The 57,671-nt window shown below is 35.7% G+C and carries 54 protein-coding genes and 1 tRNA gene (1 of these 55 only partly in view); 27 read left to right on the forward strand and 28 right to left on the reverse strand.

Annotated elements, in window-relative coordinates:
• Both trpB and trpA read left to right on the forward strand, forming a co-directional pair.
• Positions 1-924 carry the 3' portion of a tryptophan synthase subunit beta gene (gene trpB, locus MHI40_RS08460; RefSeq protein WP_340762262.1) on the forward strand. The gene continues 282 nt to the left of window position 1, outside the view, so 924 of the gene's 1,206 nt are visible here — the last part of the coding sequence; its start codon lies beyond the left edge, outside the window; it ends in the stop codon at positions 922-924.
• A complete protein-coding gene (gene trpA, locus MHI40_RS08465) occupies positions 917-1,705 on the forward strand; it encodes a tryptophan synthase subunit alpha (RefSeq protein WP_340762263.1) in 789 nt (262 codons plus the stop codon). Before trpB ends, trpA begins: the two co-directional genes overlap by 8 nt.
• 119 nt (positions 1,706-1,824) lie before the next feature.
• Here trpA and MHI40_RS08470 read toward each other — a convergent pair.
• The 3 genes from MHI40_RS08470 to MHI40_RS08480 form a co-directional block, all read right to left on the reverse strand.
• A protein-coding gene (locus tag MHI40_RS08470; RefSeq protein ID WP_340762264.1) for an IS3 family transposase occupies positions 1,825-2,966 on the reverse strand; the annotation gives its coding sequence in 2 pieces (ribosomal slippage) (positions 1,825-2,696 and positions 2,696-2,966; 1,143 coding nt in all).
• A 130-nt stretch (positions 2,967-3,096) separates the two neighbouring features.
• Positions 3,097-4,518: a DHA2 family efflux MFS transporter permease subunit gene (locus MHI40_RS08475; RefSeq protein WP_340762265.1), complete on the reverse strand. Its 1,422-nt coding sequence runs from the start codon at positions 4,516-4,518 to the stop codon at positions 3,097-3,099.
• 58 nt (positions 4,519-4,576) lie between these two features.
• Positions 4,577-5,146, reverse strand: a complete 570-nt coding sequence (locus MHI40_RS08480) for a TetR/AcrR family transcriptional regulator (protein WP_340762266.1) — start codon at positions 5,144-5,146, stop codon at positions 4,577-4,579.
• Positions 5,147-5,326: 180 nt separating this feature from the next.
• Here MHI40_RS08480 and MHI40_RS08485 point away from each other — a divergent pair, with 180 nt between their 5' ends.
• Positions 5,327-6,196 carry a GNAT family N-acetyltransferase gene (locus tag MHI40_RS08485; RefSeq protein ID WP_340762267.1) on the forward strand — a complete coding sequence of 290 codons (870 nt, stop codon included), beginning with the start codon at positions 5,327-5,329 and terminating at the stop codon, positions 6,194-6,196.
• A gap of 7 nt (positions 6,197-6,203) precedes the next feature.
• Here the strand turns inward: MHI40_RS08485 and MHI40_RS08490 are convergent, their stop codons facing one another.
• The gene (locus MHI40_RS08490; RefSeq protein ID WP_340762268.1) at positions 6,204-6,422 is read right to left on the reverse strand and encodes a hypothetical protein; all 219 of its coding nucleotides are present in this window, start codon (positions 6,420-6,422) and stop codon (positions 6,204-6,206) included.
• A 353-nt stretch (positions 6,423-6,775) separates the two neighbouring features.
• Between MHI40_RS08490 and MHI40_RS08495 the strand changes: the two genes are divergently transcribed.
• From MHI40_RS08495 to MHI40_RS08525, 7 genes are all read left to right on the forward strand, one after another.
• Positions 6,776-7,570: a DUF4097 family beta strand repeat-containing protein gene (locus MHI40_RS08495; RefSeq protein WP_340762269.1), complete on the forward strand. Its 795-nt coding sequence runs from the start codon at positions 6,776-6,778 to the stop codon at positions 7,568-7,570.
• 142 nt (positions 7,571-7,712) lie between these two features.
• Complete coding sequence (locus MHI40_RS08500; protein ID WP_322788049.1) at positions 7,713-8,528, forward strand: YitT family protein; 816 nt, start codon at positions 7,713-7,715, stop codon at positions 8,526-8,528.
• 212 nt (positions 8,529-8,740) lie between these two features.
• Positions 8,741-10,357, forward strand: coding sequence for a spore germination protein (locus MHI40_RS08505; protein ID WP_340762270.1), 1,617 nt, complete (start codon positions 8,741-8,743; stop codon positions 10,355-10,357).
• Complete coding sequence (locus MHI40_RS08510) at positions 10,350-11,543, forward strand: Ger(x)C family spore germination protein (RefSeq protein ID WP_340762271.1); 1,194 nt, start codon at positions 10,350-10,352, stop codon at positions 11,541-11,543. Before MHI40_RS08505 ends, MHI40_RS08510 begins: the two co-directional genes overlap by 8 nt.
• Before the next feature lie 10 nt (positions 11,544-11,553).
• Positions 11,554-11,775: a hypothetical protein gene (locus MHI40_RS08515; protein ID WP_340762273.1), complete on the forward strand. Its 222-nt coding sequence runs from the start codon at positions 11,554-11,556 to the stop codon at positions 11,773-11,775.
• A gap of 28 nt (positions 11,776-11,803) precedes the next feature.
• Positions 11,804-12,925, forward strand: a complete 1,122-nt coding sequence (locus tag MHI40_RS08520; protein ID WP_340762274.1) for a GerAB/ArcD/ProY family transporter — start codon at positions 11,804-11,806, stop codon at positions 12,923-12,925.
• A gap of 223 nt (positions 12,926-13,148) precedes the next feature.
• Entirely contained in the window at positions 13,149-14,105 is a 957-nt protein-coding gene (locus MHI40_RS08525) for a tyrosine-type recombinase/integrase (RefSeq protein WP_340762275.1), read from the forward strand.
• 294 nt (positions 14,106-14,399) lie between these two features.
• Here the strand turns inward: MHI40_RS08525 and MHI40_RS08530 are convergent, their stop codons facing one another.
• Positions 14,400-16,145 (reverse strand): glycoside hydrolase family 13 protein, encoded by a 1,746-nt coding sequence (locus MHI40_RS08530; RefSeq protein ID WP_340762276.1) that lies wholly within the window; start codon positions 16,143-16,145, stop codon positions 14,400-14,402.
• 354 nt (positions 16,146-16,499) lie between these two features.
• Between MHI40_RS08530 and MHI40_RS08535 the strand changes: the two genes are divergently transcribed.
• The 7 genes from MHI40_RS08535 (at position 16,500) to MHI40_RS08565 (ending at position 24,876) form a co-directional block, all read left to right on the forward strand.
• Entirely contained in the window at positions 16,500-17,804 is a 1,305-nt protein-coding gene (locus MHI40_RS08535; RefSeq protein ID WP_093534250.1) for an extracellular solute-binding protein, read from the forward strand.
• A 203-nt stretch (positions 17,805-18,007) separates the two neighbouring features.
• A complete protein-coding gene (locus MHI40_RS08540) occupies positions 18,008-19,288 on the forward strand; it encodes a carbohydrate ABC transporter permease (RefSeq protein WP_093534248.1) in 1,281 nt (426 codons plus the stop codon).
• Complete coding sequence (locus MHI40_RS08545) at positions 19,288-20,130, forward strand: sugar ABC transporter permease (RefSeq protein ID WP_340762277.1); 843 nt, start codon at positions 19,288-19,290, stop codon at positions 20,128-20,130. Before MHI40_RS08540 ends, MHI40_RS08545 begins: the two co-directional genes overlap by 1 nt.
• Positions 20,131-20,164: 34 nt before the next feature.
• Positions 20,165-21,694, forward strand: coding sequence for an alpha-amylase family glycosyl hydrolase (locus MHI40_RS08550; RefSeq protein WP_340764445.1), 1,530 nt, complete (start codon positions 20,165-20,167; stop codon positions 21,692-21,694).
• A gap of 74 nt (positions 21,695-21,768) precedes the next feature.
• Entirely contained in the window at positions 21,769-23,433 is a 1,665-nt protein-coding gene (locus MHI40_RS08555; RefSeq protein WP_340762278.1) for a glycoside hydrolase family 13 protein, read from the forward strand.
• 47 nt (positions 23,434-23,480) lie between these two features.
• Positions 23,481-24,512, forward strand: a complete 1,032-nt coding sequence (locus MHI40_RS08560) for a LacI family DNA-binding transcriptional regulator (RefSeq protein WP_340762279.1) — start codon at positions 23,481-23,483, stop codon at positions 24,510-24,512.
• A gap of 178 nt (positions 24,513-24,690) precedes the next feature.
• Complete coding sequence (locus tag MHI40_RS08565; RefSeq protein ID WP_093534240.1) at positions 24,691-24,876, forward strand: hypothetical protein; 186 nt, start codon at positions 24,691-24,693, stop codon at positions 24,874-24,876.
• A gap of 244 nt (positions 24,877-25,120) precedes the next feature.
• Here MHI40_RS08565 and MHI40_RS08570 read toward each other — a convergent pair whose 3' ends face one another.
• On the reverse strand, positions 25,121-25,873 hold the full coding sequence (locus MHI40_RS08570) for a hypothetical protein (RefSeq protein WP_340762280.1): 753 nt from the start codon (positions 25,871-25,873) through the stop codon (positions 25,121-25,123).
• Positions 25,874-26,308: 435 nt separating this feature from the next.
• On the opposite strand from MHI40_RS08570, the gene MHI40_RS08575 reads away from it, so the two are divergent.
• Entirely contained in the window at positions 26,309-26,851 is a 543-nt protein-coding gene (locus MHI40_RS08575) for a GNAT family N-acetyltransferase (RefSeq protein WP_340762281.1), read from the forward strand.
• Between the two features lie 46 nt (positions 26,852-26,897).
• On the opposite strand, the gene MHI40_RS08580 is transcribed toward MHI40_RS08575, so the two are convergent.
• The 6 genes from MHI40_RS08580 to MHI40_RS08605 all read right to left on the reverse strand — a co-directional run bounded on the left by MHI40_RS08580 (position 26,898) and on the right by MHI40_RS08605 (position 32,046).
• Positions 26,898-27,737, reverse strand: coding sequence for a GNAT family N-acetyltransferase (locus MHI40_RS08580; protein WP_340762282.1), 840 nt, complete (start codon positions 27,735-27,737; stop codon positions 26,898-26,900).
• Between the two features lie 171 nt (positions 27,738-27,908).
• Positions 27,909-28,160, reverse strand: a complete 252-nt coding sequence (locus MHI40_RS08585) for a (4Fe-4S)-binding protein (RefSeq protein ID WP_093534234.1) — start codon at positions 28,158-28,160, stop codon at positions 27,909-27,911.
• A 19-nt stretch (positions 28,161-28,179) separates the two neighbouring features.
• The gene (locus MHI40_RS08590) at positions 28,180-29,850 is read right to left on the reverse strand and encodes a ribonuclease J (RefSeq protein ID WP_340762283.1); all 1,671 of its coding nucleotides are present in this window, start codon (positions 29,848-29,850) and stop codon (positions 28,180-28,182) included.
• Positions 29,851-30,028: 178 nt separating this feature from the next.
• Positions 30,029-30,100 (reverse strand) — tRNA-Asn (locus MHI40_RS08595).
• Positions 30,101-30,186: 86 nt separating this feature from the next.
• The gene (locus MHI40_RS08600) at positions 30,187-30,606 is read right to left on the reverse strand and encodes a universal stress protein (protein ID WP_340762284.1); all 420 of its coding nucleotides are present in this window, start codon (positions 30,604-30,606) and stop codon (positions 30,187-30,189) included.
• 12 nt (positions 30,607-30,618) lie between these two features.
• Positions 30,619-32,046 (reverse strand): SulP family inorganic anion transporter, encoded by a 1,428-nt coding sequence (locus MHI40_RS08605; RefSeq protein WP_340762285.1) that lies wholly within the window; start codon positions 32,044-32,046, stop codon positions 30,619-30,621.
• Between the two features lie 124 nt (positions 32,047-32,170).
• Between MHI40_RS08605 and MHI40_RS08610 the strand changes: the two genes are divergently transcribed.
• On the forward strand, positions 32,171-32,710 hold the full coding sequence (locus MHI40_RS08610) for a helix-turn-helix domain-containing protein (RefSeq protein WP_340762286.1): 540 nt from the start codon (positions 32,171-32,173) through the stop codon (positions 32,708-32,710).
• Between the two features lie 104 nt (positions 32,711-32,814).
• The gene (locus tag MHI40_RS08615) at positions 32,815-33,192 is read left to right on the forward strand and encodes an rRNA methyltransferase (protein WP_340762287.1); all 378 of its coding nucleotides are present in this window, start codon (positions 32,815-32,817) and stop codon (positions 33,190-33,192) included.
• A gap of 422 nt (positions 33,193-33,614) precedes the next feature.
• On the opposite strand, the gene MHI40_RS08620 is transcribed toward MHI40_RS08615, so the two are convergent.
• The 5 genes from MHI40_RS08620 to MHI40_RS08640 form a co-directional block, all read right to left on the reverse strand.
• Positions 33,615-36,785 (reverse strand): ATP-binding cassette domain-containing protein, encoded by a 3,171-nt coding sequence (locus MHI40_RS08620; RefSeq protein WP_340762288.1) that lies wholly within the window; start codon positions 36,783-36,785, stop codon positions 33,615-33,617.
• Between the two features lie 225 nt (positions 36,786-37,010).
• Positions 37,011-37,508 carry a hypothetical protein gene (locus MHI40_RS08625; protein ID WP_340762289.1) on the reverse strand — a complete coding sequence of 166 codons (498 nt, stop codon included), beginning with the start codon at positions 37,506-37,508 and terminating at the stop codon, positions 37,011-37,013.
• 54 nt (positions 37,509-37,562) lie between these two features.
• Positions 37,563-37,769: a helix-turn-helix transcriptional regulator gene (locus MHI40_RS08630; protein ID WP_093534220.1), complete on the reverse strand. Its 207-nt coding sequence runs from the start codon at positions 37,767-37,769 to the stop codon at positions 37,563-37,565.
• Positions 37,770-37,994: 225 nt separating this feature from the next.
• A complete protein-coding gene (locus tag MHI40_RS08635) occupies positions 37,995-38,219 on the reverse strand; it encodes a helix-turn-helix domain-containing protein (RefSeq protein ID WP_340762290.1) in 225 nt (74 codons plus the stop codon).
• A 16-nt stretch (positions 38,220-38,235) separates the two neighbouring features.
• Positions 38,236-38,727, reverse strand: a complete 492-nt coding sequence (locus MHI40_RS08640; protein ID WP_340762291.1) for a DUF2975 domain-containing protein — start codon at positions 38,725-38,727, stop codon at positions 38,236-38,238.
• 229 nt (positions 38,728-38,956) lie between these two features.
• Between MHI40_RS08640 and MHI40_RS08645 the strand changes: the two genes are divergently transcribed.
• Genes MHI40_RS08645 through MHI40_RS08655 form a run of 3 tightly spaced genes read left to right on the forward strand, consistent with a single transcriptional unit; the run spans position 38,957 to position 42,729 of the window.
• Entirely contained in the window at positions 38,957-40,492 is a 1,536-nt protein-coding gene (locus tag MHI40_RS08645) for a spore germination protein (protein WP_340762292.1), read from the forward strand.
• 16 nt (positions 40,493-40,508) lie between these two features.
• Positions 40,509-41,630 (forward strand): GerAB/ArcD/ProY family transporter, encoded by a 1,122-nt coding sequence (locus MHI40_RS08650; protein WP_340762293.1) that lies wholly within the window; start codon positions 40,509-40,511, stop codon positions 41,628-41,630.
• Positions 41,617-42,729 carry a Ger(x)C family spore germination protein gene (locus MHI40_RS08655; RefSeq protein WP_340762294.1) on the forward strand — a complete coding sequence of 371 codons (1,113 nt, stop codon included), beginning with the start codon at positions 41,617-41,619 and terminating at the stop codon, positions 42,727-42,729. Before MHI40_RS08650 ends, MHI40_RS08655 begins: the two co-directional genes overlap by 14 nt.
• A gap of 32 nt (positions 42,730-42,761) precedes the next feature.
• On the opposite strand, the gene MHI40_RS08660 is transcribed toward MHI40_RS08655, so the two are convergent.
• The 4 genes from MHI40_RS08660 to MHI40_RS08675 all read right to left on the reverse strand — a co-directional run bounded on the left by MHI40_RS08660 (position 42,762) and on the right by MHI40_RS08675 (position 46,231).
• Positions 42,762-43,724, reverse strand: a complete 963-nt coding sequence (locus MHI40_RS08660) for a nucleoside hydrolase (protein WP_340764448.1) — start codon at positions 43,722-43,724, stop codon at positions 42,762-42,764.
• A gap of 261 nt (positions 43,725-43,985) precedes the next feature.
• Positions 43,986-44,495 carry a GNAT family N-acetyltransferase gene (locus MHI40_RS08665; protein WP_340762295.1) on the reverse strand — a complete coding sequence of 170 codons (510 nt, stop codon included), beginning with the start codon at positions 44,493-44,495 and terminating at the stop codon, positions 43,986-43,988.
• 81 nt (positions 44,496-44,576) lie between these two features.
• Positions 44,577-45,683: a copper resistance D family protein gene (locus tag MHI40_RS08670; protein ID WP_340762296.1), complete on the reverse strand. Its 1,107-nt coding sequence runs from the start codon at positions 45,681-45,683 to the stop codon at positions 44,577-44,579.
• Entirely contained in the window at positions 45,680-46,231 is a 552-nt protein-coding gene (locus MHI40_RS08675) for a copper resistance CopC family protein (RefSeq protein WP_340762297.1), read from the reverse strand. The genes MHI40_RS08670 and MHI40_RS08675 overlap by 4 nt, the downstream gene beginning before the upstream one ends.
• A gap of 142 nt (positions 46,232-46,373) precedes the next feature.
• Between MHI40_RS08675 and MHI40_RS08680 the strand changes: the two genes are divergently transcribed.
• Positions 46,374-46,589: a hypothetical protein gene (locus MHI40_RS08680; RefSeq protein ID WP_340762298.1), complete on the forward strand. Its 216-nt coding sequence runs from the start codon at positions 46,374-46,376 to the stop codon at positions 46,587-46,589.
• A gap of 23 nt (positions 46,590-46,612) precedes the next feature.
• Here MHI40_RS08680 and parC read toward each other — a convergent pair whose 3' ends face one another.
• Both parC and parE read right to left on the reverse strand, forming a co-directional pair.
• A complete protein-coding gene (parC, locus tag MHI40_RS08685) occupies positions 46,613-49,039 on the reverse strand; it encodes a DNA topoisomerase IV subunit A (RefSeq protein WP_340762299.1) in 2,427 nt (808 codons plus the stop codon).
• Positions 49,036-51,006, reverse strand: a complete 1,971-nt coding sequence (parE, locus tag MHI40_RS08690) for a DNA topoisomerase IV subunit B (RefSeq protein WP_093534198.1) — start codon at positions 51,004-51,006, stop codon at positions 49,036-49,038. Before parE ends, parC begins: the two co-directional genes overlap by 4 nt.
• 451 nt (positions 51,007-51,457) lie before the next feature.
• On the opposite strand from parE, the gene plsY reads away from it, so the two are divergent.
• From plsY to MHI40_RS08705, 3 genes are all read left to right on the forward strand, one after another.
• Positions 51,458-52,063: a glycerol-3-phosphate 1-O-acyltransferase PlsY gene (plsY, locus tag MHI40_RS08695; protein ID WP_093534196.1), complete on the forward strand. Its 606-nt coding sequence runs from the start codon at positions 51,458-51,460 to the stop codon at positions 52,061-52,063.
• A 24-nt stretch (positions 52,064-52,087) separates the two neighbouring features.
• Positions 52,088-52,381, forward strand: a complete 294-nt coding sequence (locus tag MHI40_RS08700; protein ID WP_340762300.1) for a HesB/YadR/YfhF family protein — start codon at positions 52,088-52,090, stop codon at positions 52,379-52,381.
• 114 nt (positions 52,382-52,495) lie between these two features.
• Positions 52,496-52,807 carry a hypothetical protein gene (locus MHI40_RS08705; RefSeq protein ID WP_340762302.1) on the forward strand — a complete coding sequence of 104 codons (312 nt, stop codon included), beginning with the start codon at positions 52,496-52,498 and terminating at the stop codon, positions 52,805-52,807.
• Positions 52,808-52,812: 5 nt separating this feature from the next.
• Here the strand turns inward: MHI40_RS08705 and MHI40_RS08710 are convergent, their stop codons facing one another.
• The 5 genes from MHI40_RS08710 to acnA form a co-directional block, all read right to left on the reverse strand.
• Positions 52,813-53,259: a hypothetical protein gene (locus MHI40_RS08710; protein ID WP_340762303.1), complete on the reverse strand. Its 447-nt coding sequence runs from the start codon at positions 53,257-53,259 to the stop codon at positions 52,813-52,815.
• 93 nt (positions 53,260-53,352) lie between these two features.
• Positions 53,353-53,658, reverse strand: a complete 306-nt coding sequence (locus MHI40_RS08715; protein ID WP_340762304.1) for a hypothetical protein — start codon at positions 53,656-53,658, stop codon at positions 53,353-53,355.
• Positions 53,658-54,083, reverse strand: coding sequence for an acyl-CoA thioesterase (locus tag MHI40_RS08720; RefSeq protein ID WP_340762305.1), 426 nt, complete (start codon positions 54,081-54,083; stop codon positions 53,658-53,660). Before MHI40_RS08720 ends, MHI40_RS08715 begins: the two co-directional genes overlap by 1 nt.
• 96 nt (positions 54,084-54,179) lie before the next feature.
• Positions 54,180-54,785, reverse strand: a complete 606-nt coding sequence (locus MHI40_RS08725) for a hypothetical protein (RefSeq protein ID WP_340762306.1) — start codon at positions 54,783-54,785, stop codon at positions 54,180-54,182.
• Positions 54,786-54,955: 170 nt separating this feature from the next.
• A complete protein-coding gene (gene acnA / locus MHI40_RS08730) occupies positions 54,956-57,664 on the reverse strand; it encodes an aconitate hydratase AcnA (protein ID WP_340762307.1) in 2,709 nt (902 codons plus the stop codon).
• Between the last annotated feature and the right edge of the window lie 7 nt (positions 57,665-57,671).

Raw genomic sequence — 57,671 nt, forward strand, 5'->3', positions numbered from 1 at the left:
AATACAATTGGTCAGGCGTTGCTCGCAAAGCGAATGGGTAAAAAGAAAATCGTAGCGGAAACAGGTGCTGGACAGCACGGCGTTGCAACTGCAACTGTTTGTGCATTATTTGACCTTGAGTGTGTTGTATTCATGGGCAAAGAAGATGTGCGTAGACAGGAACTAAATGTATTTCGAATGGAATTGCTCGGTGCACAAGTAGTGTCAGTGGATAAAGGGTCTGGCACGCTGAAAGATGCAGTGAATGAGGCTTTAAGGTATTGGGTTTCTAATGTCGAAGATACCCATTATATATTAGGCTCTGCGCTTGGTCCCCATCCATTCCCTAGAATTGTTCGTGATTTCCAACGAGTAATTGGACTAGAGACAAAGCGTCAAATAGTTGAAAAGGTAGGGAAATTACCAGATGCAATTGTCGCATGTGTTGGTGGCGGTAGTAATGCAATAGGCATGTTCCATCCTTTTGTAGATGATCAGGTTGTTGCATTATACGGCGTAGAAGCAGGAGGAAGTGGTATTTCGACAGGACTCCATGCAGCGGCTGTCACTGGGGGTAAAGAAGGGGTGCTACATGGTTCTTATATGTATATTTTGCAGGATGATAATGGATTTATACAAGAAGCACATTCCATCTCCGCTGGTTTAGATTATCCTGGAGTAGGTCCAGAGCATTCCTATTTACATGATATTGGACGTGTACAATATACATCCGTAACAGATGCTGAAGCGTTAGAAGGTTTACAACTGTTATCAAAAAAAGAAGGAATTATACCAGCACTTGAAAGTGCCCACGCTATCCATTTTGCGACGGAACTTGCAAAAGAAATGTCTCCAGAAGAAATATTAGTTATTTGTTTATCTGGTCGGGGGGATAAGGACGTTCAAACAGTGCGTGATGCGTTAGGGGTGAATAACAATGGCTAAAACAAAATTACTAAACGCTATTCAATCAGTAAATACTCAAGGAGATAAAGCATTTGTCGCATATATAATGGCAGGAGACGGAGGACTAGAGACATTAAAGTCTAAAATTTTCTTTTTACAACAAGCAGGTGTAACTGCTATTGAATTAGGTATTCCTTTTTCGGATCCTGTTGCAGATGGGCCAACCATACAGGAAGCAGGTGAACGCGCTCTTGCAAACGGTGCAACACTTCGGTCTATCCTGCAGGAACTAGAAACTTTTTATGAGGAAGTTAGAGTACCGCTTGTACTAATGACTTATTATAATCCGTTACTTAGTTATGGGTTAGACCAGTTTGCACAACAATGTGAAAAATTAGGAATAGCTGGACTAATCGTCCCAGATGTACCACTGGAAGAAACAATAGAACTTCATGGAGTACTTGAAAATACAGATATCGCTTTAGTTCCTCTTGTTTCTTTAACAAGTCCACCAGAGCGTCTTAGGAAAATTGCAGTGTCCGGTGAAGGGTTCATCTACGCTGTAACGGTAAACGGAATCACGGGGATCAGAGATGGGTTTAGTGACCAGTTGGAGCAACATTTCACAAGTCTTTCTGAGCAGAGCACTATACCTGTACTAGCAGGGTTTGGTATATCTACCCCGGAACAAGTAAAAAGTATGGGAACATTAGCTGATGGCGTAATTGTAGGGAGTGCTATAGTGGAAGCGTTCCATCAAAATGACTTGGATCATATAACAGCACTAGTTCAAGCTTCTAAAGCAAAAGTATTTAACTAACATTTAATGGATTGAGATTGTATGGAGGATTCTTCAATTAAAAAGCATAAGTAAGGTAAAATAAACCCCATTCTGAGGGCACTGACTACCCTTTTTGAGACAAGAATAAAAACCCCTATTTATGCAGCCAATTGACGGTATTGAACCGGCGATTGGCTGTTTAGTTTCGTTTGAATACGGATATTGTTATAATAAGTAATGTATTCTTCGACGATACTTATCACACGCGTATTAGTTGTGCGGTAAATTTCGTCGAGGTAGAACGTTTCTGACTTTAGCGAGGAGTGAAACGTTTCGATAGGGGAATTATCAGCTGGCGTGCCTTTGCGGGACATGCTCATGATAATTCCTTTTTCTTTGACTGCTTTTTGATAAGCATAGGATGTATAAACGGAACCTTGATCACTATGCAGAATACACCCTTCGGGTAGCTCAGGCAATTGATAGAGCGTGTCCAACACAAAGTTGGTGTCTTGTTTAAATCCAATAGTTTGTGCCACAATCTCCCCATTGTAGACATCTAGAATACTAGAAAGATACATCATCGATTGGCCAAAAGGCAAGTACGTAATATCTGTGACTAACTTCTCCAAGGGCTTAGATGCTGTAAAATCCCGTGCCAATAAATTCGGTGCGACATATGCGGGCTGCCCGGTACACTTGCGTTTCTTCACCTTAACTTTACATTGCCAACCATTTATTTGCATGATACGCTGCACAGTCTTCTCACAAACTCCTGGGTACAGAGTGGCAATCTTGCGATAACCATATCGGAACCTATGTTGTTTGCATAAGTCGCCAATCTGCTGATCTCGAATTTCTTTTTGAGTGAGTTGATCCGCATTCTTTCTCCAACGATAGTAGGATGAGCGACCTACACCTAGGTGCCGACAAATCTCGCCTATTGGCATAATGTCCTTTAATTCTTTGACTAATTGGATGACTACTTTTGGCGCCACTTCCTTTCCAATTCTGCGTACTTTTTTAAGACTTCAATTTGCTGTTTCAAGTACCGATTCTCCAACTGTAACTCGGCTGTCTCACTGTCGTATTCTGGCCCTTTACCGAAGGTATATTGTTTACCAATTGGTTGATGGAGACGGTGGATTTCTCCATTTCGATACCACCGCATCCATGTCTTTAATTGCGTCTTATTACGAATGTTCAACTGATCCATTACTTCTTTTACCGGTACCTTAGCCAAGCGCATTTCAATTGCCTTCATTTTCACTTCTGCTGGATAACTAACTCTTGTCCCCATAGAAAAAACACCTCCGCATTGAATTTAGGTATTATATACCCGTTTTTCAACGAAAGGTGTTTTTATTTGTCTCATTTGTTTAGGTCAGTGCCGAGCAACTAGCTCATAGAATGGGGTTTATTTATTTTATCTAAGCCTTTTTGATAAATAAAGACATGATTAATCCTACGATTGCTAGGATTAAACCAAATATAAATGCATCTTGTACACCAGCAGTTAATGAAGCACTCAATGTTTCTGGATCCATTATATCAGTCGCATTCTTTAAATAAGCAGTTTGAGAAGTCGACATAATTGTAATCGCAACGGCTGTACCGATTGCACCAGATACTTGTTGTAATGTATTCATCAATGCTGTTCCATCAGGATACAGATTTCTCGGAAGCTGATTAAGACCATTTGTCTGTGCCGGCATCATAACCATTGATATTCCAACAAACAGAACTGAGTGCATCACAACAACCATAAATATAGAAGTGTCCATTGTAATATTGGATAGCATCCATAACATGATTATCATGATGACAAAACCTGGAGTAACAAGGCCTCTAGGACCATATTTGTCAAATAGACGACCAGTTAAAGGAGACATAAGTCCGTTCAAGACACCCCCTGGTAGTAGTACGAGTCCAGCTGTAAATGCAGCTAAAGCAAGTCCTGTTTGTAAGTATAATGGCAACAGAATCATGGAAGACATAATTACCATAAAGGTTATAAATACACTTAATAACCCTAACGTAAACATTGGGAATTTTAGGACACGTAAGTTAATCATTGGTACTTCCATTTTGAACTGTCTTAGACTGAACAAAACTAGTGAAACAAGGCCGACAACGATTGTCAAAATAACTATTGCACTGCCCCAACCCTTTTCTCCTGCACTACTAAAGCCGTACACAATTCCGCCAAAACCAATAGTTGATAAAATAATAGAAAGAATATCTATTTTCGGTTTCGTAACAGTTGTTACATTTTCTACGAATTTTATACCGAACAACAAAGCAATGAAAAGAAACGGTAAACAGATCCAGAAAATCCAATGCCAAGTAAGTTTCTCAAGAACCAAACCTGAAATAGTTGGGCCAATGGCTGGTGCAAACATGATAACCAATCCCATGAGACCCATTGTTGCCCCTCTTTTGTGAACAGGGAAGATGAGTAAAATAGTATTGAACATTAATGGTAATAATAATCCAGTCCCTATTGCTTGTACAACCCGTGATAGCAATAACACAGTGAAACTAGGTGCAACCGCTGCAATGAATGTTCCTACTATAGAAAATAGTAAAGAAGCGATAAATAATTGTCGCGTGGTGAACCATTGCATGATAAATCCAGAAACAGGAACTAATATTCCCAGTGTTAATAGATAACCAGTTGTTAACCACTGAACGGAGGATGGACTAATATCGAATATTGCTATTAGATCTCCTAGTGCCATATTCAATGCTGTCTCACTAAATAATCCGACAAACCCTGCTATTAAAAATGAAATTAAAATAGGGGTTGTTTTAAATACTTGTTTTTCTTGCTGTGGTGCGTTTTCAATCATGAACAAATTCCTCCAATTAATAACTATATAGACCTTCATACATTTGGATGAATTTAAACTAATCCTTACTTAATAATATTGTTATGTGCTTTTTAGCTACTTCAAGCGGTTTATTACTTTTACTCGTTAAAGATAAAAGAATAGCACCTTCTATCATTAAATTCACAGTAATCCCCAAGTCCGTTGCTTGTTCTTTGTCATATCCAGACTGAAGCAATTTTTTCTGATAAATTGCTTGCCATTCTGCAAAGGCTAATTGACAAGCTATACGAATCGGCTCACTCGTAGAATGGGTTTCGCCAGCTATTGTGCCAATAGGGAAACCTATGTTTTTACTATTTACAATGATTTCTGATAAATGATCTAAATGTATTTGAAATGCATTGATAGGATCTTCAATTTCATCAAATAATTCTTGAATTTCATTTATAACAATTTCTTTTGTATATTCAATTGCTGCAATGGCAAGCTGTTCCTTTCCATCCGGAAAATAATGATAAAGTGATCCTTTGGGAATTCCACTTTCCGCAAGAATGTCTTTAAGCCCTACTCCGTAGTAGCCTCTTAATCGAAAAAGGCGAGAGGCAGTTTCAATAAGAACATCTTTTGAATTATTTTTCTCAGACACTTTTAAATCACCTCACAAATTATACAAACTGGTCTATTAGTAAATATATAGAAATGCACAAGCGTTGTCAAAAATTTTTGATGAGATTAGCAGTGGCAGGTTACCATTTGTGTATATCATTCCCATTATATAAATGATAAAATATTTTGATAATGGTATTGAGCAAAAGGAGAAATGTAGATGATTTATGTACGACCTCCAAATAATTTACACCAATTAGCGGCTTTCTTAGAAACAATGAATAGTATTGATGCTTCACATATTGGTTATTGTGGAGAAGAAGAGGAAGAGATTTTTGATACACTTTCCCATGATTTTTCGGATATAGACATAGAGAAATCATTTGTGGTTGCATACGAAGAAGATCATCTAGTTGGTGCATTAGGATTTGATATAGATGCAGAAAAAAGAAGTGCGGAAGTATGGGGACCATTTGTCGGAAATGGGAAAGATAAGCTTCAAATTGCCGATGACTTATGGAAAGCCTTAGAGAATACAATTCCTTTTAAATTAGATGAATACCAATTCTTTATAAACGATAAAAACACTTTTGTGAAACAATTTGTTGGACGAATGGATGGAATAGAAAACGGCCACCATCTCATATTAACGACTGCAAGAGAAAATATAGCTGATAGAAATGATCTACATGTCGTAACATATGACTCTTCTTTTATGAAATCATTTAGCGAGCTTCATCAACTGGCTTTTCCAAATACATATTATAGTAGTGAGCAGATTCTATCCCGAATAAGTAGAGACAATCTCTTGCTTATCATCCAACACGATATGGAGTTAAAGGGGTACGTGTATGTGGAAGCTTCTCCACTTCACGGAGAAGGAGCAATTGAATATATTGCCGTTTCTCCAGATTACAGAGGGCAAGGGTTAGCAAAGAAACTAATGAAAGCTGCACTACATCATTTATTTTCATATGATTCAATAGAAGAAATCACCTTAAGTGTGGAGTCTAGCAATAAAGCAGCAATAGCCCTTTATATGGACGCTGGATTTGGAGTAAAACATAAGCTCGTTGCCTATAAAAAATAGATAAGCGTTATTTGGATCGAGAAGTACGTTCTTCATAATTCTTTTCATGCTTCGTATCTCTTAACATTTGATTATTATGCTTTTCCTCCGGATCGATTCCAGACATTGCATCATCGAAAGGTTGATAATTCATAGGAGGAAAACGATTCTTTTTGATCATTTTGTAAGTAATGCGTGCAATTAAGACAACAAAGAAAAATCCAAATAGAGTACTAACTATATCCATCTAATAACACTCCTTTCCATATAGTATTCGACTTCATAGAAGAAATACCTTTTTCAAAGAAGGTCCTTCATCGTAATCACTTCCTACTACGCATAGAGTATAGAGTCTTAAAAAGTCTATCATACGAAGGGAGAAGAAAATGGGAGCAAGGTTGATCCAAATTTCGGTTGGGGTTAGCTTAGGAAGGTAAAGGCACTGCCAAATAGAAAGTGCCTTTAAATTACATAGAACTTAAACAGGTTAATACAAATACATCTTAAGGCTGAGGGAACTTCCCATCTGAAGACCATAGGAAATGGTATCCATATCTATATAATGAACTGTATAAGGTAAATAAATAGGAGGTTGCGGAAATGAGTATAAAAAAGATTGGTGTCATCGCAATTATTGTCATAATTTTAGGAGCAGCTATTAATATCGGGATGAATATTGCAGGGGGATCTAACAAAAAATCAGAAGAAATTGAGATAGCCGAAAAGTTCACGAACATAGAAATTATAGGCGACAATACAGCCATTGAAGTAGTTCAATCATCGGATTCTAAAGGGAAAGTTGAATTTAAAAATAAAAAGGGCACATCTAGTAAAATAAAGGCATATGTTAAAGGCAATACTTTACATGTAGAAAAGAAAAAGAAATTTTTTGGCGGCATTAATATTGGATTAAATACTTCTCACAATAAAATTATTGTATCTGTTCCAGATGAAAAGTATGAAGAGTTAACAACGGATACAGACAATGGGCAAATTACCGTAAATAATCTTCAAATTGCCAATGTCGATATCAAAACTGATAATGGAAAAATAGTGCTAGAGGACCTGGAAAGTAAAAAGGTCTATGTAAAAACTGATAATGGAAAAATAGACTTTCACCATGTATCAGGAGATATAGAAGCCAAAACAGATAACGGGCAAATTACCATGGTGACGGATAATTTAGACCGGGACATCTCTTTCAAAACCGATAATGGCCTTATAAATATTCATACGACGACGGAACCAAAAAATGCAACAATTCAGGCGGATATAGACAATGGAAGAATTAATATTTTTGGTTCTGCCAATGAAAAAACTGTTTTTGGTAAAGGCAAGAATATAATCGATTTAAGAACAGATAATGGAGTTATTTCTATAATAAAGGGAGATTAACAAAGAAAGAAAACCAATATATTGACGTACACCCTAATCTTTGTTAAATTGTTTCTTATATCATTTGTGAAGAGAAGATTCTAGTAGAAGAAAAACTCGTCCTTAGTGGGCGAGTTTTTTTATGGAAGAAAGGAGCAGTCTATTGTTAAAAAATCTAATTGTAGTAGTAGGCTCCTTTATAATTGCTTTTGCGTTTAATGCATTTTTAGTGCCGCATGAAATTTTAAGTAGTGGAATTAGTGGGATCGCTATTTTAGTAGGATTGATAACCCCGTTTGATACAGGTATACTCAATTTTGTCATGAATGTACCTCTTTTGATATTAGGGTATTACAAGCTTGGGAAACAAATTACGCTTAACACCCTCGTGTGTGTGTTATCGTTATCTGTATTTCTTTATGTAATTCCAGCAGAGTCAATTACAGATAATATATTGCTATCAGCTATATTTGGCGGAGCTATAGGCGGTGTGGGAATAGGACTTATTATGAAATACTCGGGTACTTCTGGTGGTATGGATATAATAGCTATTATTATTTCTCGCTCAAGTAATTTTAGTGTTGGACTATTACTCACAGGAATGAATAGTGTGATTGTGCTAATTTCAGGAATGATATTCAACTGGGAAATAGCACTCTACACCTTATTATCTATATATTTAACTGGTAAAGCGATTGATACAATCTATACTAATCATGAAAAAATAACTATGCAAATTATAACAACGGTCGCTGAACCAATTCGTCAGGAATTGTTAGCAAGCATTTATCGTGGCGTCACAGTGACAGAAGGTTATGGTGGCTATACGCTAGAGAAAAAGTATATTTTAATGATGGTCGTTACTCGTTATGAAACGGCACAAATCAAACAAATTGTTAGAAAACATGATGAGCAGGCATTCATTAATATTACACAAACGATTGAAGTAGATGGTAATTTTGCACGGAATATTCATTAGATATCAAGATGCACTTGTTACTTATCCAAATAACAACATATAAAAGTATAAGAATAAATCAAAAGCCGAGAGTTAACACAACTCTCGGTATTTTTGTATTTAAAAGTAATTTCTCGTTTTTTTCATGATGAAAGATAAGTGTTGAATAAAAATTTCTGCACTGGGAACACTTTCCGGTAAGAACCATAATTTAATGGAAAATGAGGAAGAATATGAGTTTATTTAAAAAGAAACGCAAAATCGTTATTCAACCTTCACCTCCAAGTAAAAGTGAGCCTAAAAGTGTTGAAGAAAGTAGTTCATTAAAAAAAAGTTTAAAAGAGAATATACAATATATAAAAAAAACACTTGGCGAGAGTGCTGATATTATTGTTCGTGAAGTTAAAATGGGTACTGAAGGAAATATTAAGGTTGGAATCATTTATACAGATGGTTTAAGTAATTCAGAAAATTTACAAAATTTTATCATGGAAACTTTAATGATGGATATAAAAAAGACAGATATTGAAAATAATTTAACTGCGGATTCCCCTGTTTTAACTTTGTTCAAGGACTTTGCGCTAACCGTAGGAGAATTAAAGGATGTAAGTGAATTTGATCAATTATTCACTTCTCTATTATCTGGGGATGTAATTCTTTTAATAGATGGCTTTTCAAGTGGATTCATTATTGGTAACAAATACTGGGAAAGTCGAGGAGTCACAGAACCAACAGCACAAACGGTTATCAGAGGTCCTAGGGAGGGGTTTTCTGAAAGCTTACGCGTGAATACTGCACTAGTTCGTCGAATTATTAAAGATGAAAATCTATGGATGATTAGTAAGGAAGTCGGTAGGCGTAGTAAAACAAATATTTCCATAATGTACATAAATGGTGTAGCTGAACAAAATGTAGTGGATGAAGTTTGTAATAGGATGAATCGTATTGATATTGATGGCATTATGGAAAGTGCAAATATTGAGGAGTTTATACAAGATTCGCAATTAACTGTATTTCCAACAGTATTTAATACAGAGCGACCAGATACTGTGGCAGCAGGTTTACTAGAAGGTAGAATTGCTATTTTAGTGGATGGGACGCCTTTCGTATTAATGGTACCTGCACTATTTACAGAGTTCTTTCAGTCTTCAGAAGACTATTATCAACGTACAGTGATGGCTAGTTTAATTCGAATACTTAGATTTGTTGCATTTGGTGTTTCCGTACTTGTCCCAGCGCTATATTTATCGATAATCACATTTCACCATGAAATTATACCGCCAGCACTATTAATCAGTTTGGCCGCCCAGCGAGAAGGAGTCCCATTTCCTGCATTCGTAGAGGCAATTATTATGGAAATTACTTTTGAAATTTTGCGAGAGGCCGGATTAAGGATGCCTAGAGCTATTGGATCCGCTATGTCCATAGTTGGTGCATTTGTAATTGGTACCGCTGCAGTAGAGGCTGGATTTATCTCTGCTGCAATGGTAATTGTTGTTTCTATTACCGCCATTTCTAGTTTTGTTTCTCCATCTTATGACATTGCTATTGCTGGCCGGATTTTACGATTTATATTTATGGCTTTAGCAGCATCATTTGGCTTATATGGTATCCTTATCGGTTTTATCGCATTAGTTCTTCATGTATGTAGCCTTAGTTCCTTTGGTGTTCCATATATGACACCGTTAGCTCCGTTAAATCTAACTGGACTTAAGGATAGTATAGTTCGATTTCCTATATGGGATTTACTTACACGCCCGCCTTATATTTCAAAGAATAGAGTAAGGCAGCGCCGTACAAAAGTAAATTTCCAAAAAAGCTCTCACTCGAAGAGGTCTCAAAATGGTTAGAAGGATTGTACAACTTATAGGTATCATTTTCATCAGTTTATTGCTCACGGGTTGTTGGGATAAGCGAGAAATTAATGATTTAGCCATTGCAACTGCAATATCCATTGATAAAAAAGACGATGAATATCATGTTTCGGCTCAAGTTGTTTTACCAACTGAATTATCGATGAAGGGCGGGATGGGAAGTTCTCCAGTTACACTCTATGAAGCATCGGGAAAATCAGTCAATGAAGCCATTCGAAAACTCACTCAAGTGTCCCCACGGATTATCTACTTGGGACATCTAAGAGTAGTGGTAATTAGTGAAGAATTGGCAAAGGAGGGAATTGCAACTACTGTCGATTTTTTATCACGCGGATGGGAACTGAGATCTGACTTTTATATGATTGTTTCTAAAGGAAGGGATGCAAAGGAAATATTAAATGTACAAACCTCCTTGGAACAAATTCCGTCAAATGAACTCTATAATATTCTACACACATCAGAAGCTAACTACTCTAGTACAGTTGCTGTAAACTTTTTTGAACTAAAAACAAATTTAGAACGTGATGGAAAAGAAGGCGTACTAACTGGCGTTGAGATACTAGGAGATCCCAAGAAAGGCTCAAGCAAACAAAATGTCGAAATGATAATTCCCGATGCTAAAATAAAATTTAAAGAGTTAGCTGTTTTTAAAAAAGATAAACTAGTTGGGTGGTTAGACGAGCAGGAAAGTAGAGGTTTTAACGAGGCAACAAATCAAGTAAAAAGGACTATTGGATTAGTTACATGCCCTGACGGGGGGGAAGTCTCTATTCATACTAAAAAATATAACTCAAAGATAAAAAGTAAAACAATGAGTAATAATCCTGAAATAGAAATCAAAGTGAACATCGTTGCAAATTTAGGTGAGGTTAGTTGTGACATTGATTTAACGAAGGAAAAAACTATTGAAATGCTGCAAAAGGAATATGAGAAAGTGGTAAAAAAAGAGATTCAAGAAACAATTAAAGTAGTTCAACAAAAATATCAATCAGACATTTTTGGTTTTGGGGCTGCTATATACAAATCAAACCCACAGCAATGGAAAAAAGTTAAAGCTAATTGGGATGAAATATTTGCTGAATTGCCAGTAAGTGTAGAAGTTAAGGTACAAATTAGTCACTTTGGTTCGGTTTTAAATCCAATTGACAAGAAAGAAAAGTGAGTAAAACAGTATGGTAAAAGTAATTGGAATATTATTGGTAATTATTGTCGTTGTCTTGATTGATGTGCCAACTATGTGGAAGAACAAACAAAAAAAAGAATTGATTGTCTACTCAGTACTGCTATCTATAGGAGTAACTTTATTAATCTTATTAGCAGTTGGTATTAAAATACCTAGCCCTGTTGATCTGTTTACAATAATGGAGAAATCATTCGAAAGTCTTGTCAAATAAATGAGTAAAGCATGAGGGGGGTAGAGGGATGCAGACAGATAAAATAACGCCATTTCAATTTTTAGTATTAGTTATTTTTTTTACGATAGGTTCAAGTATCCTCTATATTCCTTCTACACTTACAACTGCAGTAAAACAAGATGCTTGGCTTGCAGCAATAATCGGTAATCTCTTAGGACTATTAGTTGTCTGGTTTTTTACGACAATTAGTTTATGGTTTCCTAAACTAACCTATACCGAAGTAAATGAAAAAATATTCGGAAAATTGGTAGGGAAGTTAATTTCTATCTTATTCGTGTTAATGGCTTTCCTTTATGCTTCGGCGCTTATTGCACAGTCAAGTATTTTTTTAATTACACAAATGTATCCCGAGACACCTTTAACATTTATAAATCTTTTAATGGTTCTTATTGTTATTCTGGCGGTTCGTCTAGGTATTCAAACTATCGCGCGTTCTGCTGAAATCTTTTTATTCTTTTTCTTCTTATTGTTTATGATCCTAGTTGTGAGTATATCACCTCAAATCCAATTGGATAATTTAGAACCCTTTTTTCAGGCTCATATTACTTCAATTTTAAATTCTTCTTTCAAGGTTACGGCAGTTTCTAGTATTAACGCCATTGTCTTATTCATGATTTTTCCCGCATTTGTTAGCGATATTAAAAAGTGTAGAAAAAATTTCTATATTGGTACTTTAATTGGTGGTGCTGTAATTATCACAATTACCATGCTTTGTATTTTCGTACTTGGTTCAAATACTACCGAGCATCAAGTATATCCAAGTTATACATTAGCGAAAGTCATAAATGTAGGAGACTTTATAACACGTATAGAAGGTCTAATGGCTCTTTTGTGGACTCTTGCGCTATTTTTTAAAGTTACACTTTATTTTTACACAGGTGTGCTGGCCTTAAGTAAACTATTGAATATAAAGGAATACCGAGTATTAACTTTCCCGGCCGGAGCAATAATCCTAGTCTTTTCTATTATCATTTTCCCGAACATTTTATATCAATATAAATTTGACGAAGAGATTGCAATTGCCATAACTTTTGTCATTGGCTTAATTTTCCCGCTATTAGCAACCATTGTTTTTCAATTAAGAAAGAAAAAGCTTAAAAAAGACCCCGATTATGCAAAGTCGAATTAGAGATGAGTTATGACCAATGATACGCAAAGAAAAAGTTAAAACGCTCTCAGAGCTAATGTGAAGCATCCTAATATTTGTAATTGTCACGGTAAAAAAATGTATTTTCGACGAAAAATCATAGTGAATTTTAATAAGGTTCCCAAATACATATTTGGGAACCTTATTTTGTGGTAATATAAGTAGTAGAGGAAGTGGTTTGATGCAAAAGGAATTACCTAAAATTATGAAAGATTTTTTAGTGTATTTAACGACTATTAAAGGCAAATCAATACGAACGAGAAAAGAATATGAATATGATTTAACTTTGTTTTTCCGATTTTTATTAGCAGTTGAAAATGATGTGCCAATAACCGAGATACAAAGCATTAGTATTAAGGAAGTGGATCCTGAATTTATCCAAAAGATAACGCTCGAAGATATCTACCTTTTCCAGGAGTATTGTGAAGTACAGCGCCAAAATAGTGCCGCATCAAGAGCTCGCAAAGCAGCAACTATTAAATCGTTTTTTAAATACCTAAAAGGGAAAAGAAGATTATTAGATTATAATCCTGCAGAAGAGCTAGAATCACCTAAGATAGCAAAAAAAACACCCATCTATTTGGATCAGCATGAGGCAATACAGTTCATCACTGGTATAAAGAAAACGAGCCATTATTATCGTAATTATAGTATTATTATGTTTTTCTTAAACTTAGGAATTCGTGTTTCCGAATTATGTAGCTTAAATATAAACTCCATACAAGGAAATGTATTACATGTTGTGGGGAAGGGAAATAAAGAAAGAACGGTTTTCTTGAACTCCACTTGTCTCCAATCCATCCAACATTATAAAGAAAAAGAAAGACAATACATAAAAGGCGCAAGTACAAATAATTCCTTGTTTCTTTCTCAAAAAGGCACACGACTCACTCGGCAAACTGTAGCTAAAATAGTGAAACAAATCAACGTAGCATCAGGGTTAAACAAAGGAAGTATAACGCCTCATAAGTTAAGGCATACTTCCGCAACAATCATGTACAAAAATGGAGCAGATATTAGAAGTCTTCAGCAAATACTAGGTCATACGAGCGTTTCCACTACACAGATTTATACGCATGTAGAAGACAAAGAAATACAAAATGTAATGGAGAGCAACCCATTCAACTTCCTTCAACAAGCAAAACATACTACTGCAGAATGAGGATAAATTTTCCATTTTAAATACATATTTTTGTTGCCTATAATAGTATTATGTAAACTAGAATTAATTAAAAAATATTCTAAAATAATGGTTGCCAGTTAGTCATGAGTTTCGTCACAACCAACTAGCATCCCTGAAATTGATCAGTAGTCATGGGTTGTCATTTTTGCCCATTTTTCATTAGGTCTTCAGCTCCTAACCCCACGAATAACCTTAGAAAAGCAATAAAGGCAAATTATGCCTTTATTGCTTTTTAGTGTTCGCCGGGAAATAGGCACTTATGCTTTTGTTTTTTTAGAGGTTATATTCGATAATTCCAAATCCTTCTGTAGAAATACTGACATTAGACCCTTCTATTAATAACCCAGAACTATACAGTATGTTATATTTTTGGTCCCGATCCAGTGCATATTGCTGCTCATCGGAACTAGGATTAAGTAAGACGATAATTGTTTTGGTAGCGTTGTGCTTTTTATACCCAAATATACCATTTGCCTCCGTAGGATGTACGAATGTTATGGAGCCTTCATTGGCAAGTAGTTTTTCTTTAGTTCGTAGTGCTATCAGCGTTTGGATATGATTTTTTAACTCTAGCTGGTGATTATTTTCATCCCAGTCCATACATTCACGACAGCCGGGATCTTGGCCACCTGTAAGGCCTATTTCATCGCCATAATAGAGGCATGGAGTTCCCATAAAGGTTAAAAGAATAGTAAATACTTGTTTCGTTATATTAATATTATCATTACATTCTGTAAGAATTCTAGCAGTATCATGGCTACCAACAAGATTAAAAGTGAAATCAAACACAGTTTTCGGGTAACTGTAGTATACCTTACTCATATTCTCTGCAAATTGTTTTGAATTAATGCTGTTTTTTGCCAGAAGATTTAATACATTTGTTTTAAAGGGATAATTCATCACCGCATCAAATTGATCTCCTCTAAGCCATGGCATTGAATCATGCCATATTTCTCCAAGAATATAAACATCCGGTTTTGCTTCTTTAACAGTTTTTCTAAACTCGCGCCAGAAAGGTTGGTCTACTTCGTTTGCAACATCAAGTCTCCAACCGTCAATATCAAATTCATTTATCCAATAGGTACCTACTTCCAGTAAGTATTTTTTAACTTCTGGATTAGCAGTATTCAGCTTGGGCATAGAATCTACAAAACCAAAAGCCTCATAGTTTGGCTTTTCTCCTCCTAGAACGGGGAAGCTGTGGATGTGGAACCAATCTTTATAAAGTGAGCTTTCTCCGTTCTTTAGGACATCCTGGAAGGGAGGGAAGTAATAACCGCTATGATTAAATACGGCATCCAGCATTACCTTAATGCCGCGGCTATGGCATTGTGTTATTAGTTCTTTTAATGCATCTGCATCCCCAAATTGAGGATCTATCTCCATATAGTCAATCGTATCGTATTTATGATTGGAGGAGGCTTCGAATACTGGAGTAAAATAAATACCATTTACCCCTATATCCGTGAGGTGGTCTAAATGTGCTGTTACGCCGGCGAAGTCACCACCAAAGAAGTTATTAACTGCAGGGGGTTCACTGCCCCAAGCTTTTGTATTTTTGGGATTAATAGAAGGATTTCCGTTGCCAAAACGTTCTGGGAATATTTGATACCAAACAGTGTCTTTTACCCACTGGGGCGCTTGGAACAGTTCATTCTCATGTAAATACGGAAAACAAAAATAATAATCACTGTCAGTTGGTATACTGTCAAAAAAACCTTTTTCTGTATATATTGTTTCCTCCGTTAAAGAAGTTAACTGAAAGCCGTAGCGTAATCGTTTGGTTGCTGCAAATGCTTCAGTTTCCCAATAATCATGTAAACCATCGTTTCCAACTAAGTTCATAGGCATTTTAGAAAATTGCCATTCGCCATTTCTCCAAATATAAGGATCACCAAATATTAACGAAACAGAAGTAACATCATTTTTTTTTGTCTTAAGTCGTAATTGTAGTGTTCGATCATCTAGTAAATAAGCGAAGTTATCGGTGGGACGGTGAAAAATAGCAGTTTTCTCCATTATACATCTCCTTTAAAACGAATTATTTTACTTCCAAGTAATTTAAATATAGACGCTCAATGTAGTGAGCATAGAAGGAGAAGAAGCGTTATATTAAAAAAATTTTAATATTTATAATATTTATAAAAAATAGATTGTTTCCTTCTCAAATAAATGTATAATAAAATTATGAGTTGTGCAATCGTTTTCATAGATTCATTACTAATATATTATTCTTTCAATCTTATATATAGACTTATAAGTAATTGAAAGAAATTATTTTTAGCAACTTATGATAGCGCTTTCTTTTGCTGAAATGTGCAAGCGTTTGTCCAACTTAGCGTAGGTTTAAACCAAAAAATAGGAGGGGTACAAATGAAAAAGTCATTAACTTTGTTGTTCATGCTCATTATTACATTGGCATTATTAGTTGCATGTGGACCGAAAAGGGAGGAAACAACTCCTGCGAAAACAGATGAAAAAGAAACAGAAACAGAAACTGGGGCTGAATCTTCAGAAGAACCAGCAAAACCTGAAACACTTATAGTTTGGGAGGATACAGATAAATCTGTCGCTCTAAAACCTGCTATCGAATCTTTCGAAAAGGAATATGGTATTAAGGTTGAATTTAAAGAATTAGGTATGGCGGATAAAATGCGTGATCAGCTACGTTTAGATGGTCCTTCGGGAACTGGTGCAGACGTAGTTACTTTACCTCATGATCAAATTGGTCAAGTTGTGACAGAAGGGTTGCTTCAGGAAATTGAAGTAAGTGATGAAATCCTTTCTACTTTCAGTGAATCAGCTGTGACTGCACAGAAATATGATGGAAAATTATACGGTTTACCAAAAGCTACAGAGACACCAGTATTTATTTACAATAAGGCTTTAATGGAGGAAGCTCCAGAAACAATGGATGAAGTTTATGCTTTTGCAAATGAATTTACAGATGGTAAAAAGTTTGGATTCTTAGCAAAATGGGATGACTTCTACTTTGCACACGGAGTCTTTGGAGGTATGGGGGGATATGTATTCAAAGAGAATGATGGAGCCCTTGACCGAGATGATGTTGGTTTAAACAATGAAGGCGGTATAGCTGGTGCAGAATATATTCAAAAATGGTATGCAGAAGGTTTATTCCCTAAAGGAATTATAGGGGATAGCGGTGGATCAGCGAAAGATGGTCTATTCAATGAAGGGAAAGTCGCATCTGTAATGGACGGTCCTTGGGCATTCCAAGGGATGAAAGACGCTGGGATTGATATTGGAGTAGCTGCAATGCCAACCTTACCAAATGGTGAGCATATGAAGACATTTATGGGAGTTAAAGGATGGCATGTATCCGCATTTACAGAACATCCATATTGGTCAACTAAATTAATAGAATGGTTAACAAATGAAGAGAATGCAAAAATTCGTTTTGAATTAACACAAGAGATTCCACCAGTTACAACATTGATTGAAGATCCGATTATTGCGGACAATGAAGGGGCAAAAGCAGTAGCACTTCAATCCCAATACGCAATACCTATGCCTAATATTCCAGAAATGGCGGAAGTATGGGGACCTGCAGCATCTGCACTACAAACCCTTGCAACTGGTAAGGCAGAACCAAAAGCTGCAATGGACGATGCAGTTAAAACGATCAAAACAAATATAGAAACTAACCATCCACAATAACTTAGAACAGCATAAGCGCTCGAGCTAGTTCAGCGAGTATTAGCGCAAACTTACTAATTCTCAAACAAGGCAAAGGCATGTTTCCTTTAAGGGGTCATATGCCTTTGCTTCTCTATTATGTATGAGTGTCAATGTTGTAAGGAAATCCATGTGAAAATAGGAGAGTATTCTCTTTCATAGGAAAGAAGGAGGCGACAACTACAATGAACAGTAATGTCACAACCAAACATAGAAAAAATGCTGGGTTATTATCCATCATCCCAGGTTTTGGACAATTTTATAATAAACAGTTTGTCAAAGGAATTATCTTTTTAGTATTAACAGTCGCATTCTTTAGTAGTTTTTCTCAAACGCTAAACTGGGGATTCTGGGGTCTTATTACGCTTGGAGAAATTCCAAAGCTTGATCATTCCATATTCTTATTAATCGATGGAATTATCGCCTTGTTGGTAGCAATCATAGGTCTTGGAATTTATGCTTTCAATATATATGATGCTTACCACAATGGAAAAAAACGAGATGAGGGTTTCCTATTAAATAGCGTGAGGGAGCAGTATCACAATCTTTTGGATAACGGTTTTCCTTATCTAATGATTTCCCCAGGATTTTTATTATTAATCTTCGTAGTTATTTTCCCAATAATCTTTGTAATTCTTCTCTCATTTACAAACTATGATTTATACCATTCACCACCAGCAAAACTGGTAGATTGGGTAGGAATTCAAAACTATATTGATATATTCAAATTAGACCTTTGGAGGTCTACATTCTTTGGTGTACTCGGTTGGACAATTGTTTGGACATTTGGAGCAACCACTTTGCAGGTTGTGATCGGGGTCTTTTTAGCCGTTGTCATCAATCAAAAGGATTTAAAAGGGAAAGCTTTTTTCCGCACAATATTAATATTGCCGTGGGCAGTACCAGCATTTGTGTCAATCCTAATTTTTTCAGGGATGTTCAACGAATCGTTCGGCGTTATTAATACGCAAATACTGAGTATGTTAGGAATTGATGCAATTCCATGGATGACAGAAGAATTATGGACTCGATTTGCACTGATTTTAATACAATCATGGCTTGGTTTCCCATTCATCTTCGCAATGACAACTGGGGTGCTACAATCTATTCCAAATGAGTTATATGAGGCCGCAAATGTAGATGGAGCTTCTATCTTCCAGAAATTCAGAGGTATTACTTTACCAATGGTACTGTATGCAACGGCGCCAATTCTGATCACGCAATATACATTTAACTTTAATAATTTCAATGTCATCTTCCTATTTAACGGTGGTGGTCCGGCTTTACCAGGTCAAAATGCCGGTGGATCAGATATCTTAATCTCTTGGATTTATCAATTGACGATGACTTCTGGACAATATGGGAAAGCAGCTGCAATAACGATGCTACTATCACTTATTGTTATTACGGTAGCGTTATGGCAATTCAAACGAACTAATTCATTTAAAGAGGAGGATATGATGTAATGACTAATAAAACTGAGAAAATAATCAGATTGTCAGTTTCTTATCTTATTCTTCTAATTGCTGTAGTCATTGTTGTTTACCCTTTATTATGGGTACTGGGATCTTCCTTTAACCCGGGACAAAGTCTATCAGGTTCAACAATGTTTCCAGAAAATCCTACACTTAAGCACTATAAGAGCTTATTTGACATAGAAAACTCTAATTACGTTTTATGGTATTTAAACTCGATGAAGATAAGTTTAATAACGATGGTATTTGCGGTATTAAGTGTCGCTTTTACTGGATATGCTTTCTCACGCTACAGATTTATCGGAAGAAAAAATGGACTTCTTACCTTTTTAGTCCTACAGATGATTCCAAACTTCGCGGCACTTATTGCCATCTTTGTACTTGCTCAGCGAACTGGACTGCTAGATACGCATGTTGGTTTAATACTTATTTATGTTGGTGGTCAAATACCAATGAATACTTGGTTAATGAAAGGCTATTTGGATACGATTCCAAAAGAACTGGATGAATCTGCACGTATGGATGGAGCGGGTCATTTACGCATTTTTTGGCAAATTATCATGCCTTTATCAAAACCAATTTTAGCAGTAGTAGCATTATTTTCATTCATCGCTCCATTTGGTGATTTCATACTTGCTCGTATTATGTTACGTAGTGAAGAGAAGTTCACAATGGGTGTAGGCCTATACGAACTAGTTTCCAAACAGTTTGGGAATGAGTTTACTACATTTGCAGCGGGGTCTGTTTTAATCGCAATCCCAATTACAATACTTTTCCTATCATTCCAAAAGTATTTTATCTCTGGTTTAACTGCTGGTGGTACGAAGGGTTAATGACTTCAAAGGAAAGAAGTTGCTTACGATGACCATGACTAAAGGTAGAGTGCTATTCATTTTATTATTTCTTGTAATTGCCGTATCAAATCCGCAGCAATCTCTAGCAAGTGAGGAGAAACGGATGCAGGATGAGGTTATATACATGATTATGGTGGACCGATTTAACAGTGGAAATACGAGTAATGACAAAGACGCTAACATTAACGATCCACTTGCTTATCATGGTGGGGATTTTCAAGGAATTACCGACAAGCTAGATTATATAAAAGAAATGGGTTATACAGCAATTTGGTTAACTCCCATATTTGAAAATATGAATAACGGTTATCATGGATACTGGATTAAGGATTTCTATCAAACGAATCCCTATTTTGGTTCCATGGAAGAGTTTAAAACACTTGTAACCGAAGCGCACAAACGCGATATAAAAGTCATTTTAGATTTTGTCGTTAACCATGTTGGACCAAATCATGAGTGGCTTAATGATTCTACCAAAAATGATTGGTTTCATGAAAAAAAGTCTATTTCTAATTGGAATGATCAAGAAGAAGTTGAAAACGGTTGGTTATATGATTTACCCGATTTAGATCAAGAAAATCCAGAGGTAAGTAAGTACCTAATAGATGCAGCAAAATGGTGGATTCAAGAAACAGATATCGATGGTTACAGACTCGACACAGTTAAACATGTTCCAAAGGAGTTTTGGAAGGACTTCTCTGCTGAACTTAAAACGGTGAAAGAATCATTCTTTCTTATAGGAGAGGTTTGGCATGATAACCCTAATATAGTAGCTGGATATGAGGAAACTGGGATTGATGGTTTCATGGATTTTTCGCAAAATGAAAGTCTCCGTGCAGCTTTTGAAAAACCAAATCAGTCTCTAGGATGGTTATTTTCAAATAATGAGCGAAATAACAAATTGTTTGATCGACCAGAACTGCTAGGACAATTTATGGATAATCATGATATGCAAAGGTTCGCTAATTTAGCAATCCAAAATAACCAAGACCCGGTTACTCAGTTAAAGCTAGCGCTAACTTATATGTATACTGCTCCTGGCATTCCTATCTTCTACTATGGGACAGAAATAGCATTAGACGGAGGAAACGATCCAGACAATCGTCGAATGATGAATTTTGGAGCAGATGAAGAATTGACAACGTTTGTAAAAAAACTCGGTGCTGTTAGACAGCAGCAGTTATCTCTTACAAGGGGAGAAATGAAACTTTTAGTGGATGATGCAGGACTTACTCTTTATAAGAGAACTTACGGGGATGAAACCGTAATAGTAGCCATCAATAATACGTCAGAAGCTAAAAAGATTGCTTTAGATGAGGGTATAGAAAAAGGGAAACAGCTAAAAGGGTTATTAGCTGGTGAATTAGTTAACTCAGGTAATAATGAGGATGGGTACACGTTCAAGCTGGAAAGTGGACAGTCCGAAATATATGAGTTCGTCAATGAAAAGTCAGATAATCGTTTAGTTTTGAGCATTGTGATAGGAATAATAGTAATATTATTAGTTTTTTTGGTCCTTCGCTTCAAACGGACAAAACAATAATTTGTTATTAAATTTAATCCAAAGGTAGTCATAACTTACGAAAGAATGTGCAGCACGAAAGGAGTACTATAGACATGAACGAAAAATGGTGGAAAGAGGCAGTAAGTTATCAGGTGTATCCTAGAAGTTTCATGGATAGCAATGGTGACGGAATAGGTGATTTACGTGGAATCATTACCAAATTAGATTACTTGAAGGACTTAGGAGTAGACGTTATTTGGGTCAGTCCCTTCTATAAGTCACCTAATGCAGATAATGGATATGATATTAGCGATTATCAGGGTATTTCAAAGCAGTATGGCAATATGGATGATTTCGATGAGTTATTAGAAGAAATTCATGCAAGAGGGATGAAACTAATTCTTGATCTAGTAATCAATCATACAAGTGATGAACATCCTTGGTTTATTGAATCTCGTTCTTCTAAAGATAATCCTAAAAGGGATTGGTATATTTGGAAGGATGGTAAGGGTGATCAAGAACCGAATAACTGGGAAAGTATTTTCTCTGGAAGCGCATGGCAGCATGATGAACTTACGAACCAATATTATCTCCATCTGTTTGCCACGAAACAGCCTGACTTAAATTGGGAAAATACAGAGATGCGTCATGAGCTATTTAATATGGTGAATTGGTGGATCGACAAAGGTATCGATGGTTACCGTGTAGATGCGATCAGTCATATTAAGAAACGTGATGAGTTACCAGATATGCCAAATCCCAATGCTGAAAAATATGTTTCCTCTTTTGAAATGCATACGAACCAACCAGGTATTCAAAAGTATTTAAAAGAGTTGAAAGAAGAAACTTTTGCTAAATACGATATTATGACTGTTGGTGAAGCAAATGGAGTAGGAATCGATGAGGCAGACGAGTGGGTTGGAGAAGTAAATGGAAAGTTTAATATGATCTTTCAGTTTGAACATCTCGGACTATGGAATAAGGACCTAAATAACTCAGTAGATGTTATTGCTTTAAAGCAAGTTCTAACTAAATGGCAAAAAGGATTACACTCAAAAGGATGGAATGCTCTATTCCTTGAAAATCACGATCAGACACGTAGTGTTTCGAGCTGGGGAAATGACAAAGAGTACTGGAATGAAAGTGCCAAAATGCTAGCTGCCTGCTACTTCTTGATGCAAGGAACTCCATTTATCTATCAAGGCCAGGAAATTGGCATGACAAACGTTCAGTTTCCATCTATTCATGACTATGATGATATTGGCATGAAGAATTTTTATGATTTAGAAATAGCGAACGGTAAGTCGCATGAAGAGGTAATGGAGGTTATTTGGCGGAATGGCCGTGATAACTCAAGAACTCCGATGCAGTGGGATAGTACTTTAAATAGCGGATTTTCAGTAGGTGAGCCGTGGATGAAAGTCAATCCGAATTATTTAACGATTAATGTTGCAAATCAATTAGGAGATGAGAATTCTATTTATCATTTCTATAAGAAGATGATTCAAGTAAGGAAAGAAAATCCTCTATTTGTGTATGGAGAATATGATGTGATACAAGAAGAGCATCCCGATGTATACGTCTACTCACGAACAATAGGAGATCAGTTTGCGTTTGTGTTATGTAATTTTAGACAACAAATTACGGAACTTAAGTTAAAACATTTACCGAAACGTAACACAGATCTTATACTATATAATTATGAGAATGCACCGGAGCAGCTATCCGAGACTATAACTCTTAATCCATTTGAAGTAAGAGTATACTTATATAAGTAATATAACCGATGTAAGATTAGCGAAAGAGAGAGAGAGAGGAATTTCTAATGGCGATTACAATTAAAGATGTGGCGAAGCTGGCTAAAGTTGCTCCTTCGACTGTTTCCCGGGTGATTGCTAATAGTCCCCGGATAAGCGAAGACACGAAGACACGAGTAAGGGACGCGATGGATGAACTTAAATATCATCCGAATTTTATTGCCCGTAGCCTAGCCAGTCAGTCGACTAAAGTGATAGGTCTTGTTTTACCTCACTCATCTGGCGTGTTTTTTCAAAATCCATTCTTTTCAGAGGTTATACAGGGATTAAGCGAAGGTGTACATGATAATCACTATGCATTGCAAATGACCAGTGGTAAAACAGAATTCGATTCTTATGAAGGGGTCGTACAAATGGTTCAAGGTGGCAGAGTAGATGGAATAATCCTTCTGTATTCGATGATTGACGATAAAATTATGGAGTATTTAACTAAAAGGAAATTTCCGTTTGTCGTCATTGGAAAACCTTACGACCTCGTTGATAAGATTACTCATGTGGATAACGACAATTATATGGCTGCAAAAGAGGCTACCGCTTATATAATAGGGCTCGGTCATCGTAAAATTGGCTTTATAGGTGGAAGTCCGAGTTTAACAGTTACATTAGATCGTCTAAATGGCTATAAAGAGGCACTTAGGGCATCTGACATGGATATAAATGAGGATTATATTATTCATGGGGACTTTCTTCGTGAAGGTGGGCAGGAAGCTGTAAAAGCACTGCTTAGAAGAACTATTCCACCAACAGCTTTACTTGTAACAGACGATTTAATGGCAGTCGGAGTAGTGAATACACTTACTGAAATGCAAATAGAAATCCCTACTGAAGTTTCTATTGTTAGCTTTAATAATGCGTTGTTTGCTGAGATGTCTAGGCCACCACTTACTTCTATTGATATTAATATAAAAGAACTTGGCTACCAGGCAGCAAGTAATTTAATCCAACTCTTAAAAAATGAAAATGATCCTGTTAAGCGAATTATAATTCCGCATACACTTGTTATCAGGCAGTCATGTGATGTTGCCCCGGATGTAGAATAATCCATTTATATACAGTACATATTCAAAAGACACTTTATAATAATATTATGTAAACTAATTATGACTAAAGGCAATATATGAAGGCTCTTCACATTTATTTGAATAACTTTTTGAAAGCCCCGAATATACTACACTATAAACATACGGACTTAGTGGTATAAAAGGGGGTATATACACCATGAAGATATCAGAAATTTATAAAAGGTATTTAAAGGGAGAAAAATTTAAGAGCATTAGTGAGTTAAATCTAAGAAGCTTGCCGATAAAACAAGCAGCGGATTTAGTAGGATCTTCGCCAATTATGCAAGAAATAGCAAAAAAACACTCGAAAAGTTTAAAACATAAAAAAAATTACCCGCTTTAAATAAAGTGGGTAATCATTAATTATTTCTTTGATAACATGTCATTCGTTTAACCAATGGCTCTGATTTACTAATGTGTATTGGTTTTACTATATCACCGGTTATAGCTTTAATATTTTTATTTTTTTGTCTTGCGCTAAATCGGCTTAAATTTCTTGTTGCACGTTTTTTAACTTCTTCGGTATTGATCGGAGTATTTACACTTACGATATTTATCAGTCCTTTCTCGATGATACATAATTTTGATCAAGAGTTTTCTACGCTCGTATCCTCATCATTATTTGTTAAGGCGACCATATACTCAATATTTTCTAGGTTTTTACTAATAGTTTTATGGAGCAGTTCAAATAAATATTTGTCTAAAATATCAAATGAATAGGAATAACTTTCTATTACAGTAATGTACTCAGTATGATTATAAGGGAAATACAAAACAAGATAGCTTTTCTTCCATAAATTATCCTCATCGATTTTGTTGTAAACCGCAGATTCCCCAGATTCTTTCGATTCTTCTACTAACACATGCAATTTTTCAGGTGCTGGACCATTGTATATTTTATACGTAAAGACACCATTAATTGGATGATTTTTGTATCCTAATTGAGTTTCAGCTAGGAAATATTCTAGTACTTCCTTAAAATCTATAGTAGATTGAGATAAAAAATCTAGGGTCCGTCCTGATGCATCATCTCCAGTGAAGTACGCCATAAGTCTTGCTTTAGTACCGCTGATTTCAACTGTTTCTATAGCAGCCTGTTCAATATTATCTACCTCAAATTCAAGATTTAAGAACTTAAATCTTTTTAAACGCTTAAAAGCAACGGGTATAGTGAGAAATAAAAGCAACCAAATGAAAAGAAGAAAGATTCCCCGAAAAATGATTTGATTAAAATTGGATTCCACAAAGGGCTGGACAATAATCGAAAACGCCGTTCCACTTGCATTTGTTGGGCTAGTATTTTCATTTTGAAGAAAAAAAGCTTTTGGATTTTCATTCAATATATTAAAACCAATCAGTATGGATGCAATAACCATCCACGATATTATAAGCGTAATTCCCGCTGTATAAAAGTATGGAATCAAAAAGTTAAGCCATTGAAAAAATGTCCTCTTTTCCTTGTTTGTATTTAGATGATTTATTTTTCTCACCTCATTGTCTCTATTAATATTAAATTATATGCAATTACATACAAAATAATAATTATATTTCAATAATAATTTAATATGAGACCATTCAGCAAAACGAAAACAGAGATGTAGTTCAATAGGAAATCTTGTTAGAAAAAATTCTATGGTTTTGTTTGAAGAGAATATGTTATATTACAAACTAGATCTATATTTAGACAGAATATTTAGTGACTTGCAAAAAAACACGTTTAAATGTTTACATAATAATATTATGTAAACTAAAAGATGTGAAAAAGGAGGAAATTCATGTTTTCATACAAAATTAATGACCAAACTTGCTTAAAAATGCTCGATTTACGGGACACTGAACATTTGTTCGCATTAACTGTTCAATCGAAGGATACGTTAAGAGAATGGTTACCATTTATTGATTTTACTCGTACTTCTGAAGACACGAAGATGTTCATCCAATCGACTATGAAGCAGTTTAGTGAGAATAACGGCTTTCAAGCGGGTATTTGGTATGACGGCAATCTTGCTGGAGTAATTGGTTTCCATAAAATTGATTGGAATAACAAATCAACGAGTATTGGGTATTGGTTAGGAAATGATTATGTGGGATTAGGGTTAATGACAAAATCAGTAGAGGCTTTTGTGGATTATGCAGTAGTAGAATTACAATTAAATCGTGTAGAAATTCGCGCAGCTGTAGAAAACAAAAAAAGTAGGGCTATTCCAGACAGATTAGGTTTTCAGGAAGAAGGCTGTGTAAGGCAGGCAGAGTGGCTATATGACCATTATGTGGATCATGTGGTTTATGGAATGCTCGCAAACGATTGGAAAAAGTAAAATATAACCCTGATGTAACTAAGTTAACGTTATATCAGGGTTTGAATTATTTGTATATGTAGTAATCTTGTGCGTGGACTATTTGAAATCCAATAGATTCATATAAACTTAACGCATGCATATTTTCCGTTTCGACTTCTAAGTGGAGAGAATTACCTTGAGATGCATATTTCTTAACGATAGATTGTAATACTTTTCGTCCAATTCCTTTGCCACGGAAGTGGGGAAGTATACTAAAACCGTATATCCAAGCTTCCTCGTCTTCAACCTTAACTCTTATTTTACCTACAGATTGTTCATGTGTATCGATGATATACACGCTGTTATCCATTTCTAAGTCAACTCGGTTTTCTATTTCTAAGGAACTTTCGTCATCTAATCCAAATGATTCAATATTTAACTGAACACGTAAGGGAAGGTCTTTTTGCTCAGCTTTCCGTAAGGTGAATCCAGATACTTCTTCCAGTTCTCTTGGTTCCCATTTCATTTGATGTTCTGAAAAGGAATACACTGCTTTATAATGTTTCAAAAATGCTTTTGCCTCGTCAGAACCAGCAGGAGCGTTCAACAATATTTTATGAAAGCCCTGTATTTTTGCAACAGCCATAGCTTCTTCAAATAAATTGGAGAAATGATGTTTTCTGCGGTCCGTCGGTTTAACCATTCCGCAAACCTCAACTGTCGTACCAAAAGGATATAAACCTAGAAAAGCTATCAGTACATCGTTGTCATATAGGAAGAAGTCATAATGATTATCCGTACGTGTTTTCAGCATATCCCAATTTAACTTCAGCTGAAGTTTATCATGTAGTTCACATTCTTTTTGCAGTGCCTCGATATCTTCTAATTGTTTAGTAGTTAGCATAAGTGCTCCTTTTGTATTCATAGTATATTCTTGTCGATATAAGTGCTGTCCAAGGGCCGTGGAAAGCGAAAATCAACTTAATCCAGATATTATTACTATTATGAAATTAACTCACTTTATTAATATATAACGAATCAGCTTAAAATAATATGTTTTTTCTGAAAAATAAGAACCGTTCATTAGAAAATTATTCTAATGAACGGTTCTTTTATCGATAAATCGTAGCGCATCACTGGGGCAATTTTGAACGACTCTTTTGCCATCTTCTCTAAGTGCTCCGTTTGGATAAATCCATGGCTTATTGTTTACATCAAAAACAGAAGGGAGGTATTTAATGCAGTTTGCAGCATGTGTACATTTTATGGGATGAAAGTATATATCTAATTCATCTCCGTAATATTTTTTATATCCTAGTTTGATTAAGTCTTCTTCTGTATCTGCCATAGGGTTACCTCCAATTTGTTTACAATTCGATAATTATAGGAAGTATCATAGGTTTTCTTTTAGTTCGACTATATAACAGCTTTTCTAGAGATTTTTTAATGTTTTGTTTTAGAACACGTTGGTTTTTGTTTGTATCCCTTGTTTTCGAAATAGTAGATCGTACATTTTGGTTAACTTCTTTTATAAGCTCTTCAGACTCAGGACCATAGACAAATCCACGAGAAATTGTATCCGGTCCTGAAATAATCTTGTTATTTGCTTTGCTTAAAGTGGTAACAATAACTAACATCCCATCCTCTGAAAGCAATTTTCGATCTCGTAATATAATTTCCCCAACGTCTCCAATACCAAACCCATCGACAAATACATTTCCAGCTTCAATGCTTCTCGTATGAACAGCTTTTTCATCTACAATGTCCACGACATCCCCGTTTTGAACGATAAATATATTATTTCGTTCTACACCAACAGATTCTGCTAACAACTGATGGTGATGGAGCATACGATATTCGCCATGAATAGGAATAAAGTATTTTGGTTTCATCAAAGTAAGCATCAGTTTGAGTTCTTCTTGGCAAGCATGACCTGATACATGCATGCCAGTAACATTACCAGAGCCGTATATAACATGAGCACCTAAAGTATATAAGTTGTCTATAATTCTTGTAATACTCTTTTCATTGCCAGGAATTGGTCCAGCTGCGAAAATAATCGTGTCCTCCGGAAGTACCTCTACATTACGGTAGCTTGAACTTGCTAAGCGAGACAAGGCAGCCATCGGTTCTCCTTGGCTCCCTGTGCACAAGATCACAACATTCTCAGGATTCATCGTATTAATTTCGTTTTGATCGATTAGCATGTCTTCGGGAATAGTTAAATACCCTCGTTCCATCGCAACAGCTACTACATTAACCATACTTCTCCCTAATAATGCAATCTTCCTATTGGTCTTAATAGCAGCATTTACTATTGTCTGTACCCTATGCACATTGGAGGCAAAGGTAGAGATGAAAATCTTCCGTGGTGCATTTCGAAACGCTTCTTCAACTTGTGCAGCAATTTTTTGTTCGGAAGCAGTAAATCCTGGTCTTTCGGCATTCGTACTTTCTGATAGGAGCAGTAACACGCCCTTGTTGCCAAGCTCGGCCATCTTATGAATATCCGGATATTGTTCATCTACAGGTGTTAAATCAAATTTAAAATCTCCTGTATGTACAATTGTTCCTTGTGAAGTATGAAATGCTACACCTAGGCAATCAGGTATACTGTGACTAACTCGGAAGAAAGATGTCTTAATGGTTCCTAGTCTCAGTTTGGAGTCGGAGTCTATTAAAAATAGTTGTGTATTTCTTAATAACCCATGCTCCTTCAATTTAATTTCGATTAGGCCTACCGTTAAATTGGTTGCGTAAATCGGTACATTAAGTTGTTTCAGAAAGTAGGGGATACCACCAATATGATCTTCATGACCATGTGTAATGATTAACCCTCTTACTTTATCCTCATTCTCCAATAAGTAGGAAATATCCTGAATGATTAAATCTATACCTAGCAGGGTTTCATCGGGAAACTTGGAACCACAGTCGATGACCACTATATCGTCATCCGATTGAATGACATACATATTTTTCCCTATTTCATTTACTCCACCTAATGCAAAAATAGATACTTTACTGTTAGTAGTATTCATCCTTATCCTCCATTCAAAAATGCTCTTCTAAGTATTGCCTCTTATCCCACTTTTATAAGGGGTTTTTAAATTTCCTTAAGGCAAAGGGAAGAAGAAGTACATAAATGGAACTGATAAACAAAAAGAATGGTTGGTCGTGAACTAAAGTCACGATCAACCATTCTTTTTTAGCTCTGAACTCCGGAGGTAGGACTCGAACCTACGACCAATCGGTTAACAGCCGATTGCTCTACCACTGAGCTACTACGGAATTATAAATATCTTACAAAACTTATTATGAACAAACTTTGTTTATTATATACAACTAATTTTTTAAAAAATATAGTTAAATAATTCTTATTTAACTATTAATGCAGGGCAGTGGACTCGCTTCATCACTTTATGGCTGACACTTCCTAACACCATTTCTTGTAAAGTGTTTAAACCTCGACTGCCAACAACTACAAGATCAACTTTTTGTTCCTTTGCATATCGAACAATTTCTGGACCAGGGGATCCTTTTAAAAAAGTAACTTTATAATTCACTTGTTCATCCTTTAGTAACTGTTCTACATTGGAAATTTTACGTTTGCGTTCTATCAGCAATGATTCGGCTGATTGGGCATGTAGAATGTCTTGCTTTGATTTGTCAAAATCTGTGACCATCACTACTTCGACTTTAGAATTGGATGAACACTTAGCTAGTTTAATCGCTTCTTTTGCGGCACGAACGGAGTTTTCAGAGCCATCTGTTGCTAAAAGAATGTGTGGATACATAACTAATCCTCCTTAGTGTGAAGTTGTAATTCCTAATAGTTTTTGATATAGCAGTTCACTAGCTGGATTCATCCCAATTACTGTTACCGATTTTCCTTGTTCTTCTAATTTTGAAACAACTTTAACAATTGCTCCAACGGATGATTCATCCCACAAATGGCTACTAGATAAATCTATTGTAATAGTGTTTACTGTTGTTTTTTCCATTGTTTGAACAAAATGTTGAGTAGAAGCAAAGAAAAGGGGACCTTCAATAATATATATGCCATCATGTTCCGTTATTTTCACCCTAGAGATCGAAGCAACAAAGAATAAGGCACTTAATATAACACCTACTACCACACCGATAGCTAAGTTATCCGTGTAGACAACGATTGCAACAGTCGCAATCATCACAACTGCATCTGCACGTGGTGCTTTCACAATATATTTAAATGAAGACCAATCAAATGTACCAATACATACCATAATCATTATTCCAACTAACACGGGCATTGGAATATCAATTACTAAATCACCTAAAACTATAATTAGAAAGATTAAGAAAACCCCAGCAACCAATGTAGATAGACGACCACGTCCGCCAGACTTCACATTAATCATCGATTGACCAATCATCGCACAACCAGCCATACCACCGAAAAATCCTGTGATAAAGTTAGCGATTCCTTGTCCACGTGCTTCCCGGTTTTTATCTGATTTTGTATCCGTCATATCATCAACTATTTGTGAAGTTAACAACGATTCAAGTAAACCAACAATAGCTAGTGCTAAAGAGTAAGGCAGTATTATTTGAAGAGTTTCTAAAGAGAATGGTACGTCCGGTAAGAAAAAGCTTGGTAGACTTTGTGTTATCGTACCTAAATCTCCAATCGTTTTTAATTCAATACCAAATATAAATGTTATTGCAGTTAAAATAACGATCGCAATTAGTGGGGCAGGGACCCCTTTTATAAAGCGTGGTACTGTATAGACAATTATTAATGTAACAGCGACAAATACATACGTTAATATGCCTTCCCCTAAGATATGAGGGACCTGTGCCATAAAGATTAAAATAGCCAATGCATTAACAAAGCCAATCATGACTGAATTAGGGATAAAACGCATTAATTTTGCTATTTTGAAGACCCCTAAGAAAATTTGAATGACTCCAGTCAAAATTGTAGCCGCTAATAAATAATTCAACCCATGATCAGCAACCAAATTAACCATAACAAGTGCCATGGCACCAGTAGCAGCAGAAATCATACCCGGTCTGCCACCGACAAAAGCGATAATGACAGCTATACTAAAGGAAGCATAAAGACCAACCATAGGGTCCACACCAGCGATAATTGAAAAAGCAATGGCTTCTGGAATGAGTGCAAGTGCGACAACAATCCCTGATAATATATCGCCTCGAATATTTCCAAACCACTGTTGTTGAATAGTTTGCATATAGGTTCTCCTTCGGATATAGTCAATTTATAATGTCCCAAAAACCTGTGTTTTAGGACAATCTGTCATATCATAACATGTCTTTTCCTAAATAGGAATGCTTTTGGGAAATTGGAGGAGAAAAATGAAATTCGGATACAAAAGACCATTAATAAATGATGAAGATGTTAAGTTACAGCTAGTGGATATAAAACATGCAGAAGTCTATATAGAGCAACATCCCTATATGAAAAAAAGACATGAACTAGAAGACTTAGTCATGCAGCTCTCAAAGGGGGATCAATTGTATGTACAAAATTTCGTAGTGCTTGCGGATTCTCTTACACAATTCCAAGATTTATTGAGAGTATTTGAAAGAGACGAAGTAACGGTCACATTTATCGATGAAAATCTAAGTAATACAGATATTTTATCAATGAGGCTTCTAGAGATATTAGAGTTATTGACGAATTTACAAACGAAAATTAAACGTCACCAATCCATTTTTGGGGTCCGTGAAGCCCAAAAGCAAGGGAAAATCATTGGCCGGCCGAAAAAGTCAGATGATAATTTAAATAGTGCTTTTGCAATGTATGACAGCAAAGCATATACACTGCAGCAAATAAAAGAGGAAACTGGCATTAGTAAATCTACTTTATATCGCTATTTAGACCAGTTTAAATAGAAGGATAGGGGTAAACCTATTATTGAGTCTTAAAATAGTTTAAAAGGCCTTTATGAAAGAAATAGAGCATAATACGATACAAACTTTGAAAAGGTGTGAAAGATATGTGGAAAATAGTAAATGGAAAGTTAATACAAACTGTCGATGAAACGAGAATTGAATATAAAACACGTATAAGTGCCAGTTTAATAAAAAAGCTCAAAGTAATGGCAAAAGAGTCAAATTCGCATATTGGTTATTTATTAGAAAACGGGTTTGAAAATATATTAAAAGAAAGTGCATTAATGTTCGACAAGAAAAACAGACCGAAAGATCGCATAGAATTTCGTACAACCTGTGATAAGGAAACACTGGAGAGTTTGCGATTGTTTGCTAAGAGTAATAAGTTAAATTTAAATGATGTAATTGAGGCAAGCGAAAGCTACATAAATATAGAGGATGTAAAAAATGCAAATTGGCGATATAGAATAGAAAAAGAGTAAAGAAGAGACATAAATGAAATTATAAAATAGGGATGTGGTCATAATATATATTATACTAAGTTACGTTTCGTTATTGAAGTATACTAGTAATAGTGAGATATCAGAGAAATTTTTACTAATTTTACAGACTAAAATTCTTTTTTGATATTTGATTACATTCGTATTTAAAATAAATGAATGTAAAATACCATGTTCCATGATTAATTAAAGATTAAAAGTATAATCTTTCTCCACTTTTTTAAGAATTCTACATAGTAATATCATTGCCATCTTCAATAACTAAAATTTTATTTGCTTTTCCACTTCATCTCTCCCTTTGATATTTATTTACCTAAAATGCTTTTCTTCAGAATAGCATAAAAACTCATTCGCAATTATTATTGCAAATGAGTTTTTATATAGCTTTCATTTATATTGACAACTTAGTTCTTTTGCTCCAGATAATCATAAACTGCCATCATTTCTTCTTTGTTCAACTCCCGAATACGTTTGAACAGCAGAAGATCTGCTACAATTCCAAGAGTTAAACTATCATCCATAACGTCTCTAACTTCCCCAGTAAGCCATATATCTGTTGATTTACCTTCGACTGTCACCTGTAGTCCCTCATTATTAATACCAGTGGCATGACAACTCACACAAGGTATCGTTAATTTGTGCACGCCGTCATGAAGATTCTCTTCCGTTATTACTTTCTTTCCTTTACAGAATGGACATGGGTGACTTTTTCTTATTTTGTTAACCTGAGTAACAAGTTTTTTGTAACCAAATGCTTCATAAACATACGTTAGTTTTTTATATTTTCCATTCGTGAAATACTTATCAATGATGGTTTCTCTTGTTTCAATGATATTGTCAAAATCACAAATAGTCACCTTATTATTGTTGCTAATGCATTCAATATTGTTTTTGATGCTATCCCAAAATGGCAATACATTTTGCAGTACCATTTCATAACCAGCAAAGCTTGCTAGTTCTAATTCGAGCATTTTAAGTGCAGCTTGAGTTTCTCTAGGTAATAATGATACATCTTCGGTCAAAGACATATCGCCGCCTACAATAGCTTTCAATTTAAGAAGTTCAGGTAACTCCCCTACCGTTTTTAACACTTGTTCAAGTGGCTGTTGTATAATCTCTCGGATATCTGTCTCACCAAATTTAAGTTGTTTATGATGGTTTAACACAGATCCTTTGCACACCGGACATGAAATCATTTGTTTAGATTCTTTCATTTGCTCTTTAATAATCGATTTCGAAATGAACATATACATCCCAATTAGGTAATTAAAGCCTTGCCATGTTCTTTGTGTTTTGCCTGCTTTGTCATAAAAGGACTTATCCCAATACCCATATAAAAAAGTATGCTTTTCTTGTTCAGTCATGTCATTATAGCTTTTGCTAATATCATGACCTAGTTCATTTTTAATCTCTTCAAATAAAAATTCCAATTTTGGATATTGATAATATTTTAATACTTCCATGACATCTGGGTGCAGTAGACCATCCCAGAATGGTACAGTCTTGTCTTGAATAACCACATCCATATCAAATACTTCAATTACCCCACGTCCAGAACAACTCGGACAGTAATTGCCTTGATAATAAAAATCAAAGCTCCTCGTATCTTTATTGGTTGGATGTGCAGCTACAATATGGTTAATTAGACCGCCTATTTCATAGAGAAAACTATATTGACTATACAAATGACGTTCCAAGTCTATTGCAATGACAGGAGCAATTTTGTCAGACTCGTATTCCCCGTATATCAATCGGGCCATAGATGATAAGCTTTTTAAAATTCCGCCCTTATAGATGTTTTCTGCATTTTTAAAATAATTAATCTGGTTTTCTTTCAAGTAATTAATGCCAGTTTGTTGACTGATGGTAGAAGAAATTCGCAATGGAGGAACCCCATTCGAAGTGTTTTGCCCACGATAATAATCATCATGGCTAATAACATCAAGATGCTCCACAGGCGCAAGTTGTCTTTTCCCAAAATCCACGATAAAATCAGAGTTCTCTAGCATATAAGCGTTATGCTCAATCATAATGATGGAAATTGATTCATCTTGCAGAATAATTCTAATACTATCAATGAATTGATTTAATATATTTTGTGACAAACCTTTAGAGGGCTCATCAAAAATAAAAAGAGTATGTGGATTTCTAGAATTAGCAAACAGTTCAGAAACTAAATGTACACATTGAAACTCACCATTCGATAATGATTGAGTTTTTCTTTCCAACGTTAAATAACCAAGTCCCAGTTTGATCAGTAAACTCAAGCGTTTATGAGCGATATCCTCCTCTGGCAATTCATCGATAATATCCTCAATCGATCGCAGAAAAATACCATCAATTTCGTCCCTATATTTCGTGAGTTTCCTTTTAATATCAAGAAAAGTTGCCACTGTTGAACGGCTAGTAATTGATTGGTTGCGATTTTGCCCAACCATTACTAGTTTGTCTTTTGGATAGCGCTTTAGAAAATCTTTTGCTATACACTCATTTACTAGCGTAGATTTACCACACCCTGACTCTCCTGTAAAAGTGACAACTCTATTTTGAGGAATTTGAATTTCAGTCATTTGAATATTTCGACTGAAAAGTTCATGGAAGTGATAGTTTTCTGTTGGTGTTTCCTCATTTCGTTCACAACTGATTGGGTTTGGGCGTGGGGATTCCTCTACAATTTTACCGCCATATTTTCCACTTCCAGGTCCAAAGAACAATTGCTCTTCCGTTGTGTCTAGCACGGTGTCTGAGTGATCAATGAGCCAAATCTGATTTTTGTAACCCAATTTTTTAATTTGTTCTAGAATTTGCATTAATGTTTGATGATCAAGACCAACGGAGATTTCATCAATAATTATAATGGTATTTTCACTTGCTGCCATGAATTCAGCCAAGTAAAGTCTTGTTAATTCGCCGCCTGATAATGTACCCATGATACGATTTATAGTTAAGTAACCGATGTTCATATTGATAATATTCTTAAGGATATGTTGTTTCGCTTCACTAATATGTAAAACTTCTGCCAATGAGTGAATCGATTCGATACTTAAGTTGTTAATATCCGAAATACTATGTGGTTGATCGAACAATTCCATTCGTTTTTGTAGGACTTCCGTGTTATAACGCTTCCCCCCGCATTTTTTACATTCGATATTTTTCGTTGTACCACGACCTTTACATGCAGGACACCATCCTAACTCATTATTAAATGAAAAAACTTCAGGTGAAAGACTAAATTTTCTAGCAAGAGTATCGCGAATCTCTTTAAACACACCAGTATGTGTACCAATTGTTGAACGCGGATTAGAAGAAATAGCGGACTTTCCGAGAAAAAGTACTAAAGGCATCTCCTCCATTTTGATGGCACTGAAATTGGTCTCCATAATATTAGGGAATAAATACTGATATTCTGCCTTTGGCAATAGTGAAACTAGACGTTTCTTCGATTCTTCGCCAATTGTTTGGCAAAATGTTGTTTTACCAGAACCGGAAAGACCGGCAATTCCAAACGATTTGTCTACAGGTATTTCTGTTTCTAAATTGTTAATATTATTTGCAATTAATTGATTTATTTTCATTTTGTAATATCCATTCCATTCTTTCTATTTAATATTGTCATGTTTGTAGAGCTTGAAACAAAACTGGCCTTTATTGCATATGTGCCTATTTAACGTTTAAATGTGTCGTCAGGATTCGAATACTAAAGACCGTCAATACTAGGTTCCTTAAATCTTCCAGCCCCCCCTGTTCCTTTTTCCAAGTGTCATCAAAGTCATGCTATATATACAAACCACTCCACATTTTCATCGTAAATACAATACTCTATATGTGATGTAGTATGTGAGAAGTCCAATTATCGGTAGTGCAGCAATAGTAAAAACAGAATATGGCAAAGGGTTATCCAAATATGGAATGACTAACGCAAAAAATGCTAGCACTATGAATGTGGCTATAATGATTACGGAGAATGCTGCTTTAGCAGATTTCCCTGTAATCTCAGATTCTCTTTCATCGTCATTCAGGTTCATTTCGGGAATAACTATTTCCCTCATAAGAATTCGCCCATTATTCCGTTTCTTCGAAAGATAGTTAGTGTACCAGGAATTTATCAAGGCTAAAATGACAAAAATTAAACCATACACACTAGTATTAATCTCATTTTCCTTATAATATTCGAAACTAATCTCATCATTTAAAAACATCTCAGAAAGCTGAGTGTCTTTTACCTGCATAAAAGCGACAAGAGCGAATGAAATAATAAGTAATATACGTAAAACAATGGATATCGACAAGTTTCTCATTATATAACCCCTTTCTTTTTACAAGCATTAAAATACATAAATATACTAAAACAATTAGGACTTGTTCTCCTCTTTGTAGAAAATTTGTTCGATTGGTTCTTTAAATACCTCTGCAATATTCATAGCAAGCAGTAACGAAGGGGTATAACTTCCTTTTTCTAAAGAAACAATGGTTTGTCTAGTTACGCCAGTCTTTTCCGCCAGGTCTCCTTGCGTCAAATTAAATCTGGCCCTTAACTCTTTTACTCGATTTTTTAACAAATGGCTCCCTCTCCTAACATTCTAAAATTATTGTATAGTTGAATTGTCATTTTGTATAGTTTATTTTACTTTATGTTTAATTAACTTTACTTTTTTTATTTCTCCATATGTATGGTATAGTTGCACATCGCTATATGAATACCTCTAGCAAACAAATAAAAAAAGACACCAAGATTTTTCTCGATGCCTTTCGTTGGTACTATATTCTACCTGTTTAATGAACTATTATATTTGCGGATCTTCGTCATTGCTTCTGTATTCCAATAAATCTCCTGGCTGACATTCTAACGCTTTGCAAATAGCTTCTAATGTGGATAATCGCACTGCTTTTGCTTTCCCATTTTTCAATATGGAAAGGTTGGCCATTGTGATTCCAACTCTTTCTGAAAGTTCCGTTACACTCATTTTTCTTTTTGCGAGCATCACGTCAATATTGATAATTATTGCCATACTATTCACCTCAGATTTAGACTATTAAATCATTTTCTTCTTTTATATCTATCGCTTCTTTCAAAAGCCTTTGAAGGACAGCAGCAAAAACGGCAATTACTAAGGATGCAAAAACAGGTACCATCCCGACTATTACTAAACCTGGTGCATCATCCACCTCTGCCATGATAAAAACAAATGGTAAAGCTACAACATATAAGCCACTTATAATAATCGCATAGGTTTTAATTTTCTTTAGGGCTCTAACAGAAAAGTCCGAAAAAGCTAAGTTTTTATCAATGTAATTTAATAGTTTAAAAGATTGGTACAAAGCGAAGTAAAAAGGGATTGCGGAAATATACATTACTGTTAGAAGTCCGTACACGACATACGCTAATTCCGATCCTTTTTCTATTGCCTCCTTGGCTTCCGCAGCTATTTGGGGCAATAAAAAAATACACATTGCGAGAACGGGGATTCCCATAAGAATAACAGCTAACTTTAGAAAAATTGTTGATCCTCGTATCATAAAAGTACCTCCTACATTTAATATACTTTCATAATAGCATTAGATTTATCGTTTATCAATATATAATTATTAAAATACATTACAAAATTATTGTAAAATAGATTTTTAGTAATTAAATTCCACTAAGCTACTGGTTGTTTATTAAAAGTAATTGTAAAAAGTATAGTTTTGCCTGTTAAAGCCTATTCTATAAAGTAAGTTTAGAAATGGAAGGAGCCTTTGTTTCAACATGAAATTTACCCTACCTTTCAGTAAAAGCAAGCACAACAAAGAGAAAGCACCCGAAGAAACAGCTGCTCCGAGAAAAGATATAGGCATGATGACACCGCTTAAGATGGATTTTGTTCAATTAATCAAAGATGCAACTCAGGATCCATCTGATTTAATCGTGAAAGACATTCCACCTAATATTACTCTCATATATATAGACAATTTAGTAAATGATCAAGTGTTAACCGATCATATTATCTCCAATCTCCAAAAAAAATCAGTTGATACGCCAGATACTATAAAGGCTGCACTTTCCATACCAGAGATAAATGCATCCACTCGTTTGGACGTGATCGTAAAATCAATTGTTACTGGTTCAGTGCTTATCCATTTGGAAGGACACTCTCAAGTAATAATGGCTAATATTCCGAAACTGGAATCTCGTAGCTTGTCTACACCTGAAAACGAATCACAAGTAATTGGTGCTCAGGTCGGGTTCAATGAAAGTCTATCTACTAACATTTCCTTAATACGTCGCTATATTGTGAGTCCAGATCTTTGTAATGAAAAGTTCATAGTAGGAAAAAGGACAAATATTTCCGTTGCTCTTCTGTATATTAATGGGATTGCAAATGAACAGATGGTTAACACGTTGCGCCAAAGAATTACTGATCTCGATGTTGATTCACTACTCGATAGTGCCGTTTTATCAGAAATGATTGACGACAATTCTATGTCAGCTTTCCCACAAATGCTTCTGACGGAAAGACCAGACCGGTTTTGTGATGGTCTATTAAACGGCAAATTAGGTATAGTAGTGGACGGTAGTTCCATGGCAATTGTGTGCCCACAGTCATTTATAGAATTTTTTCAAAGTCAAGAAGACCAAAACCTTAGATGGCAAATTGCTACATTTTCACGGCTTTTAAGATTTACGGCTATTCTTTTATCAGTATTTTTGACACCTATATATGTAGGGGCATTAACTTTTCATTATGAAGTAATTCCGCAGGCTTTTTTGGTTCCTCTAAGTGAATCGAGAGCACTGGTTCCTTTTCCACCTGTATTCGAGGCATTGTTACTTGAATTTATTATTGAACTGCTTAGAGAGGCTGGAGCAAGATTACCAACGAAAATTGGACAAACTATTGGTATTGTTGGTGGTATTGTAATTGGAACAGTAGCTGTTCAAGCAGGAATCACAAGTAATATTTTACTCATATTTGTTGCTTTAAGCGCTTTGGCTTCTTTTACTACTCCAAGTTACATGATGGGTAATGTTATTAGGCTAATCCGATTTCCTATTATTATACTTGCTGGCTTTTGGGGTTTTTATGGAATTATGCTAGCATTTTGTTTTATCCTCATACATCTTCTGCGCCAAACTAGTCTAGGTGCGCCTTACCTATCGCCATTTTATCCTCTTAGGCTGAAAGGATTGGCAAATAGTATTATCCGATTACCTTACCCCTTAACGTCTAAGAGGCCTGAGGTAGCAAGACCCGTTGATAAAGAAAAATATAAACCTGAACCTATTAAACCTGAAAACAGCTGAACTGAAGGTGAAAAGAATGAATAATACAATTCAACTTAGCCCAAAAGATATGATTAATGCTTATTTGCTGTTTTTTGTCGTTCACAGTACTCAAATTGGCGTTGGTGTACATGGTTTTCAACGTATTGTGTATCAAGATGCCAAACATGATGCATGGATTTCGGTTCTCCTTGCAGGACTTGCCACACATATAGTCGCTTTTTGTATGATTAAGACTTTAGAAGTTTATGGCTCTAATGACCTCTATGGAATCCAGCAAGATGTTTATGGAAAATGGATTGGGAATTTTTTGAATGCCATTTATATATTGTATTGTTTTGTAGCGTTTTTTTCTGTATTGAGAAATTATATTGAAGTAATTCAAGCATGGATATTTCCTGGAATTAGTACATGGTTTCTTTCGATTACCCTACTATTAATAATAATGTATGCATTTACCGGTGGACTGCGTGTGATGGTTGGTATCTCTTTTTTTAGTGTCATACTCGCTGTCTGGATTATTCCAATGTTAGTGTTTCCCCTAAAGTTCTCAACGATGGATAGTTTATTTCCTATTTTAGAAGTAAATATCATCTCCTTACTTAAAGGAGCACATTCCATGACCTTTACCATTATTGGGTTCGAAATATTAAACATAATTTATCCTTTTATTAAAGATAAGAAAAAAGCGAGCAAATATACGCACTTAGCTTTGTTGTCTACCACATTTATTTACCTTTCAATCATGTTGGTATCTATTATGTACTACACGGAAGGCAAGCTCCTTAAAACAGTCTGGGCAACATTAACATTGTTTAGTTTTATCAGTTTTCCTTTTATGGAGCGATTTGAGTTTGTAGCGGTTTGTTTCTGGATGTTAATCATTTTGCCAAATCTTTGTTTATATCTATGGGCTGCATATCGCGGGATGATTCGGTTAGTAAAAGTAAGTAGCATAAAATTCGTTTGGATCTTTTCAATCCTTGCTTTCTTTGGTACTTTGATGGTGCAAACTAGACCACAGATAAATACGATGAACACTTATCTAGGTAAAGCCGCCTTTTATATCGTATTTGTTTATCCCGTTTTGTTATACCTGATTACGATGCTAAAGAAGAAATTTACATCACAAAAGGAGCAAAACAATGAAAAACTATAGATTTTATTTCATTATCCTTTTTCTTCCCAGTCTCCTTATTGGGTGTGTGGAGACAAATATATTAGATAGAGTTGGGTTGGTAACCTTAGTTGGCTATGATGTCGGAAAAGAAGAAAGGATGGCCACTACCTCCGCTGTTCGTGAAGTGAATCCAGAATTTCAAAGTAACGTAGAAGTGGTCACAACGGAAAATTCAACTAGCAAGGGCAATCGAGTAAAAACCAACCGAAAATTATCTAAAAAAGTAGTAGTAGGTCAAATGAGAGTTGTCTTATTTGGAGAAGAGTTAGCAAAGGACGATATTCATCGCTATATTGATGCACATCTGGAAAACCCAACTGTCAGTAATAGTCTTTATATGGCTGTAGCGGCACCTTTGTTGGAATACGAATATCAAAACATTGACGATATTGGACAACATATTTTTAGGCTATTGGAACAAAACATTGATCAAGAAAATATGATTTCCTCTACTCTTCATGAAGTGGGCCGAGATCTTTATTCGGAAGGAGAAGATATATTTATGCCTATCATAAAAAAAGAGGAAGAATTAGTGGAATTATCGGGAATTGCTATTTTTAAGAACGGCAAAATGGTAAGTTCATTACGACCAGAAGATACTTTTTATGTGAAACTAATTGGAGGTAATTATAAATCTGGAACATTTGAAACAATTTTGACAAAAGAGGAAATTCCAGATGATTTGATGAAAAACAAACCTGATGAAATTCCTTTAGCATTCGATGCTATTACTTCTGAGAAAGAGCTGAAATTAATTAACAAAAATACGCCAGAATTTGATTTGAATATCACAATAAAAACGAGACTAACAGAAATTTATCCTGATGTAAATATTGGAGATCCCAAAACTGTCAAGAAACTCGAAGAAGCGATTAGTAAAAACCTGTCAAGAGAGATATCTAGGGTTATTGCATACTGTCAGAGTGTGGAATCAGACATTTTTGCTTTCGGAGATAAGTATCGAAGCTCGGTAAGAAACTCTAAACTAACAAAGGAAAAATGGCATGAATTATACAAAAATATGAAAGTAAATGTTAAAGTAGACCTTACCATACTGAGAAGTGGCGTTTTTGAATGAGTGAGGACTTAAAAACCTCATCTTAGTCAAACTTATAAATTAGTATTCCGTTTTGTTTGTTGACCTGTCATTACAGACAAGAAATGATAAAAGAATTTTTCGTAATCTATTTTAAATGCTATACGATGAGTCTTTTCCCCATTATTGTTTGAATACGGCCGAGTATCAGCAATACTTTGACCTCTTGAAGGTCCACCCAGGTCATCTACAATAATAACTGGATAAGATCCAAACATGAAAATCTCTGGATAGATCGTTGCTATTAGGGTGAGAGCATCATGGACGGGGCTCCCTTGTAGGGACGGGTCCCTTTCTTGATAAAAGCGTGTATAGTATTCCATTAATGGTTTGAAAATTTTAGTTTGCCCGAATTGTTCTATATAATCTACCATCTCAGGTGTGACTATTGCCTGTTGTGTGGCATTTAATGGAATAATCGTTACATTATTTGCGTACGTCAGCACAATATTCACAGCCACAGGGTCTCCGTGAAAATTTGCTTCTGCAACAGTTGTGACATTTCCTGGAATCCAAAAAGCCCCACCCATAATATAAAATTCTTTCACATTTGTCATAAGGTCTCTGTAGAGTATGAACATCGTGGCAAGTGAAGTAAGTCGACCAATATTAACAATTATTAATTCATCCTTATAATTCTCTATTATTTGGACTATTTCAAGGAAGTTTTCGATAATTACAGTTTGTTTATCATCCGGAATGATTGGACCGAGTCCATGTTCTCCATGTATTTCTGGATAGAAAGTGGGCTCCTCCCCTGTTAAAGGTACCTCCGCCCCGCGGATAACTGGAATTCCTCCAGGAAAGTCAAATAATTTCATTAAATAATATATATTCGATACAGCATCTTCTCTAGACACATTGCCGTAATCTGCTACGATGCCTACAATTTCTATATCTTTGTTTAAACTTGCATAGATTAATGCAACCGTATCGTCGATGCCAATATCACCAAACAGAAGTACTTTTTTACTCAGGTATGCCCCTCCTTTGTTTTTTCTTATTTTAAGTACTTTATGTTATGGCTAATGGTACTAATGAGTCCCTATTATTTACCAATATTTATGGAAGCTAAGCAAAGACCTAACCTGTTCTTTTCAAATGAGTAACAAATGAAATGGGATACTAAAATTTGTAAACAATAAAAAAACCACTTAGATATAATCGCTTCTAAGTGGAAGAATAGACCAGTTCCATTCAAGGGGGATGGCACTTTTTTCGTATGCAATTCGAAGCTGCTATTTAACACCGATACCGACCATATTACTTCTACGCTCAAGTAATACGACATCGCGCCAGATTCCATTTAATCTTCCAATTTGTTTTCTCGTACCTACTTCTTCAAAACCAAACTTTTTATGTAAATTTATGCTAGCAATATTTTCAGGGAAGATCATGGCTTGGATTGTCCAAATTTGCTGTTGCTCACTAGAGTCAATTATATGTTGAAGCAATTTACTACCAACCCCCATTCCAGCTGCAGTTGAAGCAATATATATACTTACTTCTACAACTCCCGAAAATGCACGCATCGTAGAAATAGAGGTAAATGCTACCCACCCCACTACTGCACCATTCTGTTTGGCAACAAATCGGCAATATCTTAGGTGATCATCATTCCATTCGTCCCATGATGGTGCTTCTGTTCTAAAGGTGGCATTCGCAGTTCTAATCCCTTCTATAAATATCTCTCTGACCGAATTCCAATCAGCGAAGGACATTTCAGTTATCACTATATCTTGGTTCATCTGTATTCCCCATTCTCCTAGAAATAAAAGCACTTCCAAGATGGATTATACACCGTTGGAAATGCTTTTAAAAGAACCCGATTATACAATTTGAATACTTAGTAATAAGCCCAAATAAGCCGCTATGACGACGAATAGACTCATGATAAAGGAAAATATGGCCGGCATCTTTTTAACGAATGAGAATAGGCTCATTACAAGAAAAAGGACCGCTATACATAGTAGGAGTACTCCGTCTATACTAAATACCAATTGAACAGCTATGTCCGAAAATACAACTTCATCATGAAAGAGTATAAATAACGAAGAAAAACCTTCATTACTTATTGTCTCGTACATATTATGTGGTGGTGATTGTTGACTCATAGCCCCCGTTGCTGCAAAAATTAGGAGAAGTATGAAGAATTCTACTCTTGCCCAAGGACGAGGATCGAAATTCTCCTTTTTAAGTAATCGTTTTTTCATGAGAATACCATTTATACAAGCATACGCAATTAGTGGAATAATAAATAGATGCTTAATCAGTAGGCTTTGTCCATAAGAAACCATCCAAGTATCAGGATATGCCTCTAATGGTGTAGAGAAGCTCATCAACGATAAACCAGTTATTATTATAATACCAAAACAGTACAACGCCATGATATGAAACCACTTTAAAAAGGAAAGCCAGTTCTTCGTATTTTTGGAAAACCAAGCTACTATAAGTAATATCCCTACCCAAATGACAACAGATGCAAAGTGAAGGAAATGCGTGATGAATCCTTTTAAGCTTTCAATAGAGTTAGCATGACTTGACCAGCTTACACCCAAGATAAGTAGAAAAACGAGTATTATCCCTATAATTGAATAGTAAGGTGCTTTCTTTTCGTGAAAGAATTGGATATACACTCCTAAAAACACCGTTATAACGAACATGAATAACCAAGATTTCCCTACCTCGAAGGTCAATAAAATGGACTGTAAAGATTGAAATAAACCATAGTCTTCGGATAAGTAGATGACTAAGCTAATAAGCGGGACAAAAGAAAAGATCGCTATACCAATTACGGCAAATAGTTTTACCTTTCTAGAAACAACAATAGTAGGTATTAAATCATCAGGGAATAAAGCGAGAATATAGCTCCCCATTAATATAGCGAAGCACACATATAGAAGCGCCTCGCTTATAGTGGTTAAAACAAACATCATTTTTTATTTCTCCGAGTCATCCACCAAGCAGCTAGTGCAACGATAATGACTAAGACGATAATAATTCCTACTGTTGAAATAGAGCTTTTCTCTTCTTGTTCTGTTTCCACTGTCGTATCTATTTCTTCCGTATTAGATTCTACTGGTACTACTTCATCAAGGGGTTCAGTTGTTGGTTCAACTGCTTCAACCTCTTCAGGAGCATCTAAAACAAAATCAATAACCCCCTCTATCGGGTGACCATCTGCTCCAATTATTTTCCAATTGATTTGGTAAGCTCCGTTTGCCAAGCTTTCCATAACATTCCCAGTTAGTAAATGGTCATTTACAGTAATGTCTTCTACTTCTATTTCTTCATCAGAGGAATTCGTTAGTGTAAAGGAGCTAGTTTCTTCAATTTTTGTTAAAAATGAAAGTGTAATGTCATTTAACTTTTCTGTAACAGTACTCCCTTGTGCCGGAGTGGAGCTTTCTAAGCCAGTGTGTGCTAGCGCGTTATTACTAAACAAAAGTACACAAGCAATTGTCATCCATAATATTTTTTTCATAATAAGCCTCCAAAATTTTGTGCATAAATATTAATGCCACTATACTTATACCATAAAGCCATGAAGAATGTGTGAAGTTTGTATTTTTCGTAATTTTGAGATATTCTATATGTGTCAAATATAATATATAGGAGAGATTTTAATGGCAAAATCCACTGCAAGACGTAAAAGAGACCACCTAATACGTAATATAGGCAAAGATGTATCATTAGCTAGAAATGAGGTTAACTTTAGTACCCATGTGCGAATGACTAAATCAAAAAAAGAAAAATTACAGCAACAATATACAAAATATAAAAAGCATTTCACAGAAGGTATAACACCTAATGGAAATGCTTTTTATTATGACTATTTTTAGTTTGAAAAATGAACGCTTAAGCTTTAGTTCTCTTCTTTTGGTTGCTTCCAAACGCGAACTAAATCGCCATCTTTTTCTGTATCGATTACAAACGAACCATTTGAATATCTATCGGATGGACGGTATGCATTTACTAGTATCGTTTCCTGACCTTTTTCTGTTTCTATAATCAGTTGGTCATTTTTTTCCACTAATAGTACGTCGAATACGCGATGAGGATTCGTTTTTAACTCTCTTAACGTAAGTATTCCTCGCTTAGCTCTTACGCCAGCTTCGATTTCATTTAAAGCCATCTTTTTAATGGCACCTCTAGTGGTGATTAACAAGATATCTTCTTTGTTTTGTGTAGAAATCGTGTTGACACTAACAACATAATCTTCGTCTTTTAGATTAATCGCTTTAACTCCACCAGTTTTCACACCAGTGATGGGCACTTCGTCTAGAGAGAAGCGAACAGAATAACTAGCATACGTCGTGATTAACACATCGTCAGAAGGAGCAACGAGTTCTGCCATGATTAGTTCATCATTTTTCTTTAAGTTGATCGTCTTGATCGGTCTTGCGTATCGTTGTACAACATAATCGGAAAGTAATGAACGTTTAATTTGTCCATCTTTCGTGGCTGTTAAAACGCTCAAATCCAGGTCGAATGACTCGATTCCCATTACTTTGATAATTCTTTCCTGTGAATCCAGTGGTACAATACTCGAAATATGCTGGCCTAGATCTTTCCAACGTATATCAGGTAATTCGTGTACTGGTTGGTAAATATAATTCCCTTTAGAAGTAAATATTAGTAGATGGTTTTGCATATTGATAGGTGCTTTATACAGTAAATAATCCGAATCCTTAATCGCAAAATCCTGTCCATTGGAGGCTGTGTAGGAACGTGTACTTGTCCGTTTAATATAGCCGTCCTTCGTTACAGTTACATATACTTCCTCGCTAGGAATAAGAACATCTAACGTTACCTTAATCTCTTCAATCTCATCTTCTAATACTGATTTGCGGGGCTCTGCAAATTGTTTTCTCACTGCTAAAAGTTCTTTTTTAATCACTTTTAATAGTGCAGTTTCCTTTGCCAAAATATTCTCTAACTCTTTTACTAATTTATTGAGTGTTTCTTCTTCATTTTGAAGCTCCGTAATATCTGTATTAGTTAAACGATATAGTTGCAACGAAACAATTGCTTCTGCTTGTGCTTCGGAAAATTCAAACAAAGAAATTAAATTGTTTTTAGCATCCCTTTTATCTTTTGAAGCTCTGATTGCTTTGATCACTTCATCAAGAATAGAGAGAGCTTTCATAAGGCCGGCTACTATATGTAATCGATCTTGTGCTTTTTTCAAATCAAAAATCGTTCTTCGAGTGACAACTTCTTTCTGATGGCCAATGTACGAATCTAAAAGTAATGGAAGAGTCATCATCGTCGGTCTACGATTATGAATAGCAATCATATTGAAATTATAAGCCACTTGTAGATCCGTGTTTTTTAATAAATATTGTAGAATACCATGTGCATCTACTTCTTTTTTCATTTCAATGACAATACGTAGACCTGTACGGTCAGATTCGTCTCGAACTTCTGCAATTCCTTCAAGACGTCGATCATGTCTTTGTTCATCAATTTTCTTGACTAGATTTGCTTTGTTCACTTCAAAAGGAATCTCGGTAATGACAATTTGTTGCTTTCCACCTTTTATCGTTTCAATTTCCGTCTTGGAACGAATGATAATTTTTCCTTTTCCGGTTTCATACGCTTTTTTTATACCTTCTACACCTTGAATAATCCCACCAGTAGGGAAATCAGGACCTTTGATAACGGTCATTAACTCGTCCACAGTGGCAGCTGGATTTTCCATTCTCATCAGTACGGCATCTAGTGCTTCATGGAGTGCATGAGGTGGGATATCAGTTGCATAGCCTGCTGAAATACCTGTAGATCCATTGACGATTAAATTTGGAAATCTAGCTGGTAATACTACTGGCTCTGAATCTGAATCATCAAAGTTTGGAATATAGTCTACTGTGTTTTTATTGATATCGCGTAGAAGTTCATGGGAAATAGCAGATAGTCGAGCTTCTGTATAACGCATTGCAGCTGGCGGATCTCCGTCCACCGAACCGTTGTTACCATGCATTTCAACGGTCATATGGCGCAGCTTCCAATCTTGACTCATTCGCACCATTGCCTCGTAAACGGAACTATCACCATGCGGATGATAGTTACCAATTACATTACCAACAGTTTTAGCTGATTTTCGGAATGGTTTATCGTTTGTATTGCCTTCTTGGAACATGGCAAATAGGATACGGCGTTGAACTGGTTTAAGACCATCTCTAGCATCAGGTAGTGCACGATCTTGGATGATGTATTTGCTATAACGACCAAACCGATCACCGATCACCTCTTCTAATGGCAAATTTTGATAACGTTCGGTTTGTGTCATGCTAAGTCATCCTCCGTGTGTAATCTGTCGTTTTCTAATATATTTGAGTCCTCTTCTAAGCCGAAGTTTACGTTGGCTTCTATCCATTTACGACGTGGTTCTACTTTGTCTCCCATAAGTGTGGTCACATGTCTTTCTGCACGTGCACCATCTTCTATAGTCACTCTAATAAGTGTTCTAGTTTCAGGATTCATCGTAGTGTCCCATAATTGGTCAGCATTCATTTCTCCAAGACCTTTATAGCGTTGGAGTATGTACCCTTTTCCAATTCGTCCGGAAGCAGCTTCTAATTCCTTTTCTGTCCATGCATATTCAGAAACTTCTTTTTTTCCTACACCTTTATAAATTTTATAAAGCGGAGGTAAAGCGATATATATATTACCATTTTCAATTAAAGGTTTCATATAGCGATAGAAGAATGTTAATAATAGTACTTGAATATGTGCACCGTCCGTATCAGCATCCGTCATGATAACGATTTTGTCGTATGCAATATCCGCTATTTGGAATTCTGCTCCTACCCCACCACCAATAGCATGAATAATCGTTGCAATTTCAACATTTTTCATAATATCCGCGAGGTTTGCTTTTTCTGTATTAATAACTTTACCACGTAGTGGAAGGATTGCTTGGAACGTGCGATCTCTACCTTGTTTAGCAGATCCTCCTGCTGAATCTCCTTCGACTAAATATAGTTCATTTCTCGCAGCATTTCTCGATTGAGCTGGAGTTAACTTCCCAGATAACAATTCAGATGGTTTACGTTTTTTCCCGTTACGAGCATCTTCACGAGCTTTTCTCGCGGCTTCACGAGCTTGCTGCGCACGAAGTGCTTTTCTTATTAGAGAAGAAGCTAACTCTGAGTTTTCTTCTAAAGTATATTGCAATTTCTCAGAAATAACCGAATCTACAGCGCTTCTAGCCTCGCTTGTACCCAGTTTTCCTTTCGTTTGTCCTTCGAATTGTAATATATTCTCTGGAATTCGAATAGAAATAATGGCAGATATACCTTCTCTAATATCGGAGCCTTCTAAGTTTTTGGCTTTTTCTTTTAAAAGATTGGTTTTACGAGCATATTCGTTAAAGACACGCGTTAAAGCGGCTTTAGCGCCCGTTTCATGCGTACCACCATCACGTGTACGAACGTTATTTACGAAAGACAGAATCGTTTCTGAATATCCGTCGTTAAACTGAAAAGCAAATTCAACTTCAATTTCATCTTGTATGCCTTCCATGTAAAACACAGGGTGCAAGACGTCTTTTTCCTCATTCAAATAAGAAACGAATGCTTCTATACCTGTTTCATAGAAGAATATGTCGTGTGCTTCTGTACGCTCATCTTTTAATTCAATTTTTAATCCTTTTAACAGAAAGGCAGATTCTCTCAATCTCTCACATAAAGTTTCGTAATTGTATTTAACTACGGAGAAGATAGATTCATCCGGTAAAAAACGAACAGAAGTCCCGGTTTCTTTTGTTGTTCCAATTTGTTTTAACGATTGAACAACTTTTCCGCCATCTTCAAATCTCTGGTGGAATTTTTTGCCGTCGCGATGAATTTCCACATCCACATAGCTAGATAGCGCATTTACAACAGATGCACCTACACCATGAAGACCACCACTTGTTTTATAACCACCTTGTCCAAATTTACCACCAGCATGTAAAACAGTAAAAATAACTTCGGCAGTTGGTATTCCTGTTTTATGTGTACCAGTAGGCATCCCCCGACCAAAATCACGGACAGTAATACTTTGATCCGCATGAATAGTCACGAGGATATGATTACCAAAACCGGCAAGGCTTTCATCTACTGCATTATCTACGATTTCATATACTAAATGATGCAAACCTCTTGCATCTGTTGAACCAATATACATACCCGGTCTTTTACGAACGGCTTCTAAGCCTTCTAAGACCTGAATATCATCATCACTATAACTATTTACTGCTCCAACTTTACTCAAATACTTTCCCTCCAAAACAAAACATCTGTTCTTTACTCTTCCTTTAGCCTACAAATGGATACTCATTATGTCAATTTTTTCAGTAGTTAATGCCAGAATTTAATTGTAAGGAAAGATGTATTAGATTGCAAACTCCCTTTTAAAGCATTCTAGATATTGTTACTGTATTCCTTCTTGACTTAAAGAAATGGAGAATAAAAAACTGGAGTTAGCACATCGGCTACTCCATTTGCTCCTCTTTTGACAAAGTGAAACTTCCATTGATTATAACCTAATAATACTAGTAAAACGGATTTTATGTAAGTTTAGTTCTTTTATCTTCTCAATTGTATCACGACTAAATAAAATATTTGAAAAACCTTTCTCTCAAGAGCATTGAATACTTATAAATATACATGGTACACTTAAAAAAGATAAATATAATTTTAGATTCATAACAAAGGAGTATACTATGATCATAATTCTTTTACTCTTACTCGCTTATCTAATAGGTTCACTTCCCTCTGGACTATGGGTTGGAAAACTATTCTATAATATCGATATACGAGAGCATGGTAGTGGAAATTTAGGCGGTACAAACACATTTAGAACACTAGGAAAAAAAGCGGGCTTAGTTGTTACGATTTTGGATATTCTAAAAGGGACTGCAGCAACTCTGCTAGGTTCTTTGGCTATATTCGAAACGGTAAATGTTCATCCGTTAATCCTAGGTGTTATAGCAGTAGTAGGTCATATGTTCCCGATCTTTGCAGGATTTAAAGGTGGAAAAGCAGTAGCAACTTCTGGTGGGCTATTGCTAGGGTATAATTGGCCAATCTTTGTCATATTAGTAATAGGATTTTTTATCATTTTAAAAATGACAAAAATGGTATCTCTCACTTCCATGATTTTAGCGATAATTGCTGTAGTGTACAGTGTTATTTATTACTTTACGGTAGATAAGGACTGGCCACTTGTAGTAATTGTCCTATTGCTGGCAACATTCATATTTTATCGTCACCGTACAAATATTAAACGCATTAAAGCTGGTACCGAACCAAAAGTGTCTTGGATCTAATCTGATGAAAGTATGGTGGTACGTATGAAAATAATTATTTCTTCCGATGCAATGCATTGGTTTCACAAGGAAATGGAAGCTGTAAAAGGCGATAACATTCGCTTTTTTGCACGTTACGGAGGATCAAGTCCTATTCATGAAGGCTTTTCTTTAGGGGTTACGAAGGACACACCATTCGAGCCTGCTGTAACCTATAAAAAAGAAGATATCTTGTTTTTTATAGAAGAAACGGATGAATGGTATTTTGATGGACATGATTTGCACGTAGAGCTAGATTCTACTAGGGATGAATTATCCTATGTATACAAAAAAGCGTAATCCACTTAGGATGCGCTTTTTTTATTTGGAGAATTATTTAGTATTTTGTATAATCTGCATTCTATCGGGGATGATAAGCTTGATATTTAAAGACTACTTAGGGAGTTGATATAAATGACAGACCAAAATAAAAGCGCTAAGTCAGACAAAAAAGATCCTTCTACCTTCACTGCTTATGGGGACCCTATCAATGATACGCATCCTTCTCTAAATGATCAGCATACTAAAGCCACTTCTCCTATTGCAAAGAGTACTCAAAATGTGAGCAGCGGAAGGATTAATCCGGACACCAAAAAAGATGATACTTCTGCATATGGTGATCCTATAATAGATAACTCCACTTCCCCCTTGGATGAGGATAATCTAGCCAATTCCACAATTGCTAAATCGACTCAAACTAAAAACGGATTTACTTATTTAGAGTAATCCAATTATCTATATTTTTCTCTTCTTTCCAGCAACAAATAGTCCTTTGACTTGGTAATAGAGATAGTGTTGTTAATAGCAAACTTTTCTAATTGGGTTGTTACATCATTGGGGGTAAACTGTACAATTCTTATATTAAATCCTTTATGCAGTTTAAGTGTTGCTCCTTTAGTCGCCCACCCATAGCGTTTAAAGACAACTTTATTTATATCGGTTGGAGACAAATTCCTTTGAAAAACTGTAAAATGAAAAATCATGGTCTGATAATTCAAGTTATCTTGGTTAATAATGAATTCAGTCTTTATAAAGAAGCTAATAACACCAAAAAGCAGGAGAAAAATGGACCAGAATATAGATACTCCAGATTCACCAATACTTAAGAAAAAAAAGAACATTCCATAGGCTAAAACCAGAAATATTGGGCTTTTTGCTGTTACTAACTTGTAAACCATTTATTACTCCTCCCCCTAATATCCAGACTTTTCATTTAATTATAACTGAATTACAAATAAAAACAGCTAGAGATTTCAATAATCTCTAGCTGTTTACGAATTTCTATTAAATCTCTCTAACTGCTCCAACAATCCCTCTTTTACCATGATATCCATTTCGTGTTTACCAAATAAATCAAAGTGAGGATAAGCTTCTTTATAGTCAATCCATTCGGCCTTTAAGCCGTATTTCTTACCCCATTCAATTAGCCTGGGCACATCACTACAGCCGACTTTGGTGACCGTGTTACAACCAGGAAATCGTTCATCAATCCAATAATGCGTTAAGAAAGCTATATTCCCCTCCAGGACATCTCGTTTCCATTCATTTAACTCATGTCGTTTAATACCAAATGCCATTAAGCATTCTCCTTGGCTATTTCTACATATTTTGCATCCCATGCCGCATGAACTCGTTTCAGAGATACGGGTCGGAAGTTGTCTTTCCTCACTATTACATGCTCAGATGTTGCGTTTGAAGCAACTGTACCGTCTTCATGTATAATCTCATAACCATAGGTTGTTCGTAGCTTACTATGTTTTTCAATCCAGGTTCTAATCACTACAGTCTCCCCGTACTTCACAGGAGTTTTATAATTTACGTTCACATTTGTTACCGGCGAAAGGTATCCATCCTGCTCTAGTCCCGCATAGGAGAATCCTAAGTCTTTGATTAGTTGGGTTCTTCCTATTTCTAACCAAATAACATAATTCGCATGATATACTACACCCATTTGATCGGTTTCAGCATATCGTACTTCAATTTCTTTTTCACTTAAAAACATTTAAAGTCACCTCAGTGGTAATTATACTAAATTGCTGATAAAAATACTGTTACGCACTACTTTGTAGATAAAAATCATTACTTTCCTAATTTAATTTTATCCAAATTTAATTTTATCCAATATTTTAGCTAAATCATTAATTGGCAAGAGGTCATCTGCTGTATAAAATTTATTAAATTCGATTTCTGTAATTTCTGTACCAAGCACATATTCCCCTATGACTAACTCAAGCAAATCAAAAGTTACTTGGTAATAATCATCATTTTCTTCCTCAAACCCTTTAATATATAACTTTAAATAGAATGCTGTATATTCCTGATCATATGTATAGTTGAAAAAGACATCATCACGAGTGAGCATAATATCATTTACTGTTGTTCCATCTTCCCCATCATTTCGTTGTTCAAATGCGATGATTGTAAACTTTTCCATTGCGGGAGCAGCATCTACTAGCCGAATTACATCAGGAAAGTTTTTTCCAATAGACGAAGCTTTAATCGTAAATTCTCTTTTCCCGTTGATCAATGCGACAGGGGTAGAAAAAGTTAGTTGATTGTTTACTTTATTTATTAATCTATATAAATCTCCGTATATTTTCTCTATGTCGTCCTCCCTTAAATTATAAAGTTTTTTCTCATGATCGATAAAGTACTGCCAAAACTTCTCAATTGGATCTTTCTTTTTAAACAAATTACCAAACATTCATAACCCCTCCTTCATTTCTTTAAGTATAAACTAAATTTCTAACCTTGTTTAATGTGTAAAAGCACGATCGGTTGTAAGGCATTGCGTTAGATGTGAGATGAAGAATTCCTTATAAAAAGAAAAAGAGACTATATCCTAAGAAGGAATAGTCTCTTTTAAGGTAATTCTTATGCTTCTAACATTTTGTTACGTAATACCATTTGTAGGATACCACCATGACGGTAGTAGTCTACTTCTACTTCTGAATCGAAACGAGCAAGTACGTTGAATACTTTTTCAGTTCCGTCTTCAGCTTTAGCTGTAACTTGTAAAATATCACGAGGTTTTACACCTTCTGCAATATTAATACTGATTTCTTCTTTACCAGTTAAGCCTAATGTCTCAACGTTTTCTCCTGGTAAGAAGTTAAGTGGTAATACACCCATCATAACTAGGTTAGAACGGTGAATACGCTCAAAGCTTTCTGTAATAACAGCTTTAATACCTAATAAGTTTGTTCCTTTAGCAGCCCAGTCACGAGAAGATCCCATACCGTAATCTTTTCCACCAAGAACTACTAAACCAGTATTCGTTTCTTGATACTTCATAGCTGCATCATAGATAGGCATAATTTCGCCTGTTGGCCAGTAAGTTGTATATCCACCTTCTGTACCTGGAGCTACTTGGTTACGAATACGTATGTTTGCAAATGTACCACGCATCATTACTTCATGGTTACCACGACGTGAACCGTATGAGTTAAAGTCGCGTATTTCAACCCCATTTTCGCGCAAGTATTTACCTGCTGGAGTATCTTTACCAATTGCACCTGCTGGTGAAATATGGTCTGTTGTAATCGAATCCCCAAATTTAGCTACTACGCGCATTTTATCTAGTGATTGGATAGCACCAGGCTCTTTAGATAATCCTTGGAAGAATGGTGGGTTTTGAATGTATGTTGACTTGTCATTAAATGAATATAAAGATTCAGTTGACGTTTCAATAGCATTCCAAGCTTCGTTCTCATCAAATACACGTGCATATTCTTTTTGGAATAATTCACGAGTAACAACCGTTGAAAGTACTTCATTTACTTCTTCTGTTGACGGCCAGATATCAGCAAAGAATACTTCGTTGCCATCTTTGTCCGTACCGAATGAATCTTTTTCAAGGTCGATATCTACAGTTCCAGCAAGTGCATAAGCTACTACCAATGGTGGTGAAGCTAAATAGTTTGCTTTCACAAGTGGATGTACACGACCTTCAAAGTTACGGTTACCAGAAAGAACAGACGTTACGAAAAGATCTTCGTCAATAATTGCTTTTTCAATTTCAGGTAATAATGGTCCTGAGTTACCGATACAAGTTGTACAACCGTATCCAACTGTATTGAATCCGATTTTGTCAAGGAACACGTTTAGACCAGAATCCTCTAAATAACCAGTAACTACTTTAGATCCTGGAGCTAGAGAAGTTTTAACGTAAGCTGGAACTGTAAGTCCTTTTTCTACTGCTTTTTTAGCAACTAAACCAGCAGCTAACATTACATATGGGTTAGATGTATTTGTACAAGAAGTGATTGCAGCAATTGCTACAGCCCCTGTTGGAATTTCTACATCACCTTCTGCAAATTTAGCAGTAGCTGTTTTGTCAAATTCTTTTTCAGATAGACCGAAACCTTGTGTACCTTGTGGAGCAACAACTGATTCACGGTAACGAACTTTCATATCTGTAAGTGGAATTAAATCTTGTGGACGTTTTGGTCCAGAAAGGTTTGCTACGATATCTCCAAGATCGATCTCTACAACGTCTGTATAAACAGGTTCTAGAGTTGGATCAAAGAACATATCATTTGCTTTTAAGTATGCTTCTACTACAGCAATATGCTCTTCATCACGTCCCGTTAGACGTAAATAGTTGATAGATTCTTCATCAATTGCAAAGTAACCACATGTAGCACCATATTCAGGAGCCATGTTCGCAATTGTTGCACGGTCAGCTAAAGGTAATTTAGATACACCTGGTCCAAAGAACTCAACAAATTTACCTACAACACCTTTTTGACGTAATACTTGCGTCACTTTAAGTGCTAAGTCAGTTGCAGTAGTTCCGTTTGGAAGGTCTCCAACTAATTTAACGCCGATTACTTCGGGAATTGGGAAGTATGAAGGTTGACCAAGCATTCCTGCTTCCGCTTCAATACCACCTACACCCCATCCAAGTACTCCAAGACCATTGATCATTGTTGTATGGGAGTCAGTACCTACTACTGAATCTGGGAAGGTTTCCAAAGTGCCATCAGTACCTTCGTTAACATGTACGATTGGTGCTAAGTACTCTAAGTTAACTTGGTGAACGATACCAGTTGCTGGAGGTACAGCACGGAAATTATCATATGAAGTTTGGGCCCATTTCAAGAAGTTGTAACGCTCTGCATTACGCTCAAATTCAAGATCCATATTAGCTTGTAAAGCTGATGCAGTACCGTATTTATCTACTTGTACCGAGTGATCGATTACAAGATCTACTGGAATAGCAGGGTTGATTTTGTCTGGATTTCCACCCATTTCATTCATCGCTGAACGAAGTGATGCTAAATCTACAACTACTGGTACTCCTGTGAAATCTTGAAGTACAACGCGTGAAGGTTTAAAAGGTACTTCTGCTTCTGTATTAGCATCTTTACCCCATTTTGCTAATTGGTTTACATGATCTTCTTTAATAACATAGCCATCATATTGACGTAAAACAGATTCTAATAATACTTTGATTGAATAAGGAAGGCGTGAAACTTTTGCGATGCCAGCTTCTTCTAGTGCTGCTAAACGATAGTAGTTATACTCTTTACCATTTAGAGAAAACGAAGTACGGCTATTGTGTAAATTACTTTTTGCCATTTGTATT

The sequence above is a fragment of the Psychrobacillus sp. FSL H8-0510 genome (genome assembly GCF_038008345.1).
Taxonomy (GTDB): Bacteria; Bacillota; Bacilli; order Bacillales_A; family Planococcaceae; genus Psychrobacillus; species Psychrobacillus psychrotolerans.

Bases quoted from the DNA above. Each gene is read 5' to 3' on its own strand.
- MHI40_RS08565 (WP_093534240.1), top strand. From the start codon at position 24,691: ATGAAGATATCAGAAATTTATAAAAGGTATTTAAAGGGAGAAAAATTT.
- MHI40_RS08610 (WP_340762286.1), top strand. From the start codon at position 32,171: ATGAAATTCGGATACAAAAGACCATTAATAAATGATGAAGATGTTAAG.
- MHI40_RS08520 (WP_340762274.1), top strand. From the start codon at position 11,804: ATGCAGACAGATAAAATAACGCCATTTCAATTTTTAGTATTAGTTATT.
- MHI40_RS08720 (WP_340762305.1), bottom strand. From the start codon at position 54,083: ATGTTTTTAAGTGAAAAAGAAATTGAAGTACGATATGCTGAAACCGAT.
- MHI40_RS08515 (WP_340762273.1), top strand. From the start codon at position 11,554: ATGGTAAAAGTAATTGGAATATTATTGGTAATTATTGTCGTTGTCTTG.
- MHI40_RS08510 (WP_340762271.1), top strand. From the start codon at position 10,350: ATGGTTAGAAGGATTGTACAACTTATAGGTATCATTTTCATCAGTTTA.
- MHI40_RS08680 (WP_340762298.1), top strand. From the start codon at position 46,374: ATGGCAAAATCCACTGCAAGACGTAAAAGAGACCACCTAATACGTAAT.
- MHI40_RS08725 (WP_340762306.1), bottom strand. From the start codon at position 54,785: ATGTTTGGTAATTTGTTTAAAAAGAAAGATCCAATTGAGAAGTTTTGG.
- MHI40_RS08580 (WP_340762282.1), bottom strand. From the start codon at position 27,737: ATGAATACAAAAGGAGCACTTATGCTAACTACTAAACAATTAGAAGAT.
- trpA (WP_340762263.1), top strand. From the start codon at position 917: ATGGCTAAAACAAAATTACTAAACGCTATTCAATCAGTAAATACTCAA.
- acnA (WP_340762307.1), bottom strand. From the start codon at position 57,664: ATGGCAAAAAGTAATTTACACAATAGCCGTACTTCGTTTTCTCTAAAT.
- MHI40_RS08710 (WP_340762303.1), bottom strand. From the start codon at position 53,259: ATGGTTTACAAGTTAGTAACAGCAAAAAGCCCAATATTTCTGGTTTTA.
- MHI40_RS08615 (WP_340762287.1), top strand. From the start codon at position 32,815: ATGTGGAAAATAGTAAATGGAAAGTTAATACAAACTGTCGATGAAACG.
- MHI40_RS08640 (WP_340762291.1), bottom strand. From the start codon at position 38,727: ATGATACGAGGATCAACAATTTTTCTAAAGTTAGCTGTTATTCTTATG.
- MHI40_RS08600 (WP_340762284.1), bottom strand. From the start codon at position 30,606: ATGTATCCACACATTCTTTTAGCAACAGATGGCTCTGAAAACTCCGTT.
- MHI40_RS08605 (WP_340762285.1), bottom strand. From the start codon at position 32,046: ATGCAAACTATTCAACAACAGTGGTTTGGAAATATTCGAGGCGATATA.
- MHI40_RS08670 (WP_340762296.1), bottom strand. From the start codon at position 45,683: ATGATGTTTGTTTTAACCACTATAAGCGAGGCGCTTCTATATGTGTGC.
- MHI40_RS08495 (WP_340762269.1), top strand. From the start codon at position 6,776: ATGAGTATAAAAAAGATTGGTGTCATCGCAATTATTGTCATAATTTTA.
- MHI40_RS08590 (WP_340762283.1), bottom strand. From the start codon at position 29,850: ATGAATACTACTAACAGTAAAGTATCTATTTTTGCATTAGGTGGAGTA.
- MHI40_RS08655 (WP_340762294.1), top strand. From the start codon at position 41,617: ATGAAAAACTATAGATTTTATTTCATTATCCTTTTTCTTCCCAGTCTC.
- MHI40_RS08555 (WP_340762278.1), top strand. From the start codon at position 21,769: ATGAACGAAAAATGGTGGAAAGAGGCAGTAAGTTATCAGGTGTATCCT.
- MHI40_RS08560 (WP_340762279.1), top strand. From the start codon at position 23,481: ATGGCGATTACAATTAAAGATGTGGCGAAGCTGGCTAAAGTTGCTCCT.
- MHI40_RS08620 (WP_340762288.1), bottom strand. From the start codon at position 36,785: ATGAAAATAAATCAATTAATTGCAAATAATATTAACAATTTAGAAACA.
- parC (WP_340762299.1), bottom strand. From the start codon at position 49,039: ATGACACAAACCGAACGTTATCAAAATTTGCCATTAGAAGAGGTGATC.
- MHI40_RS08645 (WP_340762292.1), top strand. From the start codon at position 38,957: ATGAAATTTACCCTACCTTTCAGTAAAAGCAAGCACAACAAAGAGAAA.
- MHI40_RS08650 (WP_340762293.1), top strand. From the start codon at position 40,509: ATGAATAATACAATTCAACTTAGCCCAAAAGATATGATTAATGCTTAT.
- MHI40_RS08475 (WP_340762265.1), bottom strand. From the start codon at position 4,518: ATGATTGAAAACGCACCACAGCAAGAAAAACAAGTATTTAAAACAACC.
- plsY (WP_093534196.1), top strand. From the start codon at position 51,458: ATGATCATAATTCTTTTACTCTTACTCGCTTATCTAATAGGTTCACTT.
- MHI40_RS08635 (WP_340762290.1), bottom strand. From the start codon at position 38,219: ATGGCAATAATTATCAATATTGACGTGATGCTCGCAAAAAGAAAAATG.
- MHI40_RS08490 (WP_340762268.1), bottom strand. From the start codon at position 6,422: ATGGATATAGTTAGTACTCTATTTGGATTTTTCTTTGTTGTCTTAATT.
- MHI40_RS08545 (WP_340762277.1), top strand. From the start codon at position 19,288: ATGACTAATAAAACTGAGAAAATAATCAGATTGTCAGTTTCTTATCTT.
- MHI40_RS08700 (WP_340762300.1), top strand. From the start codon at position 52,088: ATGAAAATAATTATTTCTTCCGATGCAATGCATTGGTTTCACAAGGAA.
- MHI40_RS08715 (WP_340762304.1), bottom strand. From the start codon at position 53,658: ATGGCATTTGGTATTAAACGACATGAGTTAAATGAATGGAAACGAGAT.
- MHI40_RS08575 (WP_340762281.1), top strand. From the start codon at position 26,309: ATGTTTTCATACAAAATTAATGACCAAACTTGCTTAAAAATGCTCGAT.
- MHI40_RS08505 (WP_340762270.1), top strand. From the start codon at position 8,741: ATGAGTTTATTTAAAAAGAAACGCAAAATCGTTATTCAACCTTCACCT.
- MHI40_RS08535 (WP_093534250.1), top strand. From the start codon at position 16,500: ATGAAAAAGTCATTAACTTTGTTGTTCATGCTCATTATTACATTGGCA.
- MHI40_RS08705 (WP_340762302.1), top strand. From the start codon at position 52,496: ATGACAGACCAAAATAAAAGCGCTAAGTCAGACAAAAAAGATCCTTCT.
- MHI40_RS08665 (WP_340762295.1), bottom strand. From the start codon at position 44,495: ATGAACCAAGATATAGTGATAACTGAAATGTCCTTCGCTGATTGGAAT.
- MHI40_RS08625 (WP_340762289.1), bottom strand. From the start codon at position 37,508: ATGAGAAACTTGTCGATATCCATTGTTTTACGTATATTACTTATTATT.
- MHI40_RS08585 (WP_093534234.1), bottom strand. From the start codon at position 28,160: ATGGCAGATACAGAAGAAGACTTAATCAAACTAGGATATAAAAAATAT.
- MHI40_RS08530 (WP_340762276.1), bottom strand. From the start codon at position 16,145: ATGGAGAAAACTGCTATTTTTCACCGTCCCACCGATAACTTCGCTTAT.
- MHI40_RS08550 (WP_340764445.1), top strand. From the start codon at position 20,165: ATGACTAAAGGTAGAGTGCTATTCATTTTATTATTTCTTGTAATTGCC.
- MHI40_RS08675 (WP_340762297.1), bottom strand. From the start codon at position 46,231: ATGAAAAAAATATTATGGATGACAATTGCTTGTGTACTTTTGTTTAGT.
- MHI40_RS08540 (WP_093534248.1), top strand. From the start codon at position 18,008: ATGAACAGTAATGTCACAACCAAACATAGAAAAAATGCTGGGTTATTA.
- MHI40_RS08485 (WP_340762267.1), top strand. From the start codon at position 5,327: ATGATTTATGTACGACCTCCAAATAATTTACACCAATTAGCGGCTTTC.
- MHI40_RS08525 (WP_340762275.1), top strand. From the start codon at position 13,149: ATGAAAGATTTTTTAGTGTATTTAACGACTATTAAAGGCAAATCAATA.